Raw genomic sequence first — 57,671 nt, 5'->3', positions numbered from 1 at the left:
GCAAATTGCATTTAAGGCTAACCAGAGGAGGGCGATGATTAATCATCGTCTCCTTCTAAGAAGCTGCGTAACTTCTCTGAGCGAGAAGGGTGGCGTAGTTTTCTTAGGGCTTTTGCTTCAATCTGGCGAATACGTTCACGTGTTACATCAAATTGTTTACCCACTTCTTCGAGCGTGTGATCCGTATTCATTTCGATACCAAAACGCATACGTAGTACTTTCGCTTCTCGCGGAGTCAGTGTTTCTAAGATTTCTAAGGTTGCTTCGCGTAAGCCTTCTGCTGTTGCCATGTCAATTGGTGAGTCAATATTATTGTCTTCAATAAAGTCACCTAAATGAGAGTCATCATCATCGCCTACGGGCGTTTCCATAGAGATGGGCTCTTTAGCAATTTTTAAGACTTTGCGAATTTTATCTTCACTTAAGTCCATTTTCTCAGCAAGCTCTTCAGGCATTGCTTCGCGACCTGTTTCTTGCAAAATTTGGCGAGAGATGCGATTAAGTTTATTAATCGTTTCTATCATATGCACAGGTATGCGAATAGTACGCGCTTGATCGGCAATAGAACGGGTGATAGCTTGGCGAATCCACCAAGTAGCGTAAGTAGAAAACTTATAGCCACGGCGGTATTCAAATTTATCAACTGCCTTCATTAAGCCAATATTGCCTTCTTGAATTAGATCTAAGAACTGCAGACCGCGGTTAGTGTATTTTTTGGCAATAGAAATAACGAGGCGTAAATTTGCTTCGACCATTTCCTTTTTAGCACGTCTAGCTTTCGCTTCTCCAATAGACATTTTCTTATTAATGTCTTTGATTTCGCTAATTGTTAGACCATATTCTTCTTCAAAGGAAGCAAGCTTTGCTTGAATACGTTTTATTTCATCCTGGTAGTCTTCAATCCGGGTTAGATCTAATTTTTTGCCATGTTTAGCAATAATGGTATCAAGCCATTTTGGATCTGTTTCTTGACCAGGAAATGTATCGATAAAGAGTTTACGTGGGATGCGCGCTCTTTCAATACACAGACGCATAATATTGCGCTCAAATTCACGAATATGATTACGTAGCTGGCGAAAATGCCGAGTTAATTTATCTACTTGCCGTGAGGTTAATTTTAGCTTTAAAAAGGACTCTGACATCGCTTCGAGTAATTCGACTGTGTCAGCGTTATGACGTCCTTTGGCTCGCAAGGCAAGCATGGCTTTTTCATAAGCTTCACGTAATTCATCAAAATAAATCTTGGCTTGCTCAGGATTAGGGCCATCATCTGCCTCAGTAATACCACCTTCGCCGTCTTCATCTTCCTCGACTTCATCTAAAGCCACGTCATCGAGTATATCAGGGTCCGCTTGGACTTCATCTAACATAGAACCAATGCTTGAGGCAGGCGCTTCTTCATCACTATCGGAGAAACCGCTGATAATTTCACTTAAGCGCATTTCTTCACGTAATACGCTGTCATAATCATCTAAAACTAATTGGACGGTTTCAGGGTAATGTGCGAGTGATTTAAGGACTTGATAAATACCTTCTTCAATTCGCTTGGCAATGCGAATTTCACCCTCACGAGTTAATAATTCGACAGTACCCATTTCACGCATATACATACGAACAGGATCTGTCGTTCGACCTGTTTCTTTGTCCACAGAAGCGAGAACAGCTGCCGCTTCCTCAACGTCCTCAGGTACTTCCTCGGTGTTACCTAAAAGGGCTAGTTCATCATCGCTAGGAGGCGTTTCAAATACTTTAATATTCATGCCTTCTAACATGCTAATAATGACATCAAAATGCTCAGTATCAACAATATTAGGTAATAAGTCATTAATTTGGGCGTAGGTTAAGTAGTTTTGTTCTCTACCCAAACTAATCACTTTCGTGATTTGGGAGCGTTGTTGCTCTTGTTCGTTTGTAGTCATAGGCAATATCAGTCAGATGAGTAATTAAATATAAAAAAAGTTTTTGATTATAAACCTGCAGCTCCAAACTTGCCAGTAAAAAATTGTATTATTTTTTATCAGTTGCTGTTTGATGCCGTTGTTGTAACAACTTTTGCAAGAGTAATCGTTCAGTTTCAGTTAAGCCTTGTTTTCTGGATTTATCAATATATTCATTAATTCTATGCTCTAAATTTTGTTTTTGCATAAAGTTAAGTATATCAATAAATTCAGTACTAAGGGCATTTTCTGCTATTTCAAGCTTCCAACTCGCTAATTTATTAAATGAATCAAAAACAGCGGTATTACGCCACTGCTCAATTAGTGTAGCAGTATTTGTATTAGGATTGGCAGCAATTTGCTTTATTAATTGTTGTAGTAAATGCTGTTCCCCCGTGTCTAAGGTTGCTAAATCAATGTAATCTTTACAGACAGAATAAATTTCTGGATGCTGTAATAGTAGGGCAATCGCTAAACGCAATGGTGAGCGATGAATGGTTGTTTGAATCTTAGGTGACGGTATTGATTCAGCTGTTAATAATTGGCTTAAGCGATGATTTTCTATTCGGGTACGCAAGGCCAGTTCATCTAATAATAATTGCTTATAAGTGCTTTCTGGCATGATCGATAAAAAGGGCTTCGCCTCACTAATTAATTGGCTTCTGCCAGCGACACTTTGCATATCAATATTTTCAGCTAAGGTATCGAAAAAATACTGGCTTAGAGGAATAGCATGGCTTAAGCGCTCTAAAAATTTTTCTTTACCCTCACTGCGTATTAAGCTATCTGGATCATGCCCCTCTGGTAGGAAAACGAAACGTGCATCAAGATTATTATCTAGAAAAGGTAAACTATTTTCTAATGCGCGCCAGGCAGCTTGTCTGCCCGCTTCATCACCATCAAAACAAAATATTACCTGTTTTGTATGCTTACTTAATAATTGAATGTGATAGCTACTTGCAGCTGTTCCAAGTGCTGCAACAGTGTTTGAAATACCAAATTGAGCAAGGGCAATTACATCTAAATAACCTTCAACAATTAAAACAGTGTTGATCGGCGCTTTTTGCTGCAAAACTTGATGCAAGCCATATAATTCACGGTTTTTTTGAAAAATAATAGTTTCAGGTGAATTTAAATATTTAGGTTTTTGTTCTTTATCAATCGCTCTGCCGCCAAAACCAATGATGCGTCCGTTTCTGTCGTGGATAGGAAACATGACTCGATGGCGGTAACGATCATACGTTTTGCTATCCTCTTTTTTGACCAGCATGCCTGTGGTAATCAAATCAGCTTTGTAACCTTTAAATTCGTTTTCTAGGGTATGCCAACCAGAAGGGGCGTAGCCTAGTTGAAACTGTTTGGCTATCTCACCTGTTAAGCCACGATTACGTAAATAATCAATGACTTCAGTAGGCGCATTTTTTAAGGATTTTTGATAATATTGATTCACTTTAGTTAAAAGTTGATACAAACTTAAAGATTGCTGGATTTTTTCCTGGTTTTGCTCACGGGGTACTTGCATACCTAATCGTGCAGCTAACGTTTCAACAGCGTCGATAAATCCTTGATTTAAATAACCCATCACAAAACTAATGGCATTACCACTCGCACCGCAACCAAAGCAATGGTAGAACTGTTTTTTAGCAACCACGTTAAATGAAGGTGTTTTTTCGTTATGAAAAGGGCAGCAAGCGGTGTAGCTATTACCTCTCTTTTTTAGAGGCACATAGCTATCAATCAATTCTACTAAATCAGTGCGATGAAGTAATTCATCAAGAAAAGGTCTCGGTATTAAGCCGGACATAAAATGGTTAGCTCAACCTAGCCTTTATGAGGGCACTTACTTTACTCATATCAGCCCGGCCCTGGAGAGAGGGCTTAAGTGTGTTCATCACTTTTCCCATATCGCTGATATGTTTCGCATCATTGTTGGCAATGGCCTCATCAATCAAAGAATTAATTTCTGTTTCTGATAAAGGTTCAGGCAAATATTTAGAGATGACCTCAAGCTCATATTGTTCTTGAGCTACTAAGTCATCACGACCTGCACTATTGAATTGAGAAATTGATTCTTTTCGCTGTTTAGCAAGTTTATCTAGAATGACAAGCATACGATCATCAGCAACCGTAATGCGCTCATCAACTTCCACTTGTTTAATTGCAGCTGTAATTAAGCGAAGCGTACCAACCAATTTTTGATCTTTAGCACGCATTGCTTCTTTGAGGTCATTATTAATGCGATCTTTAATCGACATAATTATTTTCGTCTGCGTTTAGAGTTACGTTGATTAGAGACGTCACGTGCTATTTTCTTTAAGTGTCGTTTAACAGCAGCTGCTTGTTTACGTTTACGCTCAGCAGTAGGCTTTTCATAAAATTCACGACGACGTAATTCAGTCAAAATTCCTGCTTTTTCGCAAGAACGTTTAAAACGACGCAATGCGTATTCTGGATTTTCACCTTCTTTCACACGAACGGTGGGCATTAATTAGTCCTCTGGTATAATTAAACACAATAAGCTGGCAATTCTAGTGCCACTTGTTAAACTCGTCAAGTTATTGTTAGATTGCGAGTGCTTTTTGCAACTTTAAGCTTAAATTTTAGCAATATAATCGGCGAAGGATTAAAATTATAAGCTTATTAGTAGATAAGACTTCGTATATTATAACGTATTTAGTTAGTTATTAGTAGAGGTAGAAATGCGAGTATTAGGAATTGAATCCTCCTGTGATGAAACAGGTATAGCTATTTATGATTCAGAAAAAGGACTAATCGCACAAGCTCTCTATTCGCAAATTAAAATGCATCAACAATATGGTGGCGTTGTTCCTGAATTAGCATCACGCGATCATATTAAATGGCTCATCCCTTTAATAAATCAAACATTAGCAGAAGCAAATTTAAAGAAAAGCGATTTAAATGCGATTGCTTATACGGCAGGTCCAGGATTAGTAGGAGCATTATTAGTCGGTGCATGCTTTGCTAAAAGCTTAGCATTTAGCTTAGGTATACCTGCCATCGCGATTCATCATTTAGAAGCACACTTATTAGCTGCTTTATTAGAGACAAAGGCATTACATTTTCCATTTTTAGTATTACTGGTTTCTGGTGGCCATACCCAATTAATAGAAGCAAAAAGCTTAGGTAACTATCAATTACTAGGCGATACCTTAGATGATGCTGTAGGTGAGGCTTTCGATAAAATAGCAAAATTAATGGGCATTCCTTATCCAGGTGGCGCCTTGCTTGCAAGTCTAGCTGATGATTTTGCTCTCAAAGGATTAATACCTGACTTTCCACCCTTTCCCCGACCAATGACAGATAGGCCTGGTCTTGAGTTTAGTTTTAGTGGCCTAAAAACCCATGCTTTAACTGTTTGGCGAAAAAGCAAGCAAGACGATCAAGCACGTGCCGCAATAGCCTTTGCTTTCCAACAGGCTATTGTAGATACTTTAATTATTAAATGTAGTCGAGCTGTGAAACAAACAAATTTAAAACAATTAGTGGTGGCTGGGGGCGTTGGTGCAAATCGTACTTTGCGTACGGCACTAACAACATTAATGAAAGATAATCAAGGCGAAGTATTTTTTCCACGTATTGAGTATTGCACAGATAATGGCGCAATGGTTGCCTTTGCTGGTAGCTTACATTTAGAGCAGGGTAAACGCGATTTAGATTTAGCAGTTAATGTACAAGCACGGTGGCCGTTAACCTAAAGGTAATTGCTCAGCCTCAACCACCGAAGGGCTGTATTTGGCGCATCTTGCACGAAAATAATCATTCAAAGCCTGTCCCCATGTAGATATAGGGATGCTCACATATAATAACTATGCTGCGCTTTTTCACGCTCATTTTCGTGCAACCTGCACTCAAATCCAACCCTTCACCAAGTATTTGGCGCATCTTGCACGAAAATAATCATTTAAAATGTCTACTAAGACGGTTTATTATCACTCTTCTTTCTCTTTTTTTTCGAGGTTTCTACTGTTTCAGGCGTAGCAGGATCAGTGATAATAGGTTGCTCAGCAGCACTTGGGGGTTCTGAAGTTATATTATCCTCTTGCTGATCTGCGGTTGCATAGATTGGCTCTTCTGTAGGCTCCGTAGCAGATACATCTTCTACGATGGTATCGGCTGTCTTTTCTTCTTCTTCAAATGCCTGATTAACTTGTTCGTCAACGACGATATCATCAGTAACATCACTAAAGCGGTGTTTAGAAAAGCTTAATTTAGGCTCGTCCCTATCAATTAAACGATTAATGTTATTACGGTGTTTATAGATAATAAGAAAGGTCATAAAGAATAAAGGGATAAAAACATCCACGCTACCAAAGCCTAAAATACTATAAAGAGGTGCAAATATAAGTGAGATTATAGAAGCTAAAGAGGCATAACCAGTGAAATTAGCAACAATTAGCCAAATTACTATCGTTGCAATACCGGTCACAAAACTTAACCCCAATAATCCACCTAGTGCGGTAGCTACGCCTTTGCCACCCTGAAATTTAAAAAATACTGGATACATATGTCCTACCACTGCCGCAAGACAAGTAAAGCTGGTAATAAAAGGACCTAAATCTAGCGATCTAGCTAAAATAACGGGAATAAAGCCTTTAAGCATATCCCCAACTAAAACCAAAGCTGCGTATTTCTTACCAGCAAGGCGCAAAACATTTGTTGCGCCAGGATTTAACGAGCCCTCTAATCGAGGATCAGGCAGGGAAAAAAGTCGACTTACAATAATAGCTGAACAAAAAGAGCCACAGATATAACCAAAAATAGCAAAAATTATAAACATTAAAAAGCCTAGCATCATGCCTCCAAGCAATGATTAGACTTCTTTGGAAACTCAACTCTTCTTGCCGTGAGTTTTTAAAGAAGTCTATTTAATTTAATCCACTGATTATCACAAGTTTTTGTATAAATCTTGCAAGAAAAAATAATCTTTTAAGCTCAAAAAAAGAGAAGAGTATTATTATCTGTGAAAGTTAATTATTTGTGAAGGGCGATAATCAATTTAGTAAGTTTAAACAGGCAAGAATAGGGCTTGTAAATTATTAGTATAACGTCGGCCAAGCTCACTTACTTGCCAAAAATCATTAGATAATTTAATTAAACCTTTACTTTCAGCTTCGTGTAATTTAGCTACTAAAATATTAAATGGAAGGCCCGTTCTTTCAGTAAAAAGGTTATTAGGTATAGGTTGTTGTAAGCGAGTAGTATTTAACATAAATTCAAATAATAGAGTCTCAGCTGTTACTTTTTCTTTACCTACTAAAAATACTTTATCAATATCTAGATAATCTTTAGGTTGCCGGTATTTTTGTGTACGGTAAATAATAGGTTCTGTATTAAGTGTTAATTTACCATGGGCACCCGCACCTATCCCATAATAATCGCCAAATAACCAATAATTAAGATTATGGCGTGCTGTTTTGTTATGTTTGCTAAAGGCAGATATTTCGTAACGTGTTAAGCCTTGCTCACTGAGTAACTGAAACCCTGTCTGCTCTAATTCTTCAGTCACCTCTTCGTTGGGTAAATTAGGCTGTTTTTTATAGAAAACAGTATTAGGTTCGATAGTTAATTGATACCAAGAAAGGTGTTCAGGCTGATATTTAAATGCTTGTTGTAAATCATCCATACCTTGCTCTATTGTTTGATTTGGCAAACCATACATTAGATCAATATTAATATTTTCAAAACCAGCTAATCTTGCAGCTTCAATAGCAAGATGAGCTTGTTTATCATTATGGATTCGCCCAAGGGTACGTAAATGATCGGGATTGAAACTTTGAATGCCGAGTGATAAGCGATTAATCCCAAGTTGCCTGTATGCTTGAAAGCGTTTTTGCTCTACTGTTCCTGGATTAGCTTCTAAGGTAATTTCAATATCTGGCGCGAATGGCAAGTATAATTGCAGTTGTTCAAATAATTCGTTATAAGCATCTGCTGAAAATAAACTAGGCGTTCCACCGCCAATAAAAATAGAGATTATTTCTCGCTTGGGGAAATAAGTTAAGTCATTTTTTAAATCAGCAATTAATGCATCGATATAATTTTTTTCAGGTAAAGTTTCCGGACTTTTATGGGAATTAAAATCACAATAAGGACACTTACGAATACACCAAGGAATGTGAATATAGAGCGAAGTAGGTAACATCATTTACAGGATACTGGCTTGTTAAACGCTGCAATAGTATCATGAGTTGCCTTAGCTGTCCTAATTGGGACTTAAGTTTTAAATTAATTTTAAAAAAGAGAAAAAGTGACAGTAGAAAAAAGACAAAAACCTATTTGTAAAAAAAGAACAATATTAGCTAAAACCCAAGTATTTACTATTGAACAATTACAGTTACATTTTTCAAATGGTGAAGAGCGTATTTATGAGCGTGTTGGTGGTCAGAATAGTGCAGGAGCCGTTTTAATTGTTGCTATCACTGCTGATGATAATCTTTTGTTAGTACGGGAATATGGAGCAGGTGTTGATGATTACACACTTGCCTTTCCTAAAGGCGTTATTGAGCTGGGTGAAGAGGCGACAGTGGCAGCTAATCGAGAATTACAAGAAGAAGTTGGTTTTGCAGCAAAAGAACTGTATTGGCTAAAATCAATGACATTATCCCCGGGCTATTTTACATCCCATACTGAATTAGTGTTAGCTCGCGATCTTTACTTAAGTTCGTTACCATGTGATGAGCCTGAGCCTATTGAAGTGATTGAATGGCCATTAGCTAATTATGACAAGCTATTAAGTGAGCCATCTTTTTCAGAAGCGCGCAGTATTGCTGCGTTATTTTTAATTAAACAATGGTTAGAAAGGAAAAACAATGACTAATCGAGTTAAAGTTGCCGTAACTGGCGGTGCTGGCCAAATCGGCTATGCTTTATTATTTCGTATTGCTTCAGGCCAAATGTTTGGTCCTAATACTGAAGTTGAATTGCAACTACTTGAACTTGAGCAAGCACTGCCTGCTTTAAATGGTGTAGCAATGGAACTTGATGACTGCGCCTTTCCTTTATTAAAGCGTATTGTTTGCACTGCAGATTTAAATGAAGCAATGAATGGTGTTAATTGGGCTTTATTGGTTGGCTCAGTACCACGTAAACAAGGTATGGAGCGATCAGATTTACTCCAAATAAATGGTGGTATTTTTACAAAACAGGGTCAAGCGATTAATGATAATGCTGCTGATGATGTACGCGTATTTGTGGTTGGTAACCCCTGTAATACCAATTGCCTAATTGCCATGCATCATGCTAAAGATATTCCTAATGATCGTTTTTTTGCTATGACTACCTTAGATGAATTAAGGGCAAAAACACAATTAGCAAAACGTGCTAATGTTGATGTTACCTCAGTTACCAATATGACTATTTGGGGTAATCATTCATCAACCCAATATCCTGATTTTTACAATGCTAAAATTAATGGCCAATCAGCAGCTACAGTTATCAATGACGAAGCCTGGTTAAAAGATACCTTTGTTTCAATAGTGCAACAGCGTGGCGCTGCCATTCTTAAAGCACGTGGCCTTTCTTCTGCTGCTTCTGCTGCAAATGCGGTTATTCAAGGTGTGAGTAATTTAATTAATGATACCAATGCTAGTGATTCTTACTCTATGTGCCGCAGTTCGCAAGGTGAGTATGGTGTAGATAAAGATTTAATTTTCTCTTTTCCATGCCGTACAGAGCAAGGAAAATCAACTGTAGTTGAAGGACTTGAGCATAATGATTATGGCCGTAGTAGATTTGATGCTACGCTAAATGAACTACGTGAAGAAAGAGAAATGGTAAAATCGCTAGGTTTATTGGATAACTAATATTTCTTCAATTGAAAATTATCTAACCTTTTAATGTTTTAATTTGCTTGCCTAGATTAATTAATAATTTGGGCAGGTTATTATATCTATGAAGGTTATGGACAAAGTAGGAGAGCTCCTTTAATCTAGAAAAACAGGCTGCTAGCTTAAAGCGAATTAATGGATCTAAAGTTAAGGATAATAGGCAAAAGTATATGTATGTTTCAGTAAAAATAAAATTTTTAATCTGTCTTATTATTGCTCTTGCCTGGTTAATACTTTGTTTTTGGTTGTCCCTACCTTGGATAGCAGATTTAGCTGTATATATATCACTTATCCCATCCTTAATTATTGTTTTTTCTATAGCACTTATTCCTGGATTCATGTTTATGTTTTTGCTTACAAGTTATCTTTTGGATCAACGTGAAAGTAAAAAAATTAATAATTATTATCCTCCTCTCACAATTCTTATTGCCGCTTATAATGAAGAAGAAATAATAAAATCTACTTTAATGGCCATTAAAAACCAAGTTTATCCCAATCGTATAGAAACTATTTTAATTGATGATGGCTCAGAGGATAGAACCATAGAATATGCTAAATCTGTTGGACTAGAAAACATATATATAATACAAGTGCAACATGGTGGTAAGGCTGCTGCCTTAAATGCAGGTTTAGCCAAAGCTAAGTTTAATTGGATAATTACTTTAGATGCAGATACCTATTTATTACCTAATGCAATTAAAGAGCTTGTGAATAAATTATTTATTGGCCCTGAAGGAACCATTGCCTGCGCTGGCTCAGTTTATGTAAAAAATTCTCGCCAAACATTAATGACTAGAATCCAAGAATGGGATTATTTTCATGCAATTGCAGTAATTAAACGATCGCAAAGTCTTTTGCAAGGCACCTTAGTAGCTCAAGGGGCATTTTCTATTTATAAAAAAACTGCTCTTGAAGAGATAGGAGGCTGGCCATTATTAGTTGGTGAAGATATTGTACTCACCTGGGCTCTACTAAATAAAGGGTATCGTATTGATTTTGCTGAGAAAGCTATTTCTTTTACGAGCGTCCCTACTACTTATCGTAAGTTCTTCCATCAAAGAAGTCGTTGGGCACGAGGTTTAATAGAGGCATTTTATCATCATATTGGGACATTAATACGGCCCCGTTTAGCTACTTTCTATGTGTACTGGAATTTAGGTTTTATTCTCTTTGATACAATATTCTTTTTCGTTTTTATTCCGGGTTTAATAGCTGCATTATTTGGTTATTATTTTATTGCAGGCCCCATGACATTGGCACTTATCCCTTTGGCTCTTCTAAATAATATTATTTTTTTCATAGGTCAAAAAGATTTGTTTAAATTAAGTGGCTTACGGGTAAGAAAAAATATAATGGGTTTTATTTTATATCTTCTGTTTTATCAATTTTTAATGAACCCTGCGGTGATTCACGGTTATTTTTCAGAATTAATAAGAATTAAAAAAACCTGGGGAACAAAATGAAGCGCATATTTTATACTATAGCCCTTTTAATATTTGTTACCTCAGTTAATGGCATCGTTTCGACTTGGGCTGCAGAAGATAATATTATAGAGCAAAAATATTCCTTAGCACAAAAGCTTATTGCAGAACGAAGATATCAAGAAGCAATTAAGCTTTTGGAAGAAGTAAAAGTTAATAATAAAAAGCCAGATGTAGATATTACTTTAGGCGACACTTATGTCATGTTAGATAATTTAAAGATGGCGCTATATTATTACAAATCTGCTCTTGATAAAGCAAAGTTAAGCAACAATGAAGTCATGATCCGCATTTCTCTCTTTCGTATAGCCCGTATGCAGATAAGTTTAGAGCAGGTTCAAGAAGCCATTATAAATTATGAATTGTTACTGAATATGAATTTATCCCCAGAAGATAAAAGTATTGCTGAAGAAGGTTTACAAAAAGCTCAAGCTATCCTATTGGGCAAGAAGCTGCAACAAGCTGCTATTTTTATCGAACAAGGTAAAGGGGTGGTAGCTTTTGAGCTTATCAAAAATGATTTGGAAAAAAATAAAGATAATTACCGTTTACAAATTATCGCTGGACAAAGCTTAGCTGTAATGAATAAACCTCAAGAGGCATTAACACATTTTCAGCAGGCCTTTGATTTAAGTATTTCTAATGATGAGAAGAATACTGCACTTTTAAATATAATTAAAATGCAATACTGGCTAGGTGATAATCAAGCAGCCCAACAATCTTTGGTAGAACTGCAAAAATTACCATTATCTGAGCAAAATAAACAGCAGCTTAATAATATTATTGAACAATCAGTGGCTACTCCTAAAGCTCTTCAACAAAAAAGCGCCGAAGAAGCTCAAGAGGTTTTACTTGGCGATAAGTTACAAAAAGCTATAGCGCTTATAGAACGAGAGAAAGGTAAGGCTGCTTACGCAATTATCCAAGATGAGTTAGAAAAAAATATAAGTAGTTATCGTTTACAATTTGTGGCCGGCCAAAGTTTAGCGATGATGGGAAAACCAGCGGAAGCTTTAGATCATTTTCAACGCGCTCTAGCGTTAAGTCAGACCGATGAACAAAAAATAGCAACGCTTTTAAATATACTTAAAATGCAATATTGGTTGAAAGATAATTCAGCACTGCAGACTTTAAATCAGTTACAAAAATTACCCCTATCTTCGCGAGAAAAGACACAGTTAGATAAGATAGTTAGTAACTCAAAGGTAGCGCCTGGAACAAACTCAGATAAAGATGAAATAAATGAGGCACTATTAGGGGAAAAGTTACAACGCGCTATTGCCCTTGTTGAGCAAGGGCAAGGTAAGGCTGCTTATGCAGTTATTGAAAATGAATTAGAGAAAAATGATAAAAGTTATCGCTTGCAATTTGTAGCTGGGCAAAGTTTAGCGATGATGGAAAAGCCACAAGAAGCTTTAAGATATTTTCAACGAGCTTTATCACTAAGCCAAAATGAAGAGCAAAGAGTATCGGCTCTTATAAATATTCTTAAAATGCAGTATTGGTTAAAAGATAATTCAGCACAGCAAACTTTAAATCAATTGCAAAAATTACCCTTATCTTCGCAAGAAAAGAGACAGGTAGATAAGATAATTAATAACTCAAAAGTAGCGCCTGGAACGAACCCAGATAAAGATGAAATAAATGAGATATTATTAGGGGAAAAGTTACAACGTGCTATTGCTCTTGTTGAGCAAGGGCAAGGTAAGGCTGCTTACGCAATTATTAAAAACGAATTAGAGAAAAATAATAAAAGTTATCGCCTGCAATTTGTGGCTGGGCAAAGTTTGGCAATAATGGAAAAGCCACAAGAAGCATTAAATCATTTTCAGCTTGCTGCTAAATTAATTGAAAATGATGAGCAAAAAATCGCAGTCCTCTTAAATATACTTAAGATGCACTATTGGTTAGTAAATTTAAAAGCTGCTGAAAATACTTTAAAAGAGCTGCATGCATTACCCTTAACCTCAAAAGATAAAAAAGAAATCATTGAATTAACTATTAAATCTAGATTTAAAAAAGCAAGTCATGTTGGTAAAAAGCCTACTGATTTAGCGATGGAACGAATTCGATTAGCCCTCAAAAAGGAAAAGCCGCGAGAGGCTTTAGCTCTTTTACTTAAGTACCCTAATAAAACGTCCTACCTTTATTATTTAACTGCAGGTGATGTATTATTTTTACTTGAGGATCCTCGTAACTCAGAAGATTACTATATAGCTGCTTATAAGAAAGCAACAAACCCAGCAGAAAGAAAAGCTGCACTTTTTGGCATTGGTAAAACGACATTATGGCTTGAAGAATATGAAAAAGGGCTAGCTGCATATAGAGAATTATCAACATTACCCTTAACAAAAGATGATAAAGAGATTGTAACTACTGGCTTAGTTATTTCCATTACTAACTTAGATTTTCCTCGTAAAGCACTAACATTAGTAGAAAATACACCTAGCTTTAATTACCCTATGAGTGTTATTGCTGCTACTAGAGCGGCTTTGTATTCAGGATTAGCCTATAAAGCTCAGGCTATTTGGTTAGGAAATATCAAAACATTACAAAAAATTCCTCCTGGACATTTTCTCCAGCGGCAAATAAAAGAAATTAATTGGCTCCTATTACAAGAAACTTCTACTGCAGCACTCGGTACTAATTATTATACTGTTAAAGATACGGATGACTTTGTAATAACACGACAATCTGCTGATTATAGTTACAGAAATTTTGGTATCAATTCAAATATGATTTCCGCTGTAGGACAGAATTTTTATACTGATCCTCAATACAAAATTAAAATGAATTATTTCTCTATTCGTCAAATATTTACAAATATTGAAGATGATCTAGATTTAGACTTTACAGCAACCGCGGCTGAGCTTCGTTATGGACACCCTCTAGATCAATCACCATGGCGACCAATGCTATGGCGAGCAGGATTATTTTATCATCCTAATGATTACTTAGTATTTAATGCTTACAATAGTCAAGAAGTTGTTGAAGCAATTCCTGCTTTGCAAGATGGTATTCTTATCAATACAACGGAAGGCGGATTCATTTTTCATCCTATAACTCGACTCTATACCCGTTTTGCTTTTTTTCATAACCGTTTTACTGATGGTAATAGACGTAATGGTAAATCAATGGCATTTAGCTATCAGCTTATCCGTCAACTTGCATTATTTGTTGAATTACGTTATCGAGGTTATCGTAACTCTCTTTATAGTAATGGTGATTATTTTAGTCCTGCTAAATTAGAAGAAAAAACAATTAATGTTATTCTTAAAAGGCGTTTTACCGCAACTTGGGCTATTTATGCTGAAGGTGGAGTAGGTGATCAAACTATATTGCCAACACCATACGATCAAGAAAGTAAAGCACCTGTACTTTCTTATGATTTAAACTTAACAGGTGCATTAACAGATAATCTTCGCCTTAATTTAGTTTATGGCTACAGCCGAAATGCGTTTGGTTCATTTATGGGAAGTTACGCTCGAACTTATTTTGCTGCAAACTTAAAGCTTTTTATCCTCTAGAAAATAAAGGTATAGTTAAAAACCTAACAAAATTTAATGGACTTTGACTTGATAGCACAATTTCATTTTCTACTTTATATTTACTTTCAAAAAACATGGCTGACTAGAGTCATTTTTCCCTGACTTTAATGTAGGCAATCCATAAAAATTTGGATTAAAATTAAATTGTTTACCAGCCCTTTCAACTAATTCAGTAAGATAGGGGCTAGTAGACAAAGAGAATTTATAATAAGGAAGTCGGGATTCAAAATAATTTTTTAGCTCCTTTTTAGAAATTGGATCAAAAAATTCTAATTTTGAGGTAAATAATCTACATAAAGTTTCGATCTCAAATATAAGCATTAGTTTCGGTATTCGCTATATTTGCTGCAACATTAAAGGCATGCCCTACTTCATGAATAATAGCGTCGATACTTTCAATCCTAGGTTGACTTAAGAGACTTTGTTTAACAGCAATTGTCTGATTCATTATCCAGTTTGGATGATGTCTACTTAAAAGATGATAAGTATTTTTATTAATAAAAATAGCTGGATTTTTACAAGCTCCTGTAAAATCCTTAGGTGGACGTAGTATATCAATAATTAATTGAGGTATTTGAGCGCTCACTCCATTATTAAGGCCAAGTTTACCAATTAATTGACAGATTGCGATAAGTTGCTGGATTTTTGTTTCTGTAAGCATAATGAACCTCTTCGTAATTTAAAAATTACGTTTACTAAGACACAAAACTAAATAATTAAATTTAGCGATCAATGAGTATTCTTCATATTTATTCATTGGTCAATAAGTTTAATAATTTTTTTATCAATGAGATTCACTGCTTACTATAATAAAAATTTAACTTTAATGCCTGAAATGTCTCATTCCTGTAAATATCATGGCAATATTTGCTGCATTAGCGGCAGCTATAATTTGCTCATCGCGAATTGACCCCCCGGGTTGAATAATAGCGGTGACGCCAGCCTGGGCAATTAGCTCAATACTATCAGGAAAAGGGAAAAAAGCATCGGATGCTAAAACGGAATCTTGACTAGAGAAGCCCGCCTGCTCTGCTTGCCATAATGCAATACGGGTACTCATCACACGACTTGTTTGCCCTGCACCAATTCCGATAGTTGCTAAATCCTTAGCTAGTACAATGGCATTTGATTTGACATATTTAACCGCTTGCCAAGCAAACAGTAAATCTTGTTGCTGTTGTTTCGTAGGCCTTTTCTCAGTAACGGTCGTAAATTTATTTATATCAATAGGAAAATTATCATGTTCTTGTACTAAGAAGCCACCATCAATATGTCGCATATCAAGTTTGAATTGATCGTTTACAGGTAAATTGCCGGTTTCTAAAACTCGAATATTTGGTTTAGTTGCTAAAACCTTTTTTGCAGCATCACTAATGATTGGCGCAATAATCACTTCGGCAAATTGGGTTGCCAGCAAAGTGCTTACCGTGTCCTCTTCTAAACACTGATTAAACGCTAAAATACCCCCGTAACTTGATACAGGATCAGTTTGATAGGCGCGTTGATAAGCTTGTAGTTGATTATTTGCTAAAGCGATACCACAAGGATTCCCATGTTTGACAATAACGCAGGCCGAAGTAGTTGTTGAGAAAGCGCGTACACAATCTAGCGCTGCGTCAGCATCTAATAAGTTATTATAAGAAAGTGCTTTGCCTTGAATCACTTTAGCAAGAGCAAGGGAGCCTGTCAGGGCATTTTTATCGGTGTAGAAAATAGCTTGTTGATGCGGATTTTCCCCATAACGCAAATCATACTGTTTGTTAAATTGACAAGTTAAAGCAGTAGGAAAACCGCTAGGCGTTTTTTCGTCATTTAAAGCATTGAGATAATTAGAAATAGCCGCATCATAAGCAGCTGTATGTGCGAATGCCTTTTTTGCCAGGTTAAAGCGCCAGTCTTTAGGCATTTTTTTTAAATTAACATATTCTGCTAACTCTTGATAATCATGAGGGTTAACAATAACTGTAAGATGGGCATGATTCTTTGCTGCTGCCCGAATCATAGCAGGACCGCCAATATCAATATTTTCAATTGCTTCAGAAAATTTACAATCTGGATCACTAATAACTTGTTCAAATGGGTAAAGATTAACAATCAAAATATCAAACGGGGAAATAGCATGCTGCTTTAAGATATGCTGATCTTGTTTTCCACGCGCTAGTAAACCAGCATGAATAGCTGGATGCAGTGTTTTAACACGTCCATCTAATATTTCAGGAAAATGAGTGCAATCACTCACCTCAGTAACTGGAAGGTTAGCTTGGCGTAATAAAGAAGCAGTATTTCCTGTAGCAACTAATTCGATATGATGCTGATGCAGTGTAGTAGCTATGTCAACTAATCCAGTTTTATTTGAAACACTCAATAACGCTCTTCTAGGGGTAAAGGGGAGCATGTACTTCTCCAATTATATAATTTTAAAATATAGCATTACCCATTTGTGCCTTTTATAAAGCTTGGTGGGTAAGGTTATAAATGTTTTGATTTAACGACATGTAAATACAAGTAATGACCAATCGGATAAATTGTCAGTCTGCTGATGAACAAAATCCTTTTGGTAAGCCTCTATTAAGTTAGCTGTCTGTTCTTTTAAGATGCCTGAAACGACTAACATGCCTTGCTCATTAAGCAATTGTTTAAATCTATCTTTTAATTGCAGTAAAGGTGTTAAAAGAATATTGGCAATAAGTAAATCAGCTTTATCGATGATTTTATCAGGTGAAGTTATATTTAATTGCTGTTCATTAATTTGATTAACTCCAGCATTACTGTGGGTGGCTTGTAATGCTTGTGGATCAATGTCAACGGCATGAACAAGCTGAGCGCCTAATTTTAAAGCAGCTAAAGCGAGGATCCCTGAGCCACAGCCGTAATCAATCATCACTTTAGAAGCCAAATCTGCTTTAGCAAGCCAAGTTAAACAGAGTTGAGTAGTAGGGTGAGTCCCTGTACCAAAAGCAAGTCCCGGATCTAAGATTAAATTAATTTCTTTAGGGTTTGGCGGTGTAAGCCAAGATGGACAAACCCATAAGCGTTCACCAAAGCATTGGGGTTTAAAATCATCCATCCAGGCTCTTTCCCAATCTTGATCAGGTAGTGTGGAAATAGTTAGCTGTAAGTGTGTATATAATTTAGATAAATTATTGGCGATTTCTTGTGCGAGTTCTTCATACAGGAAGAGCGCTTTAATTGTTACTTCGGGCCATAAAGGTGTGGCCCCTGGTAATGGCTCTAGAACCGGATCATCGTTTTTATCGCTTAAAGTAATCGATAGCGCGCCACTTGTTTCAAGGATATCGCTTAAATTATCTACTTCATCAGGGCGACATGCTTCAATTTCTAACTGATACCACACAGTTTAAGATTCCTTTAACATCGATTCTAAGTAATGAATATTAGTTCCGCCCTCAACAAAGCCTTTATCATGCATAATTCGTTGATGCAACTCTATATTCGTTTTAATGCCTTCAATAATAATTTCATCTAATGCATTACGCATGCGACCAATAGCTTCTTTCCGCGTTTTGCCATAACTAATTAATTTACCAATCATAGAATCATAGTTAGGTGGTACGGTATAGCTGCTATAGATGTGAGAGTCAAAACGAATACCTGGCCCACCTGGCTGATGTAGTAAACGAATAGTTCCAGGTGAGGGCATAAATGTGCGTGGATCTTCTGCGTTGATACGACATTCAATGGCATGACCAGTTAATTGAATGTCTTCTTGTTTTAATGTGAAAGGTAGTTCACTGGCAATTTTAATTTGCTCTTTAATTAAATCGATGCCTGTAATCAACTCCGTAACAGGATGCTCAACTTGAATACGGGTATTCATTTCTATGAAATAAAAGCAGCCATCTTGATAGAGAAATTCAAATGTTCCTGCCCCGCGATATTTTAATTCTGAACAAGCCTTTATTACACGATCCCCAATTTCTTGGCGTAATTCTGGCGAGATTCCTGGGGCTGGTGCTTCTTCTACCACTTTTTGATGTCGCCTTTGCATAGAGCAATCACGCTCTCCTAAGTGTATGGCTTTTCCTTTGCCATCGCCGAGGACCTGAAATTCAATATGGCGTGGATTTTCTAAGAATTTTTCCATGTATACTGTAGGATTATTAAAGGCTGCTTTGGCTTCACTACGTGTTAAAGCAATGGCATTTAGTAAATTTGATTCAGTATGAACAACACGCATACCACGTCCACCACCGCCGCCCGCAGCTTTAATGATAATTGGATAACCAATTTCCCTGGCAAGTTTTATATTTTCCTGTTCATTTTCCGATAGAGGGCCATCTGAACCTGGCACGCAAGGAACGCCTGCTTTTTTCATCGCGTTAATTGCTGATACTTTATCACCCATTAAACGAATAGTGTCACTATGAGGGCCGATAAAGGTAAAGCCACTTTGCTCAACAATATCTGCAAAGTCAGCATTCTCTGATAAAAAACCATAGCCGGGATGAATAGCAACAGCATCCGTTATTTCAGCAGCAGAAATAATTGCGGGAATATTTAAGTAGCTTTTTTGAGAGGGTGCTGGGCCAATACAGACTGTTTCATCAGCTAGTCGCACATGCAGTAAATCTTTATCGACACTTGAATGAACAGCAACTGTTTGTATACCAAGCTCTTTACAGGCACGCAAAATACGTAAAGCGATTTCACCGCGATTAGCAATCACAATTTTGTTAAGCATGCACAACTTCCTTACTCAATAATAAATAACACTTGGTCATACTCAATCGGATCACCATTGTTTGCGCAGATATCGATAATTTTACCTGCTCTATCAGCTTCAATCTCATTAAACATCTTCATAGCTTCAACAATGCACAAAGTATCGCCTGCTTTGACTTGTTGACCGACAGTGACAAAAGGAGGTGCATCAGGCGAAGGAGAAGTATACATGGTACCAACCATAGGAGAACGGATTTGATGGCCTGATATCGAATTCTCGGGCGTTTTTACTTCGGGTACAGCCGTGGTTGATTGAGTTTGAGGTGGTATATTGATTTGAGGATTAGGCTGAGAAGGCGGAGCGATATAACGTGGTGGTGCTACCTCAGCGGGAGGATAGCTATAACGACTTAGACGAACTGACTCTTCACCTTCCTTGATTTCTATTTCTGAAATACCTGTTTCTTCCAACAATTCAATAAGTTTTTTGATTTTGCGGATATCCATTAATATAGCTCTCTCTTAATTAGATTCTTCTAAAATGGCTTGTAGGGCTAATAAATAGCCTTTAACACCAAATCCTGTTATGACACCTTGAGCAACATCAGACAAGTAAGAAAAATGCCTAAAGGGCTCGCGCGCATAAATATTGGAAATATGTACTTCAAAGAAAGGTATAGCCACGGCACTTAATGCATCGCGAAGTGCGATGCTAGTATGAGTAAAAGCAGCGGGATTAATAATGATGTAATTAATATTAGCATCTGCGGCTTGATGAATAGCATCAATTAATGCTGCTTCACTATTGCTTTGAAAGCAACTTAAGTCCCAGCCATTATCTGCTGCTAGTTTGCGCAAATTATTATTAATATCTGCTAGATTTGTTGAACCATATACAGAAGGTTCCCGAGTACCTAGTCTGTTTAAATTAGGTCCATGTAAAACTAAAATTTTTTTCATTTTGAATGAAGTAAACAACGTTTTTGCGATTCTGCCTGAAGTTAACGCTAATGTCTAGAACTAAGATGTTATCGGCAAGATCAAAGCATAATTGTCACCAGGTTTTGAAAAAGTTAATTTGCTAGCTTACGTAAAGCAGCCATTCACAAAATAAATTGATTTTGATGAAAAAACATAGCTAGGGATAAATTTTGAATCAAGATTTATTAAAAGAAACGAGCATATCAACTCTACCTGACCAGGTTAGCTATAAAATCTAAACGAGCCATTCTGGTCATTTATAAGAGCAATCAAGAACTGTAATTTTAAGATGATTTGCATTTAATTTAATGCTTCCAATCTCCAGCAGGCGGCAAGGTGGTTGGCTCAAGCGGCATAAGAAGCCATAAAATGATATATACTAGAAATGCAGACCCGCCGACAAGAAAAAAGAGGACAAATAATAGACGCACCCAGAGGGGATCCATATTAAAGTACGAGGCTAATCCGCCGCAGACGCCCGCGATCTTCTTTTCAGTACGTGAGCGATATAATTTTTTATAAGGTTTCTGTAATTCAGTCATCGATATTCCATTTAATCTATATATTTACTATTTTATCATTTATTTTCACAAATGTAGGTAAATTACTCAATTTTTAAGCCATTAGCTGAATGATTAACCATTTTTAATAGACGTTCTGTAATGCCTGCCCAACTTCTTCCGGATGGAGGAAGCTCAACAAGGATTGTTGAGGCCGGTGAGTTATCTGCGTTACGAAGTTGATAATAAAGTTCGTAAGCAACTTCACTAGGGCTTAATGAAAATTGATAATAATGTGTTTTATCTAAGTTTGAATTCTCATTAAATGAAAAAATATAGGCATTAGGATATAAATCTAATAAGCGATTCAATTCCTTAGCTGTTCTAAAGCAATAGAGTGGCTTTTCGGGTTGATAATGAGTTAATAGGCGGCCAGATACTCGAATATTGCTCTCACTTTTTGCTGTCTCTATGGCGATGGTTGTTTGAATAGATTGCTCATCAATTAAGCCATGTCTTAATATTTGATAGTGAGTGGGCGAGGTAGCATCAATAATAGTTGATTCAATACCTATCTCGCAGCGTCCTCCATCTAATATTAATAAACGTTGTTGACTAAAACTTTGCTGCACATGCAAAGCTGTGGTAGGGCTAATCTTGCCAAAAGGATTTGCTGATGGAGCTACTAGAGGAAAATTTAACGCTTGCATTAATGATTGAGCAATAGGATGTTTAGGGCAGCGGATAGCAACCGTATTTTGGCCGCCTGTAATCAACGGGTTAACTGCATTTGGTTGACAATTCAACACAACAGTCAAAGGGCCTGGCCAGAAAGTATCAATTAATTTTTGAGCATAAGGGGGTATAGAGGTAACCCATCTAGTTAAATCACAGTCTTTAGCAACATGCATAATTAACGGATGATTAATAGGCCGGTTTTTGAGAGCAAAAATTTTTAAGATAGCTTCTTCATCTTCAGCATTACCTGCTAAACCATAAACAGTTTCAGTAGGTATAGCAACCAGATTTCCTGCATTTAATTCAATAATTGCTTCATTAATATTTTTGGTAATAGTACTCATAATTTAAGTAACTTAACTAGGCTAATTATAACGCTTTTTATTAGGTTCTAATTATTAGAATAGCTACATACAATATGGTTGTTGTATGTGATTTGAACTTAATATGGCGCTATATTTACAAATGAAAGGTATTATTGTACTAAAAACAAGCATAAAGAGTCTAAGATTTCTTATTAAATTTTTTTTTTCTGTCTCCAAAGCTTTAATCAATTAATCCTGCCAATACCAGGAACAGATAATTAGTATAGTTTGAGAGGTATTAAATAATTGATGTTTTTTGTAAGAATCAAAATAAAATATATCTTGTTCGGACAAAGGATAAGGCGTATTTTCGTACGTTAAAATTCCACTACCTTGTAATACGAGCCAGCATTCTTTTTCAATATGAGAATCTAAAGGGGTTTCTCCACCAGGTTGCAAGTGAAAGAAAGTCGCTTCAAAAGGGGATTCGGTATTGAACTGAATAGGGTATATTTTTAGATCATTATTAACTGTTTCGACTGTTTTAAAGCGTAATTTTGGGTTAAGCGTAGCTAACATGACTATTTTCCTCATAAAAGTTATTAGCTGGGTTAATATCAAAGACACAATTTTCAGACGATAAATCGTAGATTTCTTTTTCACAAAGGCTGTTAATAATGGTTGCACTTCGCCATGCCATTAAACAAAAATTAGGATCTGCTAACCCATGTATTTGTCGGGATGCATTTTGTACGTAAATTCGGTTAGATGTTGGCCCGTCCCATTGTAAAGAGAAGTCCTGATTAACGATGTAACGGTTATCTTGTAAAGGAATTCGATCTGCAAGTGATTGTAGATAGGAAGGGTATTCCCATTTATAACCCGTACATAAAATAATAATATCTGCTGAAATGACTTGAGTGTATCTAGATTGAATTTCCTGGATAGTTAGATTGTAAGTGTTATCATTTTTTCTAATTTGTTTGAGCTCATGATTAAAGATGAGTTTATAGAAACGTCCTTTATTTTCTAAAAATTCTAAGATATATATCTTTCGATAAATTGAATTTAAAAGGTTTAAAGAGATGCCATCGCTTACCAGTCGGTGTTGATTTAGAAAAGAAATTTTTTGTTCTGCAGTTAGGTTAAAAAAATAATGATTAAAAGAAGGGGTAAATAAATCATTAGTAAACGTTGAATCATCAAGTGGGGTAAACAGATTACGCCGTGTTATCCAGATTAATTCTTGAGGTAAATTTGATGTTTGCGATAAAAGATTATGGATTATTTCAGCGCCACTTTGTCCACCCCCAATAACTGCAACTTTTTTCCCTTGTAGGTTCTTGTTATATGTTAGAAAATCCTTATTATGAAAAACAGAATGGCTTAAGTAAGTTTTTGCGGCGTCGGGAATATGTGCAGATAAACCATTCCCTAACACTAAATGTTGAGACTGAATTACTCTTCTTGATGTTCGCATAGTAAATAGTGCATTCTTAAATTGAATATCTTCAACTTTTTCTTTAAATATTAAATTGGGCAGAGAGCGGCTAACCCAATTTAGATAATGATTAAATTCTATCCGGAAAACACTACTAAACTGCGCATTCATAAATCGATATAGGCGCTTATGTTTAGCTAAATAGGAAATAAAGGAGTAGGGGTTAGTTGGATCAACTAAAGTTACTAAATCTTTTAAATAACTTACTTGAATTTCAGCATCTTGAACCAACATGCCCGGGTGCCAAATAAATGACGGATTTTGGTCAAAGAAATAACTTTTTAATGATTTTATTGGGGATAAAAGTGCGGCTAAACTTAAGTTAAAGGGGCCTATACCTACGCCTAATAGATTCGCTACAGACGTTTGATTTCCTTTAATCATATTATCTCCTGTTAATGAATGATTGAATCTTCGGCAAAGGGCGTTTGATTGATAGTTAATTTTCTATGAATAGTTAGGGAAGGTTTATTGAATAATTGCTGAAGAGAGGGTTGATCTGGATAGCCAAGGGCTCGCCAAAGCCCCTGTCCTAATCTTGGCATAAAAGGCAATATGAAAAGAGAAAAAGCTTGTAGCCACCAGAAATTAGAAGAAGTATGTGAAGGTAATTGATTGGCAAGTTTTAACCACAAACTAATGGTTTTAACTGCTTGATGCGGAAAAAAGTGATTAGGTTGTAATACTTGTCTATTTATATCCAAAAGTTTTAGTAAGTGCTCTTTTAAATCTGGCTCACAGGAATTAGGTTGTGAATCTGGTAGCATAGCTTGCATTTTAAGAACTAATTGATTTTGCCAATTAAGCGTTTGATTATAAAAAATTAAAAAGTCTTGCGAAGAAAAGTTGCCTGAACTCGTACGTATATCTATAGATGCTAAATAAAGTCTGATAATATCACTAGAAAGTTGTTGCCGATTAATAACATCATCCACCCAGATAGCATGACGACGACTGGTAGAAAATTTTAAGCCGTTTAAGTTAAAAAAATAATTTATTAAATAGAAATCAAAGGGTTTGTACTCAGTAAGATAGGAACTAATACCTAAAATACTGCTGATAAATGGTATAAAATTATCATGACCAAAGCTAGCAATGGTAATAGTGGAAGAATCAATAGCGAAAGCATTATGGTTATTACCTTCAATTTTTCCTAGTAATTCACCTAACATTAAAGCATAAGCAAATACAAAACCATAACTAAAAAAAGTGTTATTCTGATTACATGATAATCCCCATTTAGCTTGCGTGGTTAGCCGAAACAAGTAATTCTGTTTATGTAAAAATTGATGATAAAGCTGCTCAAGCTTTAAATTAATTCCCTTATTTTTTAAAGGTGGGGGTGATTTTAACTGAAGAAAAATATTCTCTACTTGCTGTAAAATTTCTTGACTATTTTGTTGAATAATTTCTTCCGGACGATAATGAGCGCCACAAGCTTCACAAAAATAGCTTTCTGTTTTTTCCTGACACCAGGGGCAAAAGCCACTTAGCCAACAACCAGCTTTAAAGCGTTGATTGAGACTATCCCAAATCATATTTTCTTTTAATTTTTGGCAGACATGCTTGTTTTGCAATGCCTTGTAGATTATTTCATGCCATTGACGATAAGTTTGCATCCAGAGGGGATGACTAGGTTGTACAAAATGAGTAATTTCAATATCCATTGCCTTTAAATCTGCAGCAATTAGGGGATTATAAAAATTACAAATATATTCTGGTGTTGCCTGCTTTTTAGCAGCTTGCAGCATAACGTACGATTCAAAATCATCCGTTCCAGTTAGTATTGTAGCTTGATGGCCACATAAACGTAGATAACGAGCAAGAATATCAGCACTTAGATAAGGGCCACCAACATGGCCTAGATGTAATCTGCCATTGGGTGTAGGAAAAGAGGGTATTAATAAATATTTTTTCTGATTTAACATCGGTTACATCCTTTTAACTTCGATTTACTTATTTAATATTTATTCCATATTTTGCAGTGAATTACCGTATGGTCTATGAGACACTAAATTGGTATATTTTTCTAATTCAGTGGACATAATTTGAATAGAGGATTCCCAAGCTCTATTGGAAATTTTTAGGGCTTTTATTTTGTCTCTAGCAATGACAGCATTCACCAAATCCTGACAGTCATTAATGTACGCAAAAATGGTTTCTCGATTAGTGTTATGGCGGCTTAAGCACAAAAAATGATAACGAGCAGCATTTTCATACAGGATATCCTTCATTTTAAGCAACCAAGGTGATTTGCATGCTTTAATCAATGTAGAGCTAAATTCTTTTTCCATAGCATGCCAGACATACGAGTCGAGAGGATCATTGGTTTTCATAAATTTTGCATATCGATACCAGCAAGCTATGATTTCTGCTTCCCAATGTTCATCGCCATTTTCAATGGCTAGCTCTAATGCTATGTTTTCAATACGCATTCTATTTGTGTAAATATCATATAACTCATCTAAAGAAAGTGTTGGCATACAAAAACCGCATTGCTCCTTAAAATGAACGAGTCCATTTGTTGTTAAGCGAGATAGTGCCTCTCGCAGTGGGCTAAATCCTACACCATACTTTTTCTTTAAGATCTGTAACTGTAATTTGGTACCAGGTGGAAAATAACCACTAAGAATGTCCTCGCGTAATTTCTGTGTAATTTGAGTAGTTTTGGTTTGTTTTCTAATTCCATCTACCATTAAAAGTTAGTCCTTACATAAACAGATAAAAACAATTATGCAATATTTTCGAAAATTTTAAAATAATCGAAAATATATATTTCATTATTTACAAATAATATTTCAATAAGTCCTATACTTAACATGAAAAGGACATTGATTATGGAAAAGAAAAGCAGGAAAGCCTTGGACAATGAATGCTATAGGCTCTTACTAGAAAATTCACTTAAATCTATACCATTTAATGTATTTATTGCACTATTGCTTTGTGTTTATCTGTATTTTACAAAAGTGCCGTTAGCGCTTACCTTGACTTGGTTTTTGGGAATTTGTTTGCTTAGTATTGGGCGTTTTTATAATAGTAAATTCTCTTTAAAAAAATTTAATATTTTAAAGCCTAATCATAGTTCGCTTAAACGCTTTATTTTCCTTACTTTTCTTATGGGTACAACTTGGGGTAGCTTTTATATTCTTCTTATAAATTATATTAATCCAATTAATGAGGTTAATGTTATTCTAATTTTAGGCGGCCTTTCAGCAGGGTCTTTGGCTTCGCTTTCTGTTTACCTACCTGCTTATTATGCTTATCTTCTTCCTTTATTTTTGCCTATTATTATTTACAATTACTCTTTATATAGTTTAGAAAGAACAATATTGGCAACTACCTTTCTTCTATTTGTAATCATGTTAGCTATTACAGCAAAAATAACATCTAAGCTATTACAAAATACGGTCAAACTTAATTTTCAATTGGAATTAACCAATAAGAAATTGAAAGCAACTAATAAAAAACTATCGAATTCGTTGGTAACAATTAAAACTATGTCAATAACAGATGCCTTAACCGGTTTATATAATCGACGGTTTTTTAATGAAAAAATAAAAGCTGAATATAATCGGGCTAAACGACATCATTATCCACTTAACTTAATTTTTATAGATGTTGATAATTTTAAAATGATCAATGATAGTTTTGGTCACCCTATGGGTGATAAATATTTAGCTGATATTGCTAAAGTGATTAAAGAATATGCAAGGCGAGGCGATGATACTGTATTTCGATTAGGTGGTGATGAGTTCGCTGTTATCGCTGCTAATTCAAGCTTAAATGAAGTAACGGAGCATTTTTCATATATGAAAGAGGAACTTAAAAAAATGATTCCACATCAAAGTATATCTTTAAGTATTGGTGTGATTTGTGTTTTACCTACAGGCAAAGAGCTCATTGATAATTTAATATCGGCAGCGGATAAAACCCTCTATCAGGCAAAAAAAAGTGGCAAAGATAAAATTGTTTGTCAAACAGTTTAACTCCAATGGTAATAGTCTTCTAAAGACACCTTTAGATATTACATATCAAAGTCTAGACTTGCTTCAGCTAACTGATTTAGCGATATTAACAATAGCATAAACTAAAATTTATCCTATCGCTTACCCGTAGAATTCAATCAAACAAAGTGGCTTAATTATGCGTCATTTACATCCTCAATCGAGTAATTTCCTTATCCACTTAATTATTTAATCCATGCTTTTAAAAAAAAAGCAGACTGAATATCTTGTAGTCTGAAAATTAAGTTACTGATTTTAAAATTTAAAAAATTATGGTAGTTTGATTGTTACCTGTTAGAATTACGTCCTTGAATTCGAGAGTAAGGCCAACCTCTTAGTCTTAAATTCTGCGATGCAATTAAAATAGGCACTCAATAATTGCTTTTGTTACCATGCTTGTTCATAGCTCGGATGTTATGAATCAACCATTTTAATAAAAAAGTAAGCTTATTTTGTTGTACCTGTTATTTCTAGCGGTAAAAAGGAATAGTACAACAATCAAAGGACTTTATTTTAAATGGAGGATTAGTTATGCGCACATGGATTAGATTAACGACGTGAGCATTCTAGATGGATTTGCTTCATGTGTATTAACTGAAGGAGTTAAGATTAATGCACTCAAATTTTTATTTATCACCTGTTGCAGCAGCTTGCTTAGCGCTTAGTGTGGTTTCTTCTGTCCAAGCAGCCGAACCTGTTTCCTTAAATAAGGCTTCTCTGGATACTATTAAGAAACAATTTACTCTTAATATGTCAGGAGATATGACACTGTTTAGTACTAATAGCTTAAACTTTATTAAGCAGCATACAGATCAAAATAAAATCAGTCATATTCGTTTGCAGCAACAATATGAAGGGTTTTCGGTGATCGGTGGTTATGCGATTATCCATGCCCCACAGACAGCCCAGACGATTCTAGCAGTTGGGAATGATACTAATGTAAAAATGAATGGTGTTATTTATCAAGGTTTGCAAAGCGAACTAGGTAAACCATCGCCAACATTTGTGAAAAATACTAAAAATGCATTACAGCAATTTAAAGCGCAGTTTGCTAATCACTCAGTAAGTGAGGAAACAGTCAAACCAGTCGTTTATATTGATAAGGATTCAAAAGCACACTGGGCTTATCGAGTTAGTGTATTTGTTACGCATCAAGATAAAATTCCTGAGCGGCCAACTGCTATAATTGATGCAACGACTTACCAACCTTTTATTCAGTGGAATGATGTAAAAACTGAGCGTTCAGCAGTAAAAGGTAAGGGCTATGGCGGTAATAAGAAAGTAGGCCGATTTTCATATGGTGATGAATTAGCTTACCTTGAATTAACACGTGATGCAGATTCTGCTAAATGTTATATGGAAAATGATGGGGTGCGTGTAGTCGATATGGAACATCGTTATTCTTCTAGAAATAACCCTATGACATTTGATTGCAAAGACACAGTAGGTGAAGATGGTATCTACTGGACAGGCTATAAAGCGGATGGCTATGATAAAGAAAACGGCGCTTATTCTCCTACCAATGATGCTCACTATGCAGGTTATGTAATTAACCATATGTATAAAGACTGGTATGGCATTAACGCACTTTCTAAATCTGATGGTTCACCTATGCAATTAGTCATGCGTGTTCATTATGGTGATGGCTATGAAAATGCCTATTGGGATGGTCGCCAAATGACCTTCGGTGATGGCGAAGATATGATGTACCCGCTTGTTTCACTTGGCGTTGGTGCTCATGAAATCAGCCACGGCTTTACTGAACAGCATTCTAACCTAGAATATTATGGCCAGTCAGGTGGTATGAATGAATCATTTTCTGACATGGCGGCTCAAGCTGCTGAATTTTATTCAGTAGGAAAAGCAAGCTGGCAAATTGGTGCAGAGATTATGAAAGAAGGCAGTGGCTATGAAGCATTACGCTTTATGGATGTACCAAGCCGAGATGGCACCTCTATTGACACAGCTGATGATTATTATGGTGGCTTAGATGTTCACTATTCAAGTGGTGTATTTAACCGATTATATTATCTAATAGCTAATCTTCCAGGCTTTGATGCTCGTAAAGCTTTTGATGTGATGGTTAAAGCAAATATGGATTATTGGACACCATACTCAACTTTTGCTGAAGGCGGTTGCGGTGTATTTAGCGCTGCCCAAGATCTCGGAGTTGAGCTAGAAGGCGTTAAAAAATCATTAAAGAAAGTAGGCATTGATGCTAATTCTTGTGATTAATCCCTAAACACTTCTATAAAAATTATCCAAGTGTTGTGCTACAACACTTGGGTTTTCCATGTGTAAATGATGTCCACCGCTAACTTTCATGATCTTTAAATTTTTCACAGCTGCAATTCGGTGCTGAATATCATCTTCATTAAATAATGATCCATGCTCAGTAAGGATTAAGCATGTTGGCGATGTAATGCCAGATAGACAGGAAATAATTTGAGCTTCTGTAAGACTCAGAGGACTTGGATAAACTAAGCGACGATCATGATGCCAGTAAAACTTACCATGGCTTTCACTTAATCCACGTGCGCATAAGAGTCGCACTAGTTCAAGGGACAGAAACCCACGTGCAGCTCTTGCTTTAGCTGCTAGCTCTATAGAAGAATAAAATTTAGGTTTCGAGTGTTTTTTCTCAATACTTTTAAATAAATATGATGATAATTGTTCTCGGCAAGTATCTTCAGGACGCGAAAGGGGGCCAAGCCCTTCAATTAAGGCGACAGTGGAAATACGTGTTGGTGCAATACCTGCTAATATGCTTGCTAAGCAAGCCCCTAAAGAATGGCCAAGTAAGTGAATTTTTTTGATATGGAGCGCGTCAATAATATTAATTAAAGTAAAAACGCCATCAATAAAATGATAATAACCCCCTTCATATAAATGTGAGGATAATCCATGACCTGGTAAGTCAATAGCAATGACGTAAAAATCTTTAGCAAGATAGGGCGCAAGAAGCTCAAAAGAATCAGCATTATCTAACCAGCCATGAATAGCTAACAGGGGCGGTAACTCATTGTTTCCCCATGTTCTAGCTGCAATAGTAAAACCTGGTATGTTTAATTTGAGCTCATCCATAATATTATTGATTTTATCTAATTTAATTAATTTTGTAACAAATACTATTTTTTTACCAATTAAAATAAAGGCCTAGCGTTATTATGATAAGTAGCTAAGTAATTTAAAGGCCATATTACTGTGCAAGTAGATAATTTCCAGTCATTCTTAGATTACAATCTAACTAAGTCATTTAAAAACTAAGTCATTTAAAAATCTTCTGTAAAAGTGCTTGGTTTAGTGAATAAATATGACTTAAGTAAAAGAGGAGCCAATCCCATATAATGAATCTTTATTGGTGATTATGTAAAAAAATAATCTAAAAGATTAATTATTGGTTTTCAATATGAAAATTAAATACCATTTGAAAAATTCTTCCACCATTAGTATTCAACTTAATAGGAATGACCCAGTTTATTATTATCCAGCATGTACGATTGTCTATGAAGCTACTAGCTATCTTAAAGTAAATAATGACGATGAATTAGGTAAACTTTGCTTTGAGGTTACGCTTCAGCTTCCACCCTTACAACAATCGGTTCGCTATCCCTTTGGGATAGCAGTAAAGCATCAAGAGGTAGCCTGCTACCCTACCGTTAGGAACTATGATGAAATCTCGCCCCGGTTAAATCGAGGGTTTTTTAAACCTCTTTCTGATGAGCAACGAATTGCTTTACGAGAGCATAATATTAAAAATTATAAACAGTCAGCTAAGGTCTTAGAATATGGCCCTAATGTAAATTATAGGGCACTAGAACTAATGGCTGAAGAAATAGAAGAAATGACAGCAAAAGGAATTGCCTTTCAAAATAAGAGTTAAGTTCGACTTAACTCTTATACAAACATTAAGCAATTTGACTTTGTCGAGTTCGGCAAAGTTGCTTATCAACGGGAACTTCAAGGATTTTTTTATCTTGAATCCAATAAACAAAATTTACGTTGAAATTTTTACAAAATAAATCTTTAATTTGTTCATCGTCACAAGCGTTTTGTTCAATAATAGCTTTATTATCCTCTTTTATTTCTAATGCTTGATCAACATTAATGTCTTTAATTTGATAGGTAAATGTTACTGTATCATCTTTTAAATGAATGTCATTTAATTGCGTCCTACTATCAACCATAATAGGTAAGCCATCATTCAAACTTAGTTCGTCTGTGGAGGAGTAAATTTGTCCGCTAAATACAGTTGCACAAGCAAGACATATAATATTTTTTAACCAGGATTGCTGCATAACTCTCTCTTTCTATTAGACTTTTTGAAAACTGCCATTGAGGACCAATCTCATCGAAGTCTATTAATCAAAATCTATATTTAAGTTTGCCTCATTTTTGTTGACAAAGAATATAAACTAACATAGTTTAAAAATTATCTCAAATAATGTGACACAAAATAATTTTGTTCTTGTGACGAAATAAGAGTCCTATATTTATAGATGACATTCTAATAAACTAAACTATTAAATTAATACTTACTACTTTAAAAAGTAATTATTAATGTTATGCTTATTAAACTTGTTTATTAAAGGTCATTAATTATGAAGCAACCGCGACAAAGTGTGTCGCTGGTAACTTATAATATTCATAAAGGTTTCGGCGTTGGCAAATTAAGATTTTTGCTACCTGAAATGCGCTATGCTTTATCTAATTTAAATCCCGATTTTGTATTTCTTCAGGAAGTTCAAGGTTTCCACCAGCGGCGTGCTCAAAGGATTCAAACTTGGCCTGATTTACCGCAATTTGAGTATATTGCTGAGAAAGATTGGCCACATTATCTATATGCTAAAAATGCTATTTATCAATCTGGACACCATGGCAATGCTATTTTAAGTAAGTATCCTTTTGTAAGTTTTGAAAATATTAACTTATCAAGGCAAAATCGTGCTTCTAGAAGTATATTACATGGACAAATTAAATTGGATAATAATCAAATTTTACATTTATTATGTGTCCATTTAGGTTTATTTAAAGCAGAAAGAGCGTCTCAATGCCGAGCTTTAGTTAATCGAATTATAGAAGTAATTCCTGATAATGAGCCTCTTCTAATGGCCGGTGATTTTAATGACTGGCAGATGCATCTATCTAAGCCGCTAGCGGATGCATTAGGCATTCAAGAAGCGTTTAAAATTCTAGAAGGGCAACATGCGCGTTCTTTTCCAGCCTTAAAGCCAACACTATGTATTGATAGAATTTATTTTCGCGGTTTAAAGGTAGAAAAGGCCCAGTGTTTTAGTGATAAGCCCTGGCGAACATTATCAGATCATTTACCTTTGTTTGCCAAATTTACTATTGCTTAATAAGCCATTTAATAAAAGTTAGTTGCTTTAACAAGGTAATTTGAAAGTAAGATTATTAAGCCTTAAAGTAAACTTTACGCCCCTATCAAAGAGCGTAGTTTTGTTGGTAACTATTCAGGGGTAAGCAAATTTTTCTATTTAAAGCCTATTTATTTGAATTGTCTTTCCCGCGCAGGCGGGAATCCATCTAAAATTAACTTCAGCGCTAATTGATGAATAGATCCCTCGCCGCGCGGGGATGACATAGGATCACTTTTGGTTACAATTAACTCTAAAACTTACCCACGCAAAAATGTTTACGCGGGAAAGACGAGGACTTCAAATTCTTTAATTACATATCTGTGAATAATAGTTACTTTATAACGCTATAAAGCGACAGCTTGATAATTTATTGATTAAATTATTCCCTTTCCATACTAGAATCATATTCACCGAAGCAGGCTAAGCTATTTAAACGAGCTCGTTTAAGTAAAGCAGCTTGGGCGGCCTCAACGTTTGCCGGATTTCCTTGCCAAATTTTTAGACAATCTTCTTGTAGGGCTCGACCATATGAAAAACTTAAATTCCAAGGTTGATAACCTATTTGATTAATAGCATTTAGATTAGTCGTTGCTTGTTCCGACGTTTGGCCTCCTGACAAGAAATTGATACTAGGTACTGCAGCTGGCACCATATTACGGAAAACGCCTATTGTATAGTCAGCAATATCTTCTGGTGAACTGAAAGGTTGAGCTTCTTTACCGCTAGTCACCATACTTGGTTTAAGGATAATATTTTCTAATTCAACCTGATGTATAAATAAGGCTTTGAAGACTTCATGGAGTACCATTTCAGAAACTTCTGCGCATAAATCAATATTATGGTTACCATCAATTAAGACTTCAGGTTCTACAATAGGCACGATACCTACTGATTGGCAACAGGCAGCATATCGAGCTAAATTCTCAGCGCCTGCCCTCATGGCAGTTAAGCTTGGCGTGGATTGAGTAATTGAATAGACATTTCGCCATTTAGCAAAACGTGCACCTAATTTTTTAAAATGAACTAAGCGCTCTTCAAGGCCATCTAAACCTTGTGTAACTTTTTCACTTTCAGTATTAGCTAAGGTAATGAGTCCTTTATCAACCTTAATACCTGGAACTATACCTTTCTGTGTGAATAACTCAGCAATTGACGTACCATTGTCATCGCGGTGTTGAAAAGTCTCTTCAAATAGAATTACACCACTAATATATTGCTCTAATTCTGGAGCCGTAGCTAAAAGAAGGCGGTAATTACGGCGATTATCGTCACTATTTTCTACATTAATGCTATCAAAGCGTTTACCGATAGTGCTATTACTTTCATCTGCTGCAAGTATTCCTTTTCCGTCTTGAGTTAATTGCTCTATGGTGTTTGCTAATTCTTCATAATACATGTTAATTTACACTCCTTATTTAGGCTGTAGAAACAGTTGCTACTACCTTGTAGTAGCGGAAATATATTTTTCGCGGATGATTTGTTGCATTGCAAAACCACGATTTTTTAATTCTTCAAAGCATTCATCAATCATACCTGGATTGCCACATAAATAAACTACATCTTCAGCAGGATTTAGTGCTATTTCTGGAAAAGCGTGTTGGATATAGCCTTTAAATTGATGAGATTGTAAATTTATATCATTAGCTCGGCTAAATTGTACTCTAAAAGAGACCTGGTTCGGATAAGATTTTGCCAAAGCTAGGAACTCTGCCTCGTAAAGTGCATCTTCTGGCCGTTGGACACCTAACATAATTAGCGCATTTAGCTCTCGGTTTTGCTTAAGCCGGTTATCCAATTCTTTAAGCATTGCGCGATAAGGCGTTACGCCTGTACTTGTGGCCGCTAAAATATAGCGCTTAGGTAATTCGTCTTTCAAAATTAAGCGTCCAAAAGGCCCGTTAATATTAATTATGTCCCCAGGTGCTAAATTAAATAATAAATCGGTTCCTGGTCCTCCTTCAACATATCCTGCAGCAAATTCTATGTAATTATCTTGGTTGGGTAGGTTGGCTATACTATAACTACGTTTAAGTAATTTGCCATCACGCTCAAAATGGATAGTAATGAATTGCCCAGGAATATAAGTAAATGGGGGAGATTTATCGGCTTTAAAAATAAAATGCTTTACTTTAGGTGAAAGCATAAAAGCTTCTGTTAAGGTAATAGGAAATAAGTTTGCTTGCATGTTTTTACTACTAAATGAAAAAGTTATCTAATATAGGCTAAATGGCTCGCATTGCAAGTGGTAATAGAGAAATTAAGGTATAATTAAGCTATGAGTGGAAATATTGATTTAATTGCAATGCTCGGCAACTTAAGCCGGTCTCTTTTTCCGGTTCAATCCGTGATTATAGGGATTGCTTATATGCTTGGTATTATCTTTTTTATTACAGCACTGCAAAAACTACGAAAAATTGGAGATCAGCGGGCGAATTCCTCGTCGCAAGAAAGTATTTATGTGCCTATGGCTTATATTTTATTAGGGGCTGCGTTACTTTTTTTACCCTCTGCTTTAGATGCACTATCTAATACAACTTTTGGTGTTGGTAATGTTTTATCTTATACCGATTATAATAAAAATAGTATATTTGGCTCGATGGGGTTGATAATCCGTATAGCTGGCTTGATTTGGTTTGTTCGCGGGGCTGTATTATTAACCCATGCCAGTCACCCAGGCTCACAAAGTCAGGATGGACTAAAAGGATTTATGTTTTTATTTGCAGGTATTTTAGCTGTTAATTTCGATAATACCGTAAGTGTAATAGCAACTATTTTCAGTAAAATTGCTGCATTTACTTTAAATTCTACCAGTGCTTAATTAATTTTCGTCACAGATTTTGAGGTTGTTCTTTTTTGCAAATTCCATAATAGATTGATAAACATCGGGGCTGGTTTCTTTTAATTTAGGATCTAATAATACGCACTTATATCCTTGCGTGTTAATACTAGGTTGCAGCAGAGGCGAATAGTAAAGCCGATTATTTTTAAAGACAGCCATGTTCCCACTCATACGCTCAGCCCAATCACTTGGGCGAAAAGTCTTACCTTGCTCCGTAACCCCTTCAATCACAATTTTTTTCTTATCTACATCCGACTTAGTCATAACTAAAACACAAACAACACAGTATGCCTATTATAGCACCATATTGGTAAGTAATAATTAAGTTAGAGCAACTAAAAATGAATTCATGTCTAAGTGAAAGCGGATAAAAAACCTTTTTTCGCTTTTAACAGGTATTATTGATTAAAATGTAAAAATTTTAGGCGAATTTTGCTTAAAATAGGCCGGGTTGGTGACAATCATGCCTATAAATTGCGGTATATTTTTCTTATTATGGACCCAAAAATTTAGGTTTTAAAGTCTTTTAATAGAAAGTTAGCTAGAAAAATAAGTCAGTCATAGCAGTTAATAGGATGTTTGTGGTAGGATGTTTGGTCGATTTTAAGTGATGTTGCTTGCTTTAAGTGCTTTTTTACTTGGAAAGTAAACTTCAAGCAGGTTAAACATTATATAATAATTTTTAAGTATATTTATTAGGTAGGCTTAGGTTATGAATTCAAAAGAAAATTCATCTGGTGTTTATTTATTACCTAATCTTTTTACTACAGCGAGTTTATTTGCAGCTTTTTACGCAATTGTTGCAGCCTTTAAAAGCCAATATGAAGCAGCAATTATTGCAATCTTCATTGGTATGATTGCTGATAGTTTAGATGGTCGTATAGCCCGTTTAACGAATACTCAATCGGCTTTTGGTGCCCAATATGATAGTCTTTCAGACATGGTGACCTTTGGTGTGGCGCCAGCCTTATTATTATATAGCTGGACTTTACAGCAATTAGGTAAGATTGGTTGGCTAGTTGCCTTCATTTATACAGCAACAGTTGCATTACGGCTTGCACGTTTTAATACGAAAGTAGGTACGGTTGATAAACGTTATTTTCAGGGGCTGGCTTGTCCTGCAGCAGCGGCTTTAGTTTCTTCTTTTGTTTGGCTTTGTCATCAAAATCAAAATCATCTTTTTATAATATCCTTAATAACAGCAATACTGACGATTATTGCATCAGCGCTTATGGTAAGTAATATTCGCTATCATAGTTTTAAAGAAGTGGATTTTAAGGGACATGTTCCTTTTTTATATTTATTATTAATGATTATTTTATTTGTTGCTATTGCTGCTAACCCCTCTTTAATTTTATTTACAGGGTTTGTTATTTACGCTTTATCCGGGCCAATACAATTATTAATAAAATTAAAAAGAATTCGCAGCCAGAAAAAATCTTCTGAAGAGTAAAAATAGAAATTTAAAAGACGCTAAATCTTTATCTTAATTTTTTTATTCTGGTTCATCAAAACGATTATTAATGAGATCAACCAGGGCTTTTTCCATGTCTTTTTCATCTGGACCATTAATTTTAATAATTAATTCAGAGCCTTGTGTAGCAGCAAGCATCATAACACCCATAATACTTTTGCCATCTACTTTCTGAGATTGTTTAGTCACCTCAATTTGGCTTTGAAATTTGGCTGCTGTAGAAACAAATTTAGCTGAGGCGCGTGCATGAAGCCCTAATTTATTAATAATTCGAACATTTGTTTCAATCATAGAAATCAACTTATAATCATTAATTAACGTGAGTTCAATATGAAAGATAATTCTTATCTTTATATTGAACTAGCCTGTATAGACTCTTTCTTAATGACCATTGCTGGTCAATCTTAGTTGGAAAGATGTCTAATGTAGCCTGGTAAATACTATACCTTGCTTTGATAACGTTTGCTCTACCATCTAAAAGGTTTTATTTTCTTAGGTGGTTAAACTTACGAGCTAAACTGTTAAGAAGCTTGCGTTTCTAGTGTACCGTTTACTACAAGAGCGTATAATGATTCCGCATTATTTGCTTTTCGGCAAGCATTTCTAAAGCTTGGATCGCTAAATTGTTTAATAATGGCAGCCAGAATGGTTAAATGATGTTCTTCTTGGTTAGGTGGAACAATTAAAGATACAACTAAATCGGCAGGTTGTTTATCTTCTGCGCCAAAGTCGACTGGATTTACTAACTTAATAAGGCAAGCTTTTGGTTGATTTATTGTTGGAATCCGTATATGTGGGAGGATAATGCCGTGGCCAATTGCAGTGCTTCCTAAAAGTTCACGCTGCCAAAAAGCATCAAATAACTCATTAAAGTTAAGCTCAGGCATCGTGGTTGAAAACAGCTCACTAATTTTATGGAAAACAGCTGTTTTACTTTGAGAAGTTACATCTATATATACGTTCTGAGGGGTAATAAAATAACCAAGGTTCATAAAAGCGTTTCGGCTAAAAAGAATGATTTTATCGTGGGTTAGGTTATTCTGACAAGCATAGATAAGATAATTAAGAGTTTATCTGCGCCTATCCTTGGCACAGAATCGAAGACTAGATTTTAATGAGTACGTAATTTTTCTTTATGCTTGATAAGCTGTTGATCTAATTTTTCTACTAAGTCATTAACAGCAACATACATATCATCGTGTTCAGCACGGGCATGAAAGGTGCCTTTAGCAACATGAATAGTTGCTTCAGCAATTTGTGCTAATTTCTCAATATTAAAAACGACGTTAATAGCTGTAATGTTATCAAAATGATGGGTTAATTTACTAAATTTTTCTTCAGTAAAAGATTTTAATGCTGACGTGATTTCCATTTGATGACCTGTTAAATTTATTTGCATGAGATTTTTCCTCCTCTTTAAAACTTATTAACTACGAATTATTTTGCGTTCATTAGATGGAGCAATACACATTGCTTCACGATATTTTGCCACAGTACGTCGGGCAACTTTAATTCCTTGCTCACTAATTAACTGAGCAATTTTACTATCACTAAGAGGTTTTTGGCGATTTTCTGAGGCGATTATTTTTTTAATTACGGCACGTATGGCGGTAGAAGAGCATTCACCGCCATTAACTGTCGCCACATGGCTTGAAAAAAAGTATTTTAATTCAAAGACGCCACGCGGTGTGTGCATAAATTTCTTTGTTGTTACCCGTGAAATGGTAGACTCATGCATATCTAGAGCAACAGCAATATCGTTAAGTATGAGTGGTTTCATGGCTTCTTCGCCATGCTCTAAAAATTCAATCTGCCTATCCACGATACTGCGAGCTACTTTAAGTAATGTTTCCTGACGACTTTGAATACTTTTTAAAAACCATCTTGCTTCTTGAAGATTGTTTTTTAAAAATTGATTATCAGCACTAGTATTAGCACGTTGGATCATGGATGCATACTGATTATTAATTGTTAATCGTGGGAGAGTTGTTTGATTTAAGAAAACCTGCCAAGCCCCATCTAGTTTCTTTACGATAACATCTGGAATAATATATTCCACATTATTTTGTTGGATTAAGCTACCCGGCTTAGGATGCAATTGATGAATAATTTGTAAAACTCGATTAATAGTATCTTCATTGACATGATAATTCTTCATTAGCTGCCGATAATTATGCTGTCCTAGTAACTCTAAATCATTTTTAACAATTGCCTTGGTTAACTTAATATCCTTATCGTATTCAGGTAATTGACTAAGCTGTGCTAGAAGAGATTCAGCAAGGTTGAGAGTAGCACAACCTACTGGATCAAATAATTGTAACCGATGCCGAACAGCTTCAATTTCTTCAATATCGAGAGGGTAGGTATCACTATTTAAACTGGTATGTAGCTCATTAACTGACTGAGTTAAAAAACCATCGTCGTCAATTGCGTCAATAATAGCTGTAGCAATAACGCGATCAATATCCGTCATTGGTGTTAATTCTAATTGCCAACGTAAGTGTTCTTGTAAGTTAGTCGTTGTACAATATAAATTTTCATAATTAAAATCTGTATCTTCAAAATTACTGCGTTTATTAAGATTATAAAGTTGTGACCATTGAAAATCATTATCTTCCGCATTTCGCTCAGAATTATCGCTAATATCTTCCTTTTCTTCGTTGGGTAGAACCTCAAGTAAAGGATTTGATTCAACAGCTTGTTGTATCTCTTGTTGTAAATCTATAGTAGACAATTGTAGCAAGCGTATAGCTTGCTGGAGTTGAGGAGTAAGCGTCAGTTGTTGACCAATACTAAGTTGCAACGAGGGTTTCATCCACAATCCTCTTAAGATCATTGCTTATTATTAAGTTTAACTGATTCACTAAGATTATCCAGTAGCTTATACGACAAACGACCATATTAAAAGAAGTAAGGCATTGATTTTATTTACAAGTTAATCACTTTGAAAGCATAATTAGCTGTTTTAACTAAAGGGTTAAGGAAATATTTTTGAAATATTTGTCCATACAAAGGAATATTTCAGCTAATTTATAGGAAAGTTTGGAAGGAGGTCTATGCAATTTTTTGCTTTGTAGGATGAATTTAGGGAAACATTTTCTTAGAAAATTACATAGCTAGCACTATATCTTACTAGGTTACTTGCAAAAGAAGTTATCATTGTAGTGGCCAAATAATCCTTCTATTGAAGGTTAGAGGTGAATATTATATTCTCCCACACAATCATTTAGAGCTTCTCCAATGCGGATGATTAGGTGTTAAAATACTAGTTAATTATTACACTGTGATTACGCCTACCTAACAATTGGGGAGAAAACCCTGAAAGGATATCAAGTCGTGTCTGATCAACAAATAAACTTTTCTCGTCCTGGGTATAGGCCTGATATTGATGGTTTACGAGCAGTAGCTGTGTTATCAGTTGTTGCCTTTCATGCCTTTCCCAACAGACTGAAAGGTGGATTTATTGGGGTAGATATATTTTTTGTAATCTCTGGTTATCTAATTTCAACTATTATCTTTCAAAATCTTGATAGGGGAACGTTTAGTTTTAAAGAGTTTTATATAAGACGTGTTAAGCGAATATTTCCTGCGCTAATTCTTGTTCTAATTTCTTGTTTTGTCTTTGGGTGGCTTGTTTTATTACCTGATGAAACTAAACAACTTGGTAAGCACATGATAGGTAGTGCTAGTTTTATACAAAACATAATTTTGTGGAACGAAGCTGGTTATTTTGATAATGCTGCTGAAACGAAACCATTACTTCATATTTGGAGCTTAGGGGTAGAGGAACAATTTTATTTTATTTGGCCATTATTAATTTGGCTTTCTTGGAAATGTAGATTTAATTTGTTATTGGTTACCTTATTTGTTGCCCTAGTGTCTTTTGCTCTCAATATTAAGGGTATTAATGAAGACGCAATTGCCGTATTTTATTCACCGCAAACCCGATTTTGGGAATTGTTATCAGGTGGATTATTTGCTTGGATTAATTTATATGGATGCCATAGGCAAATATGGAAATTAAAAATAGATAAGTCTTTGCCTAAGGTAGTAAATCGAGACTGGTCAGAAGGAGCAACGATCGCTCTAGCTAACTTTTTTTCTACTTGTGGATTTATTCTTTTATGTTATGGTTTTTGGCGAATTAATAAGGATTTAAGTTTTCCCGGTAATTGGGCAATTATTCCTGTTTTGAGTGCAGTGCTAATTATTTCTTCAGGCCCTAACGCTTGGATTAATCGAACAATATTATCGAATCGTGTTGCAGTATGGTTTGGTTTAATAAGTTTCCCTCTCTATCTATGGCATTGGCCGCTTCTCTCATTTATGAGAATCATTGAGAGTGAAAACCCAGGTTGGCTCATTCGTATAGTCCTCGTTTTAATTGCTATTGCTCTTGCGTGGCTTACATATAGATTAGTTGAATATCCTATACGAATAGGAAGAACTAAATGGATTAAAGCTTCATCTTTGATGTTACTTATGTTAGGTGTTAGTTATCTTGGGTATAACGATTACATAGTTTCTAAATTCGGCTCTAGGTTTCCAAATAATGAAAGTAAGCAGGATTTAGAGAATCAAAATTTAGTTTACGCACAAGCATTCGAAAATTGTAAGCGGCTTTTCCCCGAATGGAGGACCCTCACCGATAATCCTTGTTTACTTCAGCAAGCAGCACATAATTCTATTGCTATCATTGGCGATTCTAAAGCAGGACAGCTTTTTGGAGGCGTAAGCAAATATCTAGCGCCAAATTATAGCCTAGCTGTTTTTGCTGCTAGCTGTGCTGCACCATTTATTAATGTTTCCACGGGCGTAGTGAATGGTCTAGAGAATAATGTTGTTAAAATACGTAAAGACGCGTATAAACTTATTAATAGAGCATATGATTATATAATTAATGATCCTGATATTAAAGTAGTTGTCATGGCTCACAATCCTTTTTGCTCATATAATGCTTCTACAGATATAGCTAATCCTAATAATAACGATTATCGTGATGTACTGCGGGAGGGAATGAAACGAACTTTTTCAGCACTCGTTAAAGCTGGTAAGCAAGTAATAGTATTGTTTGATAATCCTACTATTAATTTTGATCCTAAAATCTGTCAATGGCGCCCATTTAGAGTAACCAAATCTAATAATTGCTCCTTTCCTGTTACGTATTTTAATGAAAATCCAGTAATCAAAAATTATCGTTCTTTAGTTGAAGATGTCTTAAAAGACTATCCACAAGTAAAAACTTTTGATTTAGCAGAGTTTCTGTGTGATAAAGAAAATTGTCATATTGTTAAGAATGGGCATGTGCTTTATAGTGACGTAACCCATTTGAACAATTATGGTTCTGAGTATATCGCTTCTTATCTATCGGCGGTTATTATGAGAGAAGTAAGTGTTTCTGAAAAGATAAACGCGTAAGTAACATAGGACTTGTTTTAGCAGTTTTTTAGATTTATGGCAAAATTAATAGCTACATTTATACTAAAATGTAACTATTAATTTAAAAATATATGAATAAAATAGGCAAGAGACTTATTTTACCTTTTTCTCTTTAAAGATTACATGCTTACGTATGACTGGGTCATACTTTTTAAATTCCATTTTATCAGGACAATTTCTTGGATTCTTAGTTGTAGTTACGTAATAACCTGTACCTGCGGTAGACTCCATTTTAACTTTAATAGTGACAGCTGCCATGGTTAATCCTCTTAATTAAACTTTCTCGCCTTTTTCTCTTAACTGATCGATAACGGTTTTAATACCAAGTTTATCGATAATACGCATACCTTTCATACTCACTTTCAAGGTAACAAAGCGGTTTTCTTCCTCAACCCAAAAACGATGTTGTTGAATATTAGGTAAAAAACGTCTTTTAGTTTTATTATTGGCGTGTGATACATTATGACCAGTCATGGGCCGCTTGCCAGTAACTTGACATACTCTTGACATGCTGTTACTCCAAATTTTCTCTAGATAAAACCATAACTGAAAAAATCACAACCATTGGCGTGGGTTTTGACTCAGTGTAGGCAAAGAGCGCTTTTATAACAAAAAAATGAGAATTTTGCAATTGATAAGCGATTTTTTTATCCTATTTAGTTAAAAAAGCTTATATTCGTTAAAAGTTAGTGAATAATTACTTAATTATAGATTATCAGCGTATAATTGTTGCCTTTTGTGGAGGTAATGATTCAGATGCACCGAACTGTTAAGAGCTTTGTAATAAGAGCAGGGCGTATGAGTAAACGTCAACAATTTGCTCTAGATAACTGGCTAATACATTATATTTTACCTGTAGATGGTATTAATTGGGACTTTCAAGCTATTTTTGGCCGAAATTCCGAAACTATCGTTGAAATTGGGTTTGGTATGGGTGCTTCGCTTATTACTATGGCAGAGCAGAATCCTACAAAAAATTTTATTGGGATTGAAGTACATAGAGCTGGCGTTGGCAGTTTAGTAGCTGACTTACATGAAAAGGGAATTACTAATGTTCGAGTTGCTATGTTCGATGCGGTAGCTATTTTTAACCAGCAAATCCCTGCAGAATCTTTAGATGGCGTGCAAATTTTTTTTCCTGATCCGTGGCATAAAAAACGGCATCATAAAAGACGTTTAATACAACCAAATTTTGTTAAATTAATTGTTAATTGTCTTAAAACTGGCGGATTTTTGCATTGTGCAACTGATTGGCAAGATTATGCAGAGTCTATGCAATCCGTTTTAGCAGCTGAAACTACTTTAAAAAATAACCAACCTAATAATGGATTTTCAACACGACCTAGTTCAAGGCCAATTACGAAATTTGAGTTAAGAGGTAATCGCTTAGGGCATGGCGTTTGGGATTTAATATATTTTAAAAAATGAAATTACATCCTAATTATAGAGCTTGTGACATTTAAATAATGCAAGATATCTAGATAAGTCTTACTTTTAGTTTAAACAGCTTTTAATTTATATTAGTGGTGATAAATTTTTTTGCTGTAGGATAAAAGAGATTGTCTCTAATTTAAGACTTGAGGTAAAACTATGGATATGTTTAATGAGTTGGCTCAGCACCTAGAAAATATTGGTGATTTCAAAAGATTTATTGATAAGCAGTTAGAATTAGATGCAGAGTTATTGTATCGTGCTTATTGGTATAACGGACAACAAGTTTCTATACTAAATTATTTAATTCAGCACCATGATAAAGAAAATAAAAATTTAACAGAATTTATTCAAGTTATTTTAGATAAAAAGATAGATATTTATTTACATCAACCACTTCATTTATTACTAAAGCTTAATAAGGTAGATTTATTACCAAATTTTTTAGCTCATTTACCGTCTAGTCTGGAGAGTGCCTTAAATAGGGAAGTAAGAAATGACTTGGGATCCAATATAACTTATAAGCAAGCATTAAATTCTTACGATATAAATGGACAGACTATTTTAGCACACGCAATTAATTTAGGTGATGTTGATACGTTTTCTACAATTATGAAACTTAACTTAGATATTAATCAAGCAAGTGAAATTAAGTTGCAAGGTGGTTTGAAGGGGTTTTTGCAACCGCTGCAGCAGGCAATAGCCGTAAATTTTCCTGAGGCAGTAAGTAAGTTTTTAGATGTTGGTTCTTGTGTAGATAATTTTAGCTTAGAGGTTAAAGATACCGCTCTATTATTAGCTGCACATTCAGGTGCAATAGATGTTTTAAAAGTGTTGCTCAATCATCCAAAAACAAGTGCAATTTGCATACAGCAACTTAATAATAGGAATAATGACGGCTATACAGCAATTGACTTATTATGCTTACGTTTACAAGAAAATATTTCGCCAAAACAAGCGCTACAGGGTATTGCTATTTTGTTGTGTCATGGTGCAACAACTCCTTCCACAGAAGCGTTTCGAAATTTATTAAATACTCATCGCGTTGATTTAGTGAAAGCAGTTAAGACCTACACCATAGAAGATCATCATTCAAGTCTGCCATTTTTACGTGCTAGTCATGATAAAAATAACGCTCTACATAATATTATCTATACTAATAAAACCTGGTCTTATTCTGTAAAGAAATTTTTCGGTATTTCTGATCGCTTAGCATTTAAGTGTGAAAAATTAGCGCTTGCTGATAGTAATAAGCCGGAGCTTGATCACGATGAAAAATTATTCGCCTTCTTTGTAAAAAGATATAAAGAAAGTATTAAGCGCGCTACTATCTATTCACCATGGAGTGAAATGCTATGGAATATCACCACTGGACAGATTAACTCGTGGGAGGGTGTTTGTCAGTATGCAAATGAACATCCTAAGACGCGTACAGCACGTATTGTGGCTGAGATGACTAAAAAGCAGCCTGAAGTTTATGTTAATTTAATGGAAGAAGAAACGTTAGCAGAGCAGATGTTAGGAAGTAGACCTTAATAATTTATGGCAGCTGACTTAAAAGTTGCCACTAATTAGCGTTCTTGCATGACCTATGAATTTTGTTTTAGTGCAAGACATACACGTTTCGCGGAGCAGAGTGTACAAAGCGTAAATGAGCATCGCAGAAGCGTTTATAACACGGCAATAAAGTAAAAGATGCAAGTTATATAAGAACTCTATTACTTATACCCTTGCTTAAACTTTAGGTAAGCCCTAGAATTCTAGCTTTCTTTAAAAATTAAGAAGGCGGAGAAACAAATGGGATGGAATGAGCCAGAGAAAGATAAAGATCCATGGACTGGCAAAAAGCAGCCACCAGATCTAGATGAGGCTTTAAAACGCTTTCAAAGTAAGTTAAAGAAGGCTTTAAGAGGGGGAGGAAATCCAAATAATCCTGAAGATCCGGAAGAAACGACAGCAGCAAATGGAAATGGGGGCTTAATTGCTTTAATCGTTCTGTTAATTCTTTTTATTCTATGGGCTTTATCAGGTATTTTTATTGTCGATCCTGCTGAGCAAGCTGCTATTCTCCGTTTTGGCAAATACATTAAAACAGTAGGACCAGGGCCGCATTGGATACCTCGTTTAATTGATTCTAAAATTGTTGTTAATGTTGAACGTGTTTCGGATTACTCTTATTCAGCGCAAATGCTGACAAAAGATGAAAACTTAGTCGCTGTTTCTTTAGTAGTCCAGTATCGTATCGGTGATTTACAAGCATACTTATTTAATGTCAGTAATCCAGAAGAAAGTTTACAACAAGCAACGTCAAGCGCACTGCGTCATGTAGTTGGGCTGACTACTTTAGATGAAATTATTACCGAAGGGCGAGAAGCTTGGGGGAATAATGTTTATGATGCATTGGTTAAAATCTTAGAACCTTATAAAACGGGTATTGTTATTGTCAATGTTGCGCCGCAGCCTGCTAGAGCGCCAGAAAATGTTCAAGATGCATTTGATGATGCGATTAAAGCGCAGGAAGATGAGAAGCGTTTTAAACAACAAGCGCAAGCCTATAAAGCTCGGGTTGTGCCAATAGCTCAAGGTAATGCAAAACGGATTTTTGAAGAAGCTCAAGCTTATGCTAGACAAGTAGTGCTTCGTGCAAAAGGTGAGGTTGCTGAATTCCAAGCGCTTCTTCCATTTTTCACTCAATCACCTTTTGTCACTTCACAGCGGATGTATTTAGATACAATGCAAAGAGTATTAAGTCAAAGTAATAAAATTCTCGTTACAGCAAAAGCTGGTAATTTACTTTATCTTCCTCTAGATAAATTAACGACGGCGCTTCCTTCTAATATGAACCAAAACAAAGTTGAGGCTAGTGATGCTGTTGCAGAGCAAGCAATGGGAGTTAATAGTGATGGTGATAGTACGAAAGTAATTCGTAATACCATAAGACAAACTCTCCGCCCAGGAAGGAGTGAATAAATGAATGCATTTAAAACAATATTGGGAATAGTTATATTTTTTATTTTAATGCTAGTTTTAGCGAGTGTATTTACCGTACAGCAAGGGCAACAAGGGATTTTGTTACGCTTAGGGCGTTTAGTTAATGACTCCCAAACTAAGGAAGCAAAAATCTTACAGCCTGGCTTGCATATAAAAATGCCTTTTATTGAGAGCGCTAGAGTATTTGATACGCGGTTACAAACCCTAGATATCAAATCTTCGCGCATTGTTACTCGAGAAAAGAAAGACGTTATTGTTGATTACTATGTGAAATGGCGTATCGCTAGTTTAGCTCATTATTTTATATCGACTGGTGGCAATGAATTTAAAGCCGAAACTTTACTTGAGCAGCAACTTAACACTTTTTTAAGAGCCGAGTTTGGTAAACGTACTATTTCTGATTTAGTATCAGGTCGCGATGATGTCATGAATTTATTACGCGAAAAAGCAGAACAGCAAGCGCGCGGCTTAGGTATTAAAGTAGTTGATGTTAGGGTAAAGGGTATTGAGCTTCCGCCTAGTACTAGTAATGCGGTTTATCAATTAATGCGTGCAGATATGCAGAAAATTGCTAATCGGCATCGAGCTGATGGTATTGCTGAGGCAGAAGCTATCCAAGCGTCAGCAGATGCTGAAGTAACTATTTTACTTGCTCAAGCACGAAGCCAGGGCGAAATCATAAGAGCTCAAGGGCAGGCTGAAGCAGCGGCTATTTATAATGCTGCTTATAGTAAGAATCAAGAATTTTTTAATTTTTATCGTAGCTTAAAAGCCTATGAAGGAAGCCTAAATAATGATCGTACGTTGATGGTACTTGACGAAAGTAGTGCTTTTTTTGATTACTTTAAGCATTCTTTGTTAAAAGATAATGGAGTACAAGGCAAAAACGGATTATAATAATTAGTTTGGCGCTGAGCCTAAGATAAAATTAAAAAAGTAAAAATTAAAGATTTTTCGTAGGTACTAATAAAAGGTTAAATTGAAATATCTATAAATATATGCTTTTCAATGCCAACGTCCCGCGGCTTGTCCGTGGGATCCAGCAAGATAGCTAGAGCTTTAGGCCTTATGAGTAAAGCATGAGCCGTTGGAGAGATTAGTATAGCTATTAATTTGAGTTAAAAAAACAGGTAAGTAATGTAGCTTAATCTGTTTTTTTGTGGAGGCTATAAGTGTTAATCAATTTTCTTTCAGCACTAGCCTTAGTACTTGTTTTTGAGGGGCTAATGCCATTTGGTTTTCCTCAGCGTTGGAAACGTTTGTTGAGTAAAGTCATTATACAAGATGAAAAGGTATTACGTATTACAGGCTTATTTAGTATGTTAGCAGGGGTAATACTCCTTACTATTATTCACCAATTTGCAGAGTAAGAGTTAGTTATGGGTAAAAATGTAGTCATTGTAGGAACCCAATGGGGTGATGAAGGTAAGGGTAAAATTGTTGATTTATTGACAGGTGATATTCAAGTTGTTGTTCGCTATCAAGGTGGACATAATGCAGGCCATACATTAAAAATTAATGGCGAAAAAACAGTTTTACGTTTAATTCCCTCCGGTATATTACGCTCCCATGTACAATGCTATATTGGCAATGGTGTTGTAATATCACCTAATGATTTATTAAAAGAGATTAGTGAGTTAGAGAGTAAAGGTATAAAAGTTCGAGAACGTTTGCACATTAGCCAGTCTTGCTCATTAATTTTACCTACCCATGTTGCCCTAGATAAAGCTAGAGAAAAAGGCAATACTGCTATTGGTACCACGGGCCGTGGTATAGGCCCTGCTTATGAAGATAAAATTGCCAGAAGGGCGCTCAAAGTTAATGATCTTTTAAATCCACAAAGATTTAAGGAAAAAGCAAAAGAATTAATCCACTATCATAATTTTCTATTAAAAAATTATTATGATCAGCCTGAAGTTGATTTACAGGCAACAATAGATAACGCTCTAATCTGGGCTGATGAGTTAGCAAACATGGTTTGTGATGTAACTGCTCGCTTGCATGCTCATCGTAAACAAGGTGATTCTATCTTATTTGAGGGGGCTCAAGGTATCCACTTAGATATTGATCATGGTACTTATCCTTACGTTACCTCATCAAATACGTGTGTTGGTAGTGTTATTAATGGTGCAGGCTTTGGACCTCGTTACTTAGATTATATTTTAGGTATTGCGAAAGCTTATACAACACGTGTGGGTGGCGGGCCGTTTCCAACTGAATTAAAAAATGATATCGGTAGTCGCTTAGCAGAACGTGGTAATGAATTTGGAGCTGTTACAGGCCGCCCCAGACGCTGCGGTTGGTTGGATATTGTTTTATTACGTCGCTCAATTGATATCAATAGTATTTCAGGTCTTTGTCTTACCAAACTCGATGTCCTTGATGGTTTAGAAACTCTTCAAATAGCAACAGCTTATCAGGATCGCCACGGTAAGTTAATTACAGAATTTCCACCGTCAGCAGATGACTTTGAGGGTATTATTCCAATTTATGAGGAAATGCCAGGATGGCAGGAGTCAACTGCAGATGTAACATCCATAGATGCTTTACCGGGTAACGCTAGAGCTTACATTAAGCGTATTGAAGAGCTTTTAGGTATCCCTATTGATATTTTATCGACTGGCCCAGAACGTGACTCAACTATGATATTACGTAACCCCTTTGAGTAATAGACTTCTTCGGATATTGTTAATCAAGATACGAGGTCAATTGAAAAAAGGCTGAAAAAGTACCATGTCATGCAGTACATGAGCATCCCCATCTACATGGGGACAAGCCCCCATCTACATGGGGACAAGCTTTGAAGACCTTTTTTCGGATGAGATTGGACCTCAATGGCAGTGTCCGAAGAAGTCTAATGAATAAATTAGATTTATATATAAGTAGTGAATTAAATCAATGTCAGAAAAAAGAATCTTAGTTGTTTGGTCTAATTATTATGAAGAGCTAGCCAACCTGCAATTAGAAAGTTGTGTTAAATTACTTAAAAAATCACCTTATAGCTATCAAATAGAAAAGGTAGAAGCCGGTACTTATGAAATTCCTGTAGTGATGCAATATTACCATCAACATCAGCCTTTTGATGGTTATATCCCCTTAAGTTTATTACTTAAAGGCAGCACTGATCATTATGAATTCATTTGGGAGCATGTTAAAGAATGTTTTATTAAGTTTGCCTTGGATGGTTTATTACTAGGTAATGGCATTGTCTCAGCGCCAACAATGCAAATTTTACAAGAACGCGTTACAAATGGCGAACGTGTAACTGAGGCATTTCGCGCAGTAGATTATTTAATACGCTTTAAAAATAACCTTATCAGCGTATAGTTTTTTAATTATTAATATATATTTAATATTTTATTGTAATTTGTTGTCTTAATTAGTTAGTTGCCTTTTTAAAATTAATTACCATTTAAGCTAACCTTAAGGATGATATAGTACAATCAATAGGCAATATGAATATATATTAATTTATGACTAAGTATTTAGACGTATTCACGAGCGCCTATAGTGATTATGCTGCTCAATTTAAAAAGCGTGGCCGTAGCTTAAGCTGGTATGTATTTACTCAAGGCGACTCTTTTAGTCTGGAAATTGAAAATTTATTTCGAAGTCTAAGACATACCCAAGAAGAAGATCAGAAATTGCTCTTCCAATCCTATTTAAACTCTTTTCAAAATAAGTTTAATGAGCAATCTTTTAAAAATTATTTATTAAAATATTTAATAAAGAAATTTCCAAATGATGGATGGGAAAATTATTATCCAAAAGGGAAACCAGTAAAATTAGATATTGAAGATACCTCCCCATATTATATTAGCGAACAAGTGATATTAACTGGCTCCCCATCGACTGCATCATTGATTCAAAAGACTAATTCTCTTATTCTTACATCTGATGAATTGTTTAAAATTTTACGATGCTCTGCTAAGCGAGAATTGTATGAGTTTATTTTAAATGCCTCTGGTGATCCTAAAGATGTATCCTTTAATGCGGCTGTAAAAGCATTAAAAATTCTTACTGGTAAACAAGTACAAAAACCTCTTACTAAAGAAGAGTTTTCGGTATTGTTTAGGGATAAATTGGATAAAATTATTTCAAAATTTCCTTCTGAAGATACAGAAATTATCTATCAAAATACTTATTTAATAAAACTTAAAAACAGTTATTATTTCTCTATTGTTCGAAAAATATATAATTTTATTAGTGAAACTACTGATTATAAAAGAAAAAAACTTTATGATTTATTAGATAAGATACTAGAATATGAAAAGAGTGATGGCCTTGCCTTTGAACAACTAGTAGAGATAAGAAAGACATGCAAAACACTTTTAGACGATCAGGAGTTTACTTACAAACAGGTAACCTTTCGTGGACTATTTGCTACTTCTAGAAGTAAAGCTGTTGTAGTAGAGCTTTCTACAATGCTTGATAAAACACTCTATGTTCCTGCTCAACAACGGACCTTATACTAGGCTAACTGTAACTAAAATGCTTCTGTATGAAATTAGTAAATGTGTATTTAAGCAATTTCTAATTAATTTATTAACAGTAACCTAATTGCTATATATTCTTTCAAATACTTGCAGCTTTAATTCTAACTTCCTCTGTAATTTTGCTTTTTCACTTGTTTTAATGAAATTAAGACAACTAGTGCTATTTAGCTTTCTGCAAGCGCTTATAGGCTTTAAATTCACAGAATCTGCCCATAAGCTTTTTCCTGGTAAAAAACTATAGGTTAATGCATTGTGGTTAATGCGTTTTAAGGTTTGATAGTCAAGGTCATAGTTCTTTATAGCAGTAACATACTCTTGTGTTAAGCTAGTACGTAAAACACCTTCATCATCGGTTGAAAGTACAATAGGTACCTGATGTTTAAGATAAAATTGAAAGGGATGTTGCTCTTTAGAGACATTTAAAATTTTTCTATTACTGGTTAAGTTAATTTCTACTGGGATACGATTAATTGCCATATACTTAATAAGTTTATTAGCATTATTTTCCTGTTTAATGTCAACCCCATGGCCAATCCTTTCCGCATGCCCCAACTTAAGTGCTTCATTAATATGAAAACGTAGATCGTTTGTTTTTAAAGCTGGCGTCTTAGCACTTTTAGAAAGCTCTCCAGCATGTAAAGCAATATGAACTTTAGGGTATAATTGGTGCATAAAATTAAAAATTTGCATCTGACGATGATAATCTTTTAAAGAGATAGGTCCATCTTCTGCTTGAACTAAATTAACTGCAACCACTTCGGGTGTCTTTGCAGCAATTGTGAAATAAAGAAGAGCTTGCGAGAAAATTTTAGCTAAAGGTTGCTCACGTAAAACATGCAGTTGAAAATTAATTTTTAATTGACAGGCTGCTTGCTCTGGTTGCTTATCACAACCTAAATAATTTCTAGCATTAGGTAACAAGTTACTTAGTTCAGAGCTAATCTCTTGTACAGTCGAATTAAATGCTTGATTAGACAATAAGCGTTCTTTTAATTGATTAAAATGACTTGGGATAATAGCTTCTTTACTAATAATCGGCTGGTTAAAATCTTTAACTGACAGCATTATCTCCATATAAAGCTCATGCTGATTAGCGGCCCGTTGCATGACTTTTGCTAGTAAAGGGGCTGATTGGATAATAACGATAGGTATAAATTTATGAAAAGAATTAAAAAAGTGATCATGACCTGATATTTTTCCTGCTTTGAAATTTTTAAAAGACCACGCTTGTATAATTTTTTGATAAAAATTACTTTTGGGTGAGAGGGTGCTTATATTAATATCTTGGTTATTACATGAGCCCTGCTGATAAGTTACTACCAATGTTTTTGGGGTAATACAGTAAGTATTTTGAGCTGCTAAAGCGAGCATTGCCTCAGGATAAGCGCCGCCGGCTAAATGATAATGTAGTTCGCCACCTTTAGGCATTGCTTTAAGAAAAGAGTAGAGTTTTTTAGGGTTCTTTTTAATTGTCTCAAATACATCTTCTACACTTGCAAAGCAATTAAATTGCATAATTATTAAGCTTAGAAAGAGAACAATAAAACGCATAAGGTCACTACTTCGCAAAAGCGTAATTATGCCATAAATTAATAGATAAAGAATCTTTTTTAGCAAATATATTAGTCAAATTAGCCTAAAAAAAATTGATTAGGTTGCGTATTGTGCTTATCTTAGTTAGATAAGCACAATAGAAAGGATTATTTTCTAGCTACAGCTAAGCCTTTAAGGATAGTTAGTGCGGTATAAAGTTGATAGTCTTCATGTAATAATGCTTGATCATCTTTTATAGATTCATTACCCTCTACAGCGGGTGTGTTTTGTTGTTTCTCTGTATTACTGCCATTATCTAAATGGCCACTTAGATCTGCTTCAGAAAAACCTGAGAAAATCGACTTTTTATCATCGTCACCTTTGGCTACTTCTACCTCTTCAATAACAATATCAGGCGTAATACCTTTTGCTTGAATAGAAGTGCCAGAAGGGGTGTAATAGAGCGCAGTTGTTAACTTGATAGCTCGCTTATCATCAAGTGGTAATACTGTTTGTACAGAGCCTTTACCGAAGCTTTGCGTACCTACAATAATAGCCCTTTTATTATCTTTTAAAGCGCCAGCAACAATTTCAGATGCAGAAGCTGAACCATTATTAATAAGAACTACCATCGGTGCATTATCTAAAATGTCGCCTGGGTTAGCAAGGGCTGTAAATTTTGACCCCGGAAGTCTTCCTTGCGTATAAACGATCATCTCTTCTTCACCTTTTTTAGTGGTGTCAATAAAATCATCAGCTATTTGAATAGCAGAATCTAATAACCCTCCGGGATTATTACGTAAATCTAAAATTAATCCTTTAAGTTTACCACCAGCTTCTTGCTTAAGTTGGGCAATGGCTTTTTCCATATCTTGACCTGTCATCGCTTGAAATTGGGTTAAACGAATATAGCCGTATTTTCCATCAAGTAATTTACTTTTGACGCTTTTAATTACAATTTTTTCACGAACTAAGGAAAAAATTAATGGCTTAGTTTCCCCTTTGCGCAAAATAGTAAGATCAATTGTTGAGCCTTCTTTACCACGCATTAATTCTACTGCGTCCTTTAAACTAATACCTTGTACGGAGCGGTTACCTAGCTTAATGATATAGTCGCCTGCTTTAATGCCAGCTCGAAAAGCAGGTGTATCAACAAGGGGAGTAACGACTTTGATTACCCCATCTTCCATAGTGACCTCAATGCCAAGGCCACCAAATTCTCCTGAAGTAGAAGTCTGCAATTCTTTGAATTCATTTTCATCTAAATAATCAGAATGAGGATCTAAGCCTGTTAACATACCTCGAATAGCATTATCAAAGAGCTTTTTATCATCCACTGGCTTTACATAATATTTTTTTATTTCACTAATTGCATTTGAAAATCGTTGTACATCTTCCATAGGTATTCTTGTAGGTGTGGATTGTTCTGTATTAGAAGTTGATTCTGCGGCTGCCAAAAGAGGTAGAGGCAATAAAGAAGTACTTGTTAATAGTGCTGCTAAAATACCCGAATACCACCGATTTATTGACATATCATCTCTCCTAGGAAAGCTTAGCTTAAGCTACTTTCCAGTTTTCAAAGCATTTATTTATAAACTATAGTCATTTTGCTATAACTTTCTCTATATAAAGTGGAAAGCAATATAGATGCCAGTAGTTCATTTAGGCAGCAAAAGTTATTTTAATTTTTTTATATTGGGTAATTATAGTAACTTTTGTATAAATTATTGTGGATTATTGATTGATTTTTTAACTTACGATAACCATCCAAACGGTGGAACAGCTTTACCATGTTGTCTTATCTCAAAGTATAGCCCGTTTTGCTTGACTCCACCTGTATGACCTACAGCTGCTATTTGCTCACCAATTTGAACAATAGTGCCTTGTTTTTTATATAAAGTTTGGTTATGTGCATATAAACTCATGAACCCCTGTCCATGATCAATGATTAGTAATAAGCCATAGCCATTTAACCAATCACTGAAAACAATTTTTCCTGAATAAATAGCATAAACTGGGGTTCCTTCAGCAGCAAAAAAAGTAATACCTTGATTCATTTTTTGATAATTATTTTTATCAGTATGTACAGGTAGCTGCAATTTATGGCGCATATAGGTAAAGGGTCGTGCTGCCTGGGTGAAACTTGTAGCTTGTTCATTTAAACTAGTTAATAATTTTGCTAAATTTTCCTTATTATGTTCATATTCTAATAACGATTGTTGCTTTGTTTGAATATCATCATTTAAGTTTTGAATAACGAACGATTGATACTCTTTATTACGTTTTAATTTTTCCTGAAAGGCTGCAAGCTGCTTTTGTAAAGCACGTTTTGTTTCCAGCTCTATCTTTAATTTAGCTTGATTATGTCCTAGGTTAGTTTTAGTGACAGTCATTTTAGCAATTATTTGTCGACGTGAAGAAGCTAAATACTGATGATAAGTAAGTAATCGACTAATGGCTAAGAAATCATTTTGATTAATTATCCATTTAAGCGGCTGGTATTCACCAGTTTTATAGCGTATTCGAATATGTTCAGCTAATAATTTCTGTTGATAACGTAAAAGCTGATTAGTCTCATTAATTTGTTGAGATAGGCCATTGATTTTTTGTTGTTTAGCGGTTAATTCTTGTTCAGTAAGCTGTAATTTCTGTAAATTGGCGTCGATTTTTTTCTCTGTTTTAGCAAGCTCTCGATTTAGAATACTTTTTTTATCAGATGCATTGGTAAGATTTTGTTTAAGTTTGTTAATGCGATTAGTTAATTGCTTTAACTTATTTTGGGTTTCAGTAATAGATTGAGTATTAGTGGCAAATGAGCAATTAATAAAGGGCAAGATCAGTAAGATGAACAAAAAATGATATTTTTTGCTAAATATAGAGAAATTATTGGCCATCACTTAATTATCCATAGTACTGAGCTGAGCAATTAATCGTTATAAGCGATTAATCTAATTTTGTTAATAATGACTTACCTGTCATTTCAATAGGTTTATCTATTTCAAGCCAAGCTAATAAAGATGGAGCAATATCTATTAAGCTACCATGAGCTTCTTTAAAATACCAATCCTTACCAACAAATAAAAGAGGAACAGGTTGACAAGTATGTGCTGTGTAGGCTTGATTATTAGTTGTATCAAACATCATCTCAGCATTGCCATGATCAGCTGTAATAAATAAAGCACCTTGCTTATCTAAAACAGCTTGACCTACTTTCTGCATACATCGATCTAAACACTCTATAGCACGCACTGTAGCATTAAAATCTCCCGTATGGCCAACCATATCAGCATTCGCATAGTTGCAGATTATCACATCATAATCATCACTATTAATCGCATCGACAAGTGCTTGGGTTAGTTCTGGAGCGCTCATTTCAGGCATTAAGTCGTAAGTGGGAATACGAGGAGAAGGAATTAAAATACGATCCTCATTTGTAAAGACTTGTTCTGAACCACCATTAAAGAAGAAAGTGACATGAGCATATTTTTCAGTTTCAGCAATGCGAAGTTGACTTAAACCCTGGGCTGCTATTACTTCACCAAAAGTATTACGCATTTGTATAGGTGGGAAAGCGACTTCCGTTGATAAGTTCTTTGCATAAGTTGTCATACTAACAAAATGAGCTAAGTGCGGCTTTACTGTCTGATTAAAAAAATTAAAATCAGGAGCGATAAAAGCCTGAGTAAGCTGGCGAGCGCGATCGGCGCGAAAATTAAAAAAGAAAATAGAGTCACCATTTTCAATAGGCCGCGCTGTTCCAATGATTGTTGGAGGGATAAATTCATCATACTTTTGCTCTTTATAGAATGCTCGAATAGCCGTAGTTGCGTCAAGAAAGGTTCTCTCTGCTTTGCCTTCGGTTAATAAGTGATAAACAGGAGCAATACGCTCCCAGCGCTTATCTCTATCCATAGCAAAGTAACGCCCAGTAATAGAGGCAATCGTTGCTACCGGGTATTTAGCTAAACATGCATTAAGAGCAAGTATACTATTTATAGCACTTTGTGGAGGTGTATCGCGGCCATCTAAGAATAAATGTAAATAAACATTATCAAAATTTAACTCTTTACATAAGGCAAGAAAGGCAAATAGGTGATTTTCATGGCTATGGACACCGCCAGGTGATAACAAACCCATAACATGAAGAGCATGGTCAGTTTGCTTCATATCATTAACAACATTCACCAAAGTAGGGCTATTTGTAAATTCACCTTGATCAATTGTTTCATTAATGCGAGTAAAATCCTGATAAATTATTCGGCCAGCGCCAATATGCATATGTCCAACTTCAGAATTACCCATTTGTAAATCTGGTAAGCCAACATTCTTTCCACACGCATTTAATAGCATATGCGGATAATTTTTCCACCACGTATCCCATTGAGGAGTCTTTGCAGCAGCTATCGCATTATGTAATTTTTCTTCTCGATAACCCCAGCCATCAAGAATCATTAGAACTAAAGGCTTTCGCTGAAACATTATAAACTCCAAGGCTAAATTAATATAAGTGATATTAATGACTAAAATAGACTTTACAGGTATTTTAATATTTGAATGCAAGC

The 57,671-nt window shown here is 35.3% G+C and carries 53 protein-coding genes; 20 read left to right on the top strand and 33 right to left on the bottom strand.

The features are described 5' to 3' along the window. Positions 1-38 precede the first annotated feature (38 nt). The 4 genes from rpoD to rpsU form a co-directional block, all read right to left on the bottom strand. Entirely contained in the window at positions 39-1,919 is a 1,881-nt protein-coding gene (gene rpoD, locus E1P04_RS01505) for an RNA polymerase sigma factor RpoD (protein ID WP_131781164.1), read from the bottom strand. An 88-nt stretch (positions 1,920-2,007) separates the two neighbouring features. Beyond that, entirely contained in the window at positions 2,008-3,741 is a 1,734-nt protein-coding gene (dnaG, locus tag E1P04_RS01500; RefSeq protein ID WP_131781163.1) for a DNA primase, read from the bottom strand. A 7-nt stretch (positions 3,742-3,748) separates the two neighbouring features. Beyond that, positions 3,749-4,192, bottom strand: a complete 444-nt coding sequence (locus E1P04_RS01495; protein ID WP_131781162.1) for a GatB/YqeY domain-containing protein — start codon at positions 4,190-4,192, stop codon at positions 3,749-3,751. A gap of 2 nt (positions 4,193-4,194) precedes the next feature. Continuing rightward, the gene (gene rpsU / locus E1P04_RS01490) at positions 4,195-4,422 is read right to left on the bottom strand and encodes a 30S ribosomal protein S21 (protein ID WP_131781161.1); all 228 of its coding nucleotides are present in this window, start codon (positions 4,420-4,422) and stop codon (positions 4,195-4,197) included. A gap of 214 nt (positions 4,423-4,636) precedes the next feature. Here rpsU and tsaD point away from each other — a divergent pair, with 214 nt between their 5' ends. Further along, positions 4,637-5,653, top strand: a complete 1,017-nt coding sequence (gene tsaD, locus E1P04_RS01485; RefSeq protein ID WP_131781160.1) for a tRNA (adenosine(37)-N6)-threonylcarbamoyltransferase complex transferase subunit TsaD — start codon at positions 4,637-4,639, stop codon at positions 5,651-5,653. Between the two features lie 218 nt (positions 5,654-5,871). Here tsaD and plsY read toward each other — a convergent pair whose 3' ends face one another. Next, a complete protein-coding gene (gene plsY, locus E1P04_RS01480) occupies positions 5,872-6,735 on the bottom strand; it encodes a glycerol-3-phosphate 1-O-acyltransferase PlsY (protein ID WP_207385967.1) in 864 nt (287 codons plus the stop codon). 228 nt (positions 6,736-6,963) lie between these two features. Further along, positions 6,964-8,100, bottom strand: coding sequence for a radical SAM family heme chaperone HemW (hemW, locus tag E1P04_RS01475; protein WP_165482650.1), 1,137 nt, complete (start codon positions 8,098-8,100; stop codon positions 6,964-6,966). A gap of 105 nt (positions 8,101-8,205) precedes the next feature. Here hemW and nudE point away from each other — a divergent pair, with 105 nt between their 5' ends. The 4 genes from nudE (at position 8,206) to E1P04_RS01455 (ending at position 14,792) form a co-directional block, all read left to right on the top strand. Then, entirely contained in the window at positions 8,206-8,775 is a 570-nt protein-coding gene (gene nudE, locus E1P04_RS01470; RefSeq protein WP_131781157.1) for an ADP compounds hydrolase NudE, read from the top strand. Next, entirely contained in the window at positions 8,768-9,760 is a 993-nt protein-coding gene (locus E1P04_RS01465) for a malate dehydrogenase (RefSeq protein ID WP_131781156.1), read from the top strand. The genes nudE and E1P04_RS01465 overlap by 8 nt, the downstream gene beginning before the upstream one ends. A 194-nt stretch (positions 9,761-9,954) precedes the next feature. Further along, positions 9,955-11,247 carry a glycosyltransferase family 2 protein gene (locus E1P04_RS01460; RefSeq protein ID WP_131781155.1) on the top strand — a complete coding sequence of 431 codons (1,293 nt, stop codon included), beginning with the start codon at positions 9,955-9,957 and terminating at the stop codon, positions 11,245-11,247. Beyond that, on the top strand, positions 11,244-14,792 hold the full coding sequence (locus E1P04_RS01455; protein WP_131781154.1) for a tetratricopeptide repeat protein: 3,549 nt from the start codon (positions 11,244-11,246) through the stop codon (positions 14,790-14,792). The genes E1P04_RS01460 and E1P04_RS01455 overlap by 4 nt, the downstream gene beginning before the upstream one ends. 328 nt (positions 14,793-15,120) lie before the next feature. Here the strand turns inward: E1P04_RS01455 and E1P04_RS01450 are convergent, their stop codons facing one another. The 12 genes from E1P04_RS01450 to E1P04_RS01395 form a co-directional block, all read right to left on the bottom strand. Further along, on the bottom strand, positions 15,121-15,474 hold the full coding sequence (locus tag E1P04_RS01450; RefSeq protein WP_131781153.1) for a hypothetical protein: 354 nt from the start codon (positions 15,472-15,474) through the stop codon (positions 15,121-15,123). A gap of 162 nt (positions 15,475-15,636) precedes the next feature. Continuing rightward, positions 15,637-17,208 (bottom strand): bifunctional phosphoribosylaminoimidazolecarboxamide formyltransferase/IMP cyclohydrolase, encoded by a 1,572-nt coding sequence (gene purH, locus E1P04_RS01445; RefSeq protein WP_131781152.1) that lies wholly within the window; start codon positions 17,206-17,208, stop codon positions 15,637-15,639. 90 nt (positions 17,209-17,298) lie between these two features. Beyond that, a complete protein-coding gene (prmA, locus tag E1P04_RS01440; protein WP_131781151.1) occupies positions 17,299-18,168 on the bottom strand; it encodes a 50S ribosomal protein L11 methyltransferase in 870 nt (289 codons plus the stop codon). A 3-nt stretch (positions 18,169-18,171) separates the two neighbouring features. After that, positions 18,172-19,515 (bottom strand): acetyl-CoA carboxylase biotin carboxylase subunit, encoded by a 1,344-nt coding sequence (gene accC, locus E1P04_RS01435; protein ID WP_131781150.1) that lies wholly within the window; start codon positions 19,513-19,515, stop codon positions 18,172-18,174. An 11-nt stretch (positions 19,516-19,526) separates the two neighbouring features. Next, on the bottom strand, positions 19,527-20,003 hold the full coding sequence (gene accB, locus E1P04_RS01430; protein ID WP_131781149.1) for an acetyl-CoA carboxylase biotin carboxyl carrier protein: 477 nt from the start codon (positions 20,001-20,003) through the stop codon (positions 19,527-19,529). Between the two features lie 15 nt (positions 20,004-20,018). Next, positions 20,019-20,456 carry a type II 3-dehydroquinate dehydratase gene (gene aroQ / locus E1P04_RS01425; RefSeq protein ID WP_131781148.1) on the bottom strand — a complete coding sequence of 146 codons (438 nt, stop codon included), beginning with the start codon at positions 20,454-20,456 and terminating at the stop codon, positions 20,019-20,021. A 326-nt stretch (positions 20,457-20,782) separates the two neighbouring features. Continuing rightward, on the bottom strand, positions 20,783-21,019 hold the full coding sequence (locus tag E1P04_RS01420; RefSeq protein ID WP_131781147.1) for a PspC domain-containing protein: 237 nt from the start codon (positions 21,017-21,019) through the stop codon (positions 20,783-20,785). Between the two features lie 62 nt (positions 21,020-21,081). After that, a complete protein-coding gene (locus E1P04_RS01415) occupies positions 21,082-22,059 on the bottom strand; it encodes an L-threonylcarbamoyladenylate synthase (protein WP_131781146.1) in 978 nt (325 codons plus the stop codon). A gap of 210 nt (positions 22,060-22,269) precedes the next feature. After that, positions 22,270-22,599 carry a cupin domain-containing protein gene (locus tag E1P04_RS01410; RefSeq protein WP_165482646.1) on the bottom strand — a complete coding sequence of 110 codons (330 nt, stop codon included), beginning with the start codon at positions 22,597-22,599 and terminating at the stop codon, positions 22,270-22,272. After that, positions 22,583-23,905 carry a lysine N(6)-hydroxylase/L-ornithine N(5)-oxygenase family protein gene (locus tag E1P04_RS01405; protein WP_131781144.1) on the bottom strand — a complete coding sequence of 441 codons (1,323 nt, stop codon included), beginning with the start codon at positions 23,903-23,905 and terminating at the stop codon, positions 22,583-22,585. The genes E1P04_RS01410 and E1P04_RS01405 overlap by 17 nt, the downstream gene beginning before the upstream one ends. Positions 23,906-23,916: 11 nt before the next feature. Then, positions 23,917-25,449, bottom strand: coding sequence for a class I tRNA ligase family protein (locus E1P04_RS01400; RefSeq protein WP_131781143.1), 1,533 nt, complete (start codon positions 25,447-25,449; stop codon positions 23,917-23,919). Positions 25,450-25,488: 39 nt separating this feature from the next. After that, positions 25,489-26,217 carry a GntR family transcriptional regulator gene (locus tag E1P04_RS01395; RefSeq protein ID WP_131781142.1) on the bottom strand — a complete coding sequence of 243 codons (729 nt, stop codon included), beginning with the start codon at positions 26,215-26,217 and terminating at the stop codon, positions 25,489-25,491. 141 nt (positions 26,218-26,358) lie between these two features. On the opposite strand from E1P04_RS01395, the gene E1P04_RS01390 reads away from it, so the two are divergent. Then, positions 26,359-27,507, top strand: coding sequence for a GGDEF domain-containing protein (locus E1P04_RS01390; RefSeq protein ID WP_165482645.1), 1,149 nt, complete (start codon positions 26,359-26,361; stop codon positions 27,505-27,507). Positions 27,508-28,137: 630 nt separating this feature from the next. Beyond that, positions 28,138-29,760, top strand: a complete 1,623-nt coding sequence (proA, locus tag E1P04_RS01385; protein WP_131781140.1) for a zinc metalloprotease ProA — start codon at positions 28,138-28,140, stop codon at positions 29,758-29,760. 3 nt (positions 29,761-29,763) lie between these two features. On the opposite strand, the gene E1P04_RS01380 is transcribed toward proA, so the two are convergent. Next, positions 29,764-30,609 carry an alpha/beta fold hydrolase gene (locus tag E1P04_RS01380; protein WP_131781139.1) on the bottom strand — a complete coding sequence of 282 codons (846 nt, stop codon included), beginning with the start codon at positions 30,607-30,609 and terminating at the stop codon, positions 29,764-29,766. Positions 30,610-30,934: 325 nt separating this feature from the next. Between E1P04_RS01380 and E1P04_RS01375 the strand changes: the two genes are divergently transcribed. Next, positions 30,935-31,408 (top strand): hypothetical protein, encoded by a 474-nt coding sequence (locus E1P04_RS01375; RefSeq protein WP_131781138.1) that lies wholly within the window; start codon positions 30,935-30,937, stop codon positions 31,406-31,408. A 25-nt stretch (positions 31,409-31,433) separates the two neighbouring features. Here E1P04_RS01375 and E1P04_RS01370 read toward each other — a convergent pair whose 3' ends face one another. Continuing rightward, a complete protein-coding gene (locus E1P04_RS01370; RefSeq protein ID WP_131781137.1) occupies positions 31,434-31,823 on the bottom strand; it encodes a hypothetical protein in 390 nt (129 codons plus the stop codon). Between the two features lie 303 nt (positions 31,824-32,126). Here E1P04_RS01370 and E1P04_RS01365 point away from each other — a divergent pair, with 303 nt between their 5' ends. After that, complete coding sequence (locus E1P04_RS01365) at positions 32,127-32,885, top strand: endonuclease/exonuclease/phosphatase family protein (RefSeq protein ID WP_131781136.1); 759 nt, start codon at positions 32,127-32,129, stop codon at positions 32,883-32,885. 400 nt (positions 32,886-33,285) lie between these two features. Here the strand turns inward: E1P04_RS01365 and E1P04_RS01360 are convergent, their stop codons facing one another. Then, positions 33,286-34,302, bottom strand: coding sequence for a class I fructose-bisphosphate aldolase (locus E1P04_RS01360; RefSeq protein ID WP_131781135.1), 1,017 nt, complete (start codon positions 34,300-34,302; stop codon positions 33,286-33,288). Between the two features lie 42 nt (positions 34,303-34,344). Continuing rightward, positions 34,345-35,091 carry a ferredoxin--NADP reductase gene (locus E1P04_RS01355; protein ID WP_131781134.1) on the bottom strand — a complete coding sequence of 249 codons (747 nt, stop codon included), beginning with the start codon at positions 35,089-35,091 and terminating at the stop codon, positions 34,345-34,347. Positions 35,092-35,181: 90 nt separating this feature from the next. On the opposite strand from E1P04_RS01355, the gene E1P04_RS01350 reads away from it, so the two are divergent. Next, entirely contained in the window at positions 35,182-35,724 is a 543-nt protein-coding gene (locus E1P04_RS01350) for a type IV secretion protein IcmC (RefSeq protein ID WP_131781133.1), read from the top strand. On the opposite strand, the gene E1P04_RS01345 is transcribed toward E1P04_RS01350, so the two are convergent. Further along, positions 35,725-36,009, bottom strand: a complete 285-nt coding sequence (locus tag E1P04_RS01345) for a DUF3579 domain-containing protein (RefSeq protein WP_131781132.1) — start codon at positions 36,007-36,009, stop codon at positions 35,725-35,727. It abuts the gene before it with no gap. A gap of 448 nt (positions 36,010-36,457) precedes the next feature. Here E1P04_RS01345 and pssA point away from each other — a divergent pair, with 448 nt between their 5' ends. Beyond that, positions 36,458-37,198: a CDP-diacylglycerol--serine O-phosphatidyltransferase gene (gene pssA / locus E1P04_RS01340; protein WP_131781131.1), complete on the top strand. Its 741-nt coding sequence runs from the start codon at positions 36,458-36,460 to the stop codon at positions 37,196-37,198. A gap of 42 nt (positions 37,199-37,240) precedes the next feature. Here pssA and E1P04_RS01335 read toward each other — a convergent pair whose 3' ends face one another. From E1P04_RS01335 to E1P04_RS01320, 4 genes are all read right to left on the bottom strand, one after another. Then, complete coding sequence (locus E1P04_RS01335; RefSeq protein WP_131781130.1) at positions 37,241-37,510, bottom strand: HPr family phosphocarrier protein; 270 nt, start codon at positions 37,508-37,510, stop codon at positions 37,241-37,243. A gap of 230 nt (positions 37,511-37,740) precedes the next feature. Continuing rightward, complete coding sequence (locus tag E1P04_RS01330) at positions 37,741-38,211, bottom strand: PTS sugar transporter subunit IIA (protein WP_131781129.1); 471 nt, start codon at positions 38,209-38,211, stop codon at positions 37,741-37,743. A 119-nt stretch (positions 38,212-38,330) separates the two neighbouring features. Continuing rightward, positions 38,331-38,618 (bottom strand): ribosome hibernation-promoting factor, HPF/YfiA family, encoded by a 288-nt coding sequence (gene hpf / locus E1P04_RS01325; protein ID WP_131781128.1) that lies wholly within the window; start codon positions 38,616-38,618, stop codon positions 38,331-38,333. A 27-nt stretch (positions 38,619-38,645) separates the two neighbouring features. Next, entirely contained in the window at positions 38,646-40,034 is a 1,389-nt protein-coding gene (locus E1P04_RS01320; protein ID WP_131781127.1) for an RNA polymerase factor sigma-54, read from the bottom strand. Between the two features lie 521 nt (positions 40,035-40,555). Between E1P04_RS01320 and E1P04_RS01315 the strand changes: the two genes are divergently transcribed. Further along, entirely contained in the window at positions 40,556-42,637 is a 2,082-nt protein-coding gene (locus tag E1P04_RS01315; RefSeq protein WP_131781126.1) for an acyltransferase family protein, read from the top strand. A gap of 114 nt (positions 42,638-42,751) precedes the next feature. On the opposite strand, the gene rpmG is transcribed toward E1P04_RS01315, so the two are convergent. Further along, positions 42,752-42,916: a 50S ribosomal protein L33 gene (gene rpmG, locus E1P04_RS01310; protein WP_131781125.1), complete on the bottom strand. Its 165-nt coding sequence runs from the start codon at positions 42,914-42,916 to the stop codon at positions 42,752-42,754. 15 nt (positions 42,917-42,931) lie between these two features. Next, positions 42,932-43,168: a 50S ribosomal protein L28 gene (gene rpmB, locus E1P04_RS01305; RefSeq protein WP_131781124.1), complete on the bottom strand. Its 237-nt coding sequence runs from the start codon at positions 43,166-43,168 to the stop codon at positions 42,932-42,934. 246 nt (positions 43,169-43,414) lie between these two features. Between rpmB and trmB the strand changes: the two genes are divergently transcribed. The 8 genes from trmB to E1P04_RS01265 all read left to right on the top strand — a co-directional run bounded on the left by trmB (position 43,415) and on the right by E1P04_RS01265 (position 51,555). Further along, positions 43,415-44,086 (top strand): tRNA (guanosine(46)-N7)-methyltransferase TrmB, encoded by a 672-nt coding sequence (gene trmB / locus E1P04_RS01300; RefSeq protein ID WP_131781233.1) that lies wholly within the window; start codon positions 43,415-43,417, stop codon positions 44,084-44,086. Between the two features lie 162 nt (positions 44,087-44,248). Next, the gene (locus E1P04_RS01295) at positions 44,249-45,625 is read left to right on the top strand and encodes an ankyrin repeat domain-containing protein (RefSeq protein WP_131781123.1); all 1,377 of its coding nucleotides are present in this window, start codon (positions 44,249-44,251) and stop codon (positions 45,623-45,625) included. 261 nt (positions 45,626-45,886) lie between these two features. After that, entirely contained in the window at positions 45,887-47,059 is a 1,173-nt protein-coding gene (gene hflK / locus E1P04_RS01290; protein WP_131781122.1) for an FtsH protease activity modulator HflK, read from the top strand. Next, positions 47,060-47,977, top strand: a complete 918-nt coding sequence (gene hflC, locus E1P04_RS01285) for a protease modulator HflC (protein WP_131781121.1) — start codon at positions 47,060-47,062, stop codon at positions 47,975-47,977. It abuts the gene before it with no gap. A 275-nt stretch (positions 47,978-48,252) separates the two neighbouring features. Next, positions 48,253-48,450 (top strand): DUF2065 domain-containing protein, encoded by a 198-nt coding sequence (locus E1P04_RS01280; RefSeq protein ID WP_131781120.1) that lies wholly within the window; start codon positions 48,253-48,255, stop codon positions 48,448-48,450. A 9-nt stretch (positions 48,451-48,459) separates the two neighbouring features. After that, positions 48,460-49,749 carry an adenylosuccinate synthase gene (locus E1P04_RS01275; protein WP_131781119.1) on the top strand — a complete coding sequence of 430 codons (1,290 nt, stop codon included), beginning with the start codon at positions 48,460-48,462 and terminating at the stop codon, positions 49,747-49,749. Positions 49,750-49,978: 229 nt separating this feature from the next. After that, positions 49,979-50,407 (top strand): 6,7-dimethyl-8-ribityllumazine synthase, encoded by a 429-nt coding sequence (locus tag E1P04_RS01270; RefSeq protein WP_131781118.1) that lies wholly within the window; start codon positions 49,979-49,981, stop codon positions 50,405-50,407. 146 nt (positions 50,408-50,553) lie between these two features. Beyond that, on the top strand, positions 50,554-51,555 hold the full coding sequence (locus E1P04_RS01265) for a hypothetical protein (RefSeq protein ID WP_131781117.1): 1,002 nt from the start codon (positions 50,554-50,556) through the stop codon (positions 51,553-51,555). Positions 51,556-51,636: 81 nt separating this feature from the next. On the opposite strand, the gene E1P04_RS01260 is transcribed toward E1P04_RS01265, so the two are convergent. From E1P04_RS01260 to gpmI, 4 genes are all read right to left on the bottom strand, one after another. Further along, on the bottom strand, positions 51,637-53,127 hold the full coding sequence (locus E1P04_RS01260; protein WP_131781116.1) for an adenosine deaminase family protein: 1,491 nt from the start codon (positions 53,125-53,127) through the stop codon (positions 51,637-51,639). A 149-nt stretch (positions 53,128-53,276) separates the two neighbouring features. Then, positions 53,277-54,641 carry a S41 family peptidase gene (locus E1P04_RS01255; RefSeq protein ID WP_131781115.1) on the bottom strand — a complete coding sequence of 455 codons (1,365 nt, stop codon included), beginning with the start codon at positions 54,639-54,641 and terminating at the stop codon, positions 53,277-53,279. 222 nt (positions 54,642-54,863) lie between these two features. Beyond that, positions 54,864-56,003 carry a murein hydrolase activator EnvC family protein gene (locus tag E1P04_RS01250; RefSeq protein ID WP_131781114.1) on the bottom strand — a complete coding sequence of 380 codons (1,140 nt, stop codon included), beginning with the start codon at positions 56,001-56,003 and terminating at the stop codon, positions 54,864-54,866. A gap of 49 nt (positions 56,004-56,052) precedes the next feature. Then, positions 56,053-57,588 (bottom strand): 2,3-bisphosphoglycerate-independent phosphoglycerate mutase, encoded by a 1,536-nt coding sequence (gpmI, locus tag E1P04_RS01245; RefSeq protein ID WP_131781113.1) that lies wholly within the window; start codon positions 57,586-57,588, stop codon positions 56,053-56,055. Between the last annotated feature and the right edge of the window lie 83 nt (positions 57,589-57,671).

The organism is Legionella gresilensis, from assembly GCF_900639865.1.
Classification (GTDB): domain Bacteria; phylum Pseudomonadota; class Gammaproteobacteria; order Legionellales; family Legionellaceae; genus Legionella_C; species Legionella_C gresilensis.
The sequence above is the reverse complement of the archived record's forward strand: the minus strand, read 5'-3'. Positions and strand labels throughout refer to the sequence as shown.

Coding starts and splice junctions, on each gene's coding strand:
- rpoD (WP_131781164.1), bottom strand. CDS start 1,919: ATGACTACAAACGAACAAGAGCAACAACGCTCCCAAATCACGAAAGTG.
- dnaG (WP_131781163.1), bottom strand. CDS start 3,741: ATGTCCGGCTTAATACCGAGACCTTTTCTTGATGAATTACTTCATCGC.
- E1P04_RS01495 (WP_131781162.1), bottom strand. CDS start 4,192: ATGTCGATTAAAGATCGCATTAATAATGACCTCAAAGAAGCAATGCGT.
- rpsU (WP_131781161.1), bottom strand. CDS start 4,422: ATGCCCACCGTTCGTGTGAAAGAAGGTGAAAATCCAGAATACGCATTG.
- tsaD (WP_131781160.1), top strand. CDS start 4,637: ATGCGAGTATTAGGAATTGAATCCTCCTGTGATGAAACAGGTATAGCT.
- plsY (WP_207385967.1), bottom strand. CDS start 6,735: ATGTTTATAATTTTTGCTATTTTTGGTTATATCTGTGGCTCTTTTTGT.
- hemW (WP_165482650.1), bottom strand. CDS start 8,100: ATGTTACCTACTTCGCTCTATATTCACATTCCTTGGTGTATTCGTAAG.
- E1P04_RS01465 (WP_131781156.1), top strand. CDS start 8,768: ATGACTAATCGAGTTAAAGTTGCCGTAACTGGCGGTGCTGGCCAAATC.
- E1P04_RS01460 (WP_131781155.1), top strand. CDS start 9,955: ATGTATGTTTCAGTAAAAATAAAATTTTTAATCTGTCTTATTATTGCT.
- E1P04_RS01455 (WP_131781154.1), top strand. CDS start 11,244: ATGAAGCGCATATTTTATACTATAGCCCTTTTAATATTTGTTACCTCA.
- E1P04_RS01450 (WP_131781153.1), bottom strand. CDS start 15,474: ATGCTTACAGAAACAAAAATCCAGCAACTTATCGCAATCTGTCAATTA.
- purH (WP_131781152.1), bottom strand. CDS start 17,208: ATGCTCCCCTTTACCCCTAGAAGAGCGTTATTGAGTGTTTCAAATAAA.
- accC (WP_131781150.1), bottom strand. CDS start 19,515: ATGCTTAACAAAATTGTGATTGCTAATCGCGGTGAAATCGCTTTACGT.
- accB (WP_131781149.1), bottom strand. CDS start 20,003: ATGGATATCCGCAAAATCAAAAAACTTATTGAATTGTTGGAAGAAACA.
- aroQ (WP_131781148.1), bottom strand. CDS start 20,456: ATGAAAAAAATTTTAGTTTTACATGGACCTAATTTAAACAGACTAGGT.
- E1P04_RS01420 (WP_131781147.1), bottom strand. CDS start 21,019: ATGACTGAATTACAGAAACCTTATAAAAAATTATATCGCTCACGTACT.
- E1P04_RS01415 (WP_131781146.1), bottom strand. CDS start 22,059: ATGAGTACTATTACCAAAAATATTAATGAAGCAATTATTGAATTAAAT.
- E1P04_RS01410 (WP_165482646.1), bottom strand. CDS start 22,599: ATGTTAGCTACGCTTAACCCAAAATTACGCTTTAAAACAGTCGAAACA.
- E1P04_RS01405 (WP_131781144.1), bottom strand. CDS start 23,905: ATGATTAAAGGAAATCAAACGTCTGTAGCGAATCTATTAGGCGTAGGT.
- E1P04_RS01400 (WP_131781143.1), bottom strand. CDS start 25,449: ATGTTAAATCAGAAAAAATATTTATTAATACCCTCTTTTCCTACACCC.
- E1P04_RS01395 (WP_131781142.1), bottom strand. CDS start 26,217: ATGGTAGATGGAATTAGAAAACAAACCAAAACTACTCAAATTACACAG.
- E1P04_RS01390 (WP_165482645.1), top strand. CDS start 26,359: ATGGAAAAGAAAAGCAGGAAAGCCTTGGACAATGAATGCTATAGGCTC.
- proA (WP_131781140.1), top strand. CDS start 28,138: ATGCACTCAAATTTTTATTTATCACCTGTTGCAGCAGCTTGCTTAGCG.
- E1P04_RS01380 (WP_131781139.1), bottom strand. CDS start 30,609: ATGGATGAGCTCAAATTAAACATACCAGGTTTTACTATTGCAGCTAGA.
- E1P04_RS01375 (WP_131781138.1), top strand. CDS start 30,935: ATGAAAATTAAATACCATTTGAAAAATTCTTCCACCATTAGTATTCAA.
- E1P04_RS01370 (WP_131781137.1), bottom strand. CDS start 31,823: ATGCAGCAATCCTGGTTAAAAAATATTATATGTCTTGCTTGTGCAACT.
- E1P04_RS01365 (WP_131781136.1), top strand. CDS start 32,127: ATGAAGCAACCGCGACAAAGTGTGTCGCTGGTAACTTATAATATTCAT.
- E1P04_RS01360 (WP_131781135.1), bottom strand. CDS start 34,302: ATGTATTATGAAGAATTAGCAAACACCATAGAGCAATTAACTCAAGAC.
- E1P04_RS01355 (WP_131781134.1), bottom strand. CDS start 35,091: ATGCAAGCAAACTTATTTCCTATTACCTTAACAGAAGCTTTTATGCTT.
- E1P04_RS01350 (WP_131781133.1), top strand. CDS start 35,182: ATGAGTGGAAATATTGATTTAATTGCAATGCTCGGCAACTTAAGCCGG.
- E1P04_RS01345 (WP_131781132.1), bottom strand. CDS start 36,009: ATGACTAAGTCGGATGTAGATAAGAAAAAAATTGTGATTGAAGGGGTT.
- pssA (WP_131781131.1), top strand. CDS start 36,458: ATGAATTCAAAAGAAAATTCATCTGGTGTTTATTTATTACCTAATCTT.
- E1P04_RS01335 (WP_131781130.1), bottom strand. CDS start 37,510: ATGATTGAAACAAATGTTCGAATTATTAATAAATTAGGGCTTCATGCA.
- E1P04_RS01330 (WP_131781129.1), bottom strand. CDS start 38,211: ATGAACCTTGGTTATTTTATTACCCCTCAGAACGTATATATAGATGTA.
- hpf (WP_131781128.1), bottom strand. CDS start 38,618: ATGCAAATAAATTTAACAGGTCATCAAATGGAAATCACGTCAGCATTA.
- E1P04_RS01320 (WP_131781127.1), bottom strand. CDS start 40,034: ATGAAACCCTCGTTGCAACTTAGTATTGGTCAACAACTGACGCTTACT.
- rpmG (WP_131781125.1), bottom strand. CDS start 42,916: ATGGCAGCTGTCACTATTAAAGTTAAAATGGAGTCTACCGCAGGTACA.
- rpmB (WP_131781124.1), bottom strand. CDS start 43,168: ATGTCAAGAGTATGTCAAGTTACTGGCAAGCGGCCCATGACTGGTCAT.
- trmB (WP_131781233.1), top strand. CDS start 43,415: ATGCACCGAACTGTTAAGAGCTTTGTAATAAGAGCAGGGCGTATGAGT.
- E1P04_RS01295 (WP_131781123.1), top strand. CDS start 44,249: ATGGATATGTTTAATGAGTTGGCTCAGCACCTAGAAAATATTGGTGAT.
- hflK (WP_131781122.1), top strand. CDS start 45,887: ATGGGATGGAATGAGCCAGAGAAAGATAAAGATCCATGGACTGGCAAA.
- hflC (WP_131781121.1), top strand. CDS start 47,060: ATGAATGCATTTAAAACAATATTGGGAATAGTTATATTTTTTATTTTA.
- E1P04_RS01275 (WP_131781119.1), top strand. CDS start 48,460: ATGGGTAAAAATGTAGTCATTGTAGGAACCCAATGGGGTGATGAAGGT.
- E1P04_RS01270 (WP_131781118.1), top strand. CDS start 49,979: ATGTCAGAAAAAAGAATCTTAGTTGTTTGGTCTAATTATTATGAAGAG.
- E1P04_RS01265 (WP_131781117.1), top strand. CDS start 50,554: ATGACTAAGTATTTAGACGTATTCACGAGCGCCTATAGTGATTATGCT.
- E1P04_RS01260 (WP_131781116.1), bottom strand. CDS start 53,127: ATGCGTTTTATTGTTCTCTTTCTAAGCTTAATAATTATGCAATTTAAT.
- E1P04_RS01255 (WP_131781115.1), bottom strand. CDS start 54,641: ATGTCAATAAATCGGTGGTATTCGGGTATTTTAGCAGCACTATTAACA.
- E1P04_RS01250 (WP_131781114.1), bottom strand. CDS start 56,003: ATGGCCAATAATTTCTCTATATTTAGCAAAAAATATCATTTTTTGTTC.
- gpmI (WP_131781113.1), bottom strand. CDS start 57,588: ATGTTTCAGCGAAAGCCTTTAGTTCTAATGATTCTTGATGGCTGGGGT.